This is a genomic window from Autumnicola patrickiae (assembly GCF_031846525.1).
Taxonomy (GTDB): Bacteria; Bacteroidota; Bacteroidia; order Flavobacteriales; family Flavobacteriaceae; genus Autumnicola; species Autumnicola patrickiae.
The window spans coordinates 1-57,671 of sequence record NZ_JAVRHM010000001.1; the positions used below are offsets into that span (position 1 = coordinate 1).

49 protein-coding genes (1 of these 49 running past the window's edge) are annotated in these 57,671 nt (G+C 39.3%); 12 read left to right on the plus strand and 37 right to left on the minus strand.

Annotated features, from left to right (window positions below; genetic code table 11):
* Positions 1-50: 50 nt before the first annotated feature.
* The 3 genes from menD to RM549_RS00015 form a co-directional block, all read right to left on the minus strand.
* Positions 51-1,790 carry a 2-succinyl-5-enolpyruvyl-6-hydroxy-3-cyclohexene-1-carboxylic-acid synthase gene (menD, locus tag RM549_RS00005; protein ID WP_311679443.1) on the minus strand — a complete coding sequence of 580 codons (1,740 nt, stop codon included), beginning with the start codon at positions 1,788-1,790 and terminating at the stop codon, positions 51-53.
* 169 nt (positions 1,791-1,959) lie between these two features.
* The gene (locus RM549_RS00010) at positions 1,960-3,123 is read right to left on the minus strand and encodes a chorismate-binding protein (RefSeq protein ID WP_311679445.1); all 1,164 of its coding nucleotides are present in this window, start codon (positions 3,121-3,123) and stop codon (positions 1,960-1,962) included.
* Positions 3,124-3,543, minus strand: coding sequence for a PaaI family thioesterase (locus tag RM549_RS00015; RefSeq protein ID WP_311679447.1), 420 nt, complete (start codon positions 3,541-3,543; stop codon positions 3,124-3,126).
* 48 nt (positions 3,544-3,591) lie between these two features.
* Here RM549_RS00015 and RM549_RS00020 point away from each other — a divergent pair, with 48 nt between their 5' ends.
* The 3 genes from RM549_RS00020 to RM549_RS00030 all read left to right on the plus strand — a co-directional run bounded on the left by RM549_RS00020 (position 3,592) and on the right by RM549_RS00030 (position 7,090).
* Positions 3,592-4,227, plus strand: a complete 636-nt coding sequence (locus RM549_RS00020; protein WP_311679449.1) for an alpha/beta hydrolase — start codon at positions 3,592-3,594, stop codon at positions 4,225-4,227.
* A 111-nt stretch (positions 4,228-4,338) separates the two neighbouring features.
* The gene (locus RM549_RS00025; RefSeq protein WP_311679451.1) at positions 4,339-5,619 is read left to right on the plus strand and encodes an Nramp family divalent metal transporter; all 1,281 of its coding nucleotides are present in this window, start codon (positions 4,339-4,341) and stop codon (positions 5,617-5,619) included.
* A gap of 268 nt (positions 5,620-5,887) precedes the next feature.
* Positions 5,888-7,090, plus strand: a complete 1,203-nt coding sequence (locus RM549_RS00030; protein WP_311679454.1) for a porin — start codon at positions 5,888-5,890, stop codon at positions 7,088-7,090.
* Between the two features lie 128 nt (positions 7,091-7,218).
* Here the strand turns inward: RM549_RS00030 and RM549_RS00035 are convergent, their stop codons facing one another.
* The 7 genes from RM549_RS00035 to RM549_RS00065 all read right to left on the minus strand — a co-directional run bounded on the left by RM549_RS00035 (position 7,219) and on the right by RM549_RS00065 (position 15,981).
* A complete protein-coding gene (locus tag RM549_RS00035; RefSeq protein WP_311679456.1) occupies positions 7,219-9,084 on the minus strand; it encodes a cytochrome-c peroxidase in 1,866 nt (621 codons plus the stop codon).
* A gap of 70 nt (positions 9,085-9,154) precedes the next feature.
* A complete protein-coding gene (locus RM549_RS00040) occupies positions 9,155-10,717 on the minus strand; it encodes a PhoX family protein (protein WP_311679458.1) in 1,563 nt (520 codons plus the stop codon).
* Positions 10,718-10,953: 236 nt separating this feature from the next.
* The gene (locus tag RM549_RS00045; protein WP_311679460.1) at positions 10,954-11,346 is read right to left on the minus strand and encodes a hypothetical protein; all 393 of its coding nucleotides are present in this window, start codon (positions 11,344-11,346) and stop codon (positions 10,954-10,956) included.
* Between the two features lie 138 nt (positions 11,347-11,484).
* Positions 11,485-12,084, minus strand: a complete 600-nt coding sequence (locus tag RM549_RS00050; protein WP_311679462.1) for a hypothetical protein — start codon at positions 12,082-12,084, stop codon at positions 11,485-11,487.
* Between the two features lie 131 nt (positions 12,085-12,215).
* Positions 12,216-14,150, minus strand: coding sequence for a molecular chaperone DnaK (gene dnaK, locus RM549_RS00055; RefSeq protein WP_311679463.1), 1,935 nt, complete (start codon positions 14,148-14,150; stop codon positions 12,216-12,218).
* Between the two features lie 593 nt (positions 14,151-14,743).
* The gene (locus RM549_RS00060; RefSeq protein ID WP_311679465.1) at positions 14,744-15,574 is read right to left on the minus strand and encodes an IS3 family transposase; all 831 of its coding nucleotides are present in this window, start codon (positions 15,572-15,574) and stop codon (positions 14,744-14,746) included.
* Between the two features lie 8 nt (positions 15,575-15,582).
* A complete protein-coding gene (locus RM549_RS00065) occupies positions 15,583-15,981 on the minus strand; it encodes a transposase (RefSeq protein ID WP_311679466.1) in 399 nt (132 codons plus the stop codon).
* A 200-nt stretch (positions 15,982-16,181) separates the two neighbouring features.
* Here RM549_RS00065 and RM549_RS00070 point away from each other — a divergent pair, with 200 nt between their 5' ends.
* The 5 genes from RM549_RS00070 to RM549_RS00090 all read left to right on the plus strand — a co-directional run bounded on the left by RM549_RS00070 (position 16,182) and on the right by RM549_RS00090 (position 21,338).
* Complete coding sequence (locus tag RM549_RS00070) at positions 16,182-17,615, plus strand: L-serine ammonia-lyase (RefSeq protein WP_311679467.1); 1,434 nt, start codon at positions 16,182-16,184, stop codon at positions 17,613-17,615.
* 138 nt (positions 17,616-17,753) lie between these two features.
* Entirely contained in the window at positions 17,754-18,374 is a 621-nt protein-coding gene (locus tag RM549_RS00075) for a CPBP family glutamic-type intramembrane protease (RefSeq protein ID WP_311679469.1), read from the plus strand.
* Positions 18,375-18,476: 102 nt separating this feature from the next.
* On the plus strand, positions 18,477-19,478 hold the full coding sequence (locus RM549_RS00080) for an alcohol dehydrogenase (RefSeq protein WP_311679471.1): 1,002 nt from the start codon (positions 18,477-18,479) through the stop codon (positions 19,476-19,478).
* Between the two features lie 283 nt (positions 19,479-19,761).
* Positions 19,762-20,580 carry a 3-methyl-2-oxobutanoate hydroxymethyltransferase gene (panB, locus tag RM549_RS00085; protein WP_311679473.1) on the plus strand — a complete coding sequence of 273 codons (819 nt, stop codon included), beginning with the start codon at positions 19,762-19,764 and terminating at the stop codon, positions 20,578-20,580.
* Between the two features lie 53 nt (positions 20,581-20,633).
* On the plus strand, positions 20,634-21,338 hold the full coding sequence (locus RM549_RS00090; protein ID WP_311679475.1) for an RluA family pseudouridine synthase: 705 nt from the start codon (positions 20,634-20,636) through the stop codon (positions 21,336-21,338).
* Here the strand turns inward: RM549_RS00090 and RM549_RS00095 are convergent.
* Together RM549_RS00095 and RM549_RS00100 are read right to left on the minus strand one after the other, a co-directional pair.
* Positions 21,335-22,207 carry a DMT family transporter gene (locus tag RM549_RS00095; RefSeq protein ID WP_311679477.1) on the minus strand — a complete coding sequence of 291 codons (873 nt, stop codon included), beginning with the start codon at positions 22,205-22,207 and terminating at the stop codon, positions 21,335-21,337. The genes RM549_RS00090 and RM549_RS00095 overlap by 4 nt on opposite strands.
* Before the next feature lie 9 nt (positions 22,208-22,216).
* A complete protein-coding gene (locus RM549_RS00100; protein ID WP_311679478.1) occupies positions 22,217-23,761 on the minus strand; it encodes a hypothetical protein in 1,545 nt (514 codons plus the stop codon).
* Positions 23,762-23,908: 147 nt separating this feature from the next.
* Here RM549_RS00100 and RM549_RS00105 point away from each other — a divergent pair, with 147 nt between their 5' ends.
* The 4 genes from RM549_RS00105 to leuB all read left to right on the plus strand — a co-directional run bounded on the left by RM549_RS00105 (position 23,909) and on the right by leuB (position 28,306).
* Positions 23,909-25,078 carry a 2-isopropylmalate synthase gene (locus RM549_RS00105; RefSeq protein WP_311679479.1) on the plus strand — a complete coding sequence of 390 codons (1,170 nt, stop codon included), beginning with the start codon at positions 23,909-23,911 and terminating at the stop codon, positions 25,076-25,078.
* A complete protein-coding gene (gene leuC, locus RM549_RS00110; protein WP_311679481.1) occupies positions 25,078-26,460 on the plus strand; it encodes a 3-isopropylmalate dehydratase large subunit in 1,383 nt (460 codons plus the stop codon). The genes RM549_RS00105 and leuC overlap by 1 nt, the downstream gene beginning before the upstream one ends.
* Entirely contained in the window at positions 26,460-27,071 is a 612-nt protein-coding gene (gene leuD / locus RM549_RS00115; RefSeq protein WP_311679483.1) for a 3-isopropylmalate dehydratase small subunit, read from the plus strand. Before leuC ends, leuD begins: the two co-directional genes overlap by 1 nt.
* A 119-nt stretch (positions 27,072-27,190) precedes the next feature.
* Positions 27,191-28,306 carry a 3-isopropylmalate dehydrogenase gene (gene leuB / locus RM549_RS00120; RefSeq protein WP_311679485.1) on the plus strand — a complete coding sequence of 372 codons (1,116 nt, stop codon included), beginning with the start codon at positions 27,191-27,193 and terminating at the stop codon, positions 28,304-28,306.
* Positions 28,307-28,516: 210 nt separating this feature from the next.
* Here the strand turns inward: leuB and argH are convergent, their stop codons facing one another.
* The 25 genes from argH to gap form a co-directional block, all read right to left on the minus strand.
* A complete protein-coding gene (gene argH, locus RM549_RS00125) occupies positions 28,517-29,800 on the minus strand; it encodes an argininosuccinate lyase (protein WP_311679486.1) in 1,284 nt (427 codons plus the stop codon).
* A gap of 59 nt (positions 29,801-29,859) precedes the next feature.
* On the minus strand, positions 29,860-30,930 hold the full coding sequence (locus tag RM549_RS00130; RefSeq protein WP_311679488.1) for a M20 family metallo-hydrolase: 1,071 nt from the start codon (positions 30,928-30,930) through the stop codon (positions 29,860-29,862).
* A complete protein-coding gene (argB, locus tag RM549_RS00135) occupies positions 30,930-31,709 on the minus strand; it encodes an acetylglutamate kinase (RefSeq protein WP_311679490.1) in 780 nt (259 codons plus the stop codon). Before argB ends, RM549_RS00130 begins: the two co-directional genes overlap by 1 nt.
* 42 nt (positions 31,710-31,751) lie before the next feature.
* Complete coding sequence (locus RM549_RS00140; RefSeq protein ID WP_311679492.1) at positions 31,752-32,696, minus strand: N-acetylornithine carbamoyltransferase; 945 nt, start codon at positions 32,694-32,696, stop codon at positions 31,752-31,754.
* 110 nt (positions 32,697-32,806) lie between these two features.
* Positions 32,807-33,934 carry an aspartate aminotransferase family protein gene (locus tag RM549_RS00145; RefSeq protein WP_311679494.1) on the minus strand — a complete coding sequence of 376 codons (1,128 nt, stop codon included), beginning with the start codon at positions 33,932-33,934 and terminating at the stop codon, positions 32,807-32,809.
* A 2-nt stretch (positions 33,935-33,936) separates the two neighbouring features.
* Positions 33,937-34,731, minus strand: coding sequence for a pyrroline-5-carboxylate reductase (proC, locus tag RM549_RS00150; protein ID WP_311679495.1), 795 nt, complete (start codon positions 34,729-34,731; stop codon positions 33,937-33,939).
* A 109-nt stretch (positions 34,732-34,840) separates the two neighbouring features.
* Complete coding sequence (gene argC / locus RM549_RS00155; protein ID WP_311679496.1) at positions 34,841-35,806, minus strand: N-acetyl-gamma-glutamyl-phosphate reductase; 966 nt, start codon at positions 35,804-35,806, stop codon at positions 34,841-34,843.
* The gene (locus RM549_RS00160; protein WP_311679498.1) at positions 35,803-36,990 is read right to left on the minus strand and encodes an argininosuccinate synthase; all 1,188 of its coding nucleotides are present in this window, start codon (positions 36,988-36,990) and stop codon (positions 35,803-35,805) included. The genes argC and RM549_RS00160 overlap by 4 nt, the downstream gene beginning before the upstream one ends.
* A gap of 130 nt (positions 36,991-37,120) precedes the next feature.
* Positions 37,121-37,750, minus strand: coding sequence for a GNAT family N-acetyltransferase (locus RM549_RS00165; RefSeq protein ID WP_311679499.1), 630 nt, complete (start codon positions 37,748-37,750; stop codon positions 37,121-37,123).
* Positions 37,751-38,085: 335 nt separating this feature from the next.
* Positions 38,086-39,360: a threonine ammonia-lyase IlvA gene (gene ilvA, locus RM549_RS00170; protein WP_311679500.1), complete on the minus strand. Its 1,275-nt coding sequence runs from the start codon at positions 39,358-39,360 to the stop codon at positions 38,086-38,088.
* Entirely contained in the window at positions 39,360-40,835 is a 1,476-nt protein-coding gene (ilvC, locus tag RM549_RS00175; protein WP_311679502.1) for a ketol-acid reductoisomerase, read from the minus strand. Before ilvC ends, ilvA begins: the two co-directional genes overlap by 1 nt.
* The gene (gene ilvN, locus RM549_RS00180) at positions 40,832-41,371 is read right to left on the minus strand and encodes an acetolactate synthase small subunit (RefSeq protein ID WP_311679504.1); all 540 of its coding nucleotides are present in this window, start codon (positions 41,369-41,371) and stop codon (positions 40,832-40,834) included. Before ilvN ends, ilvC begins: the two co-directional genes overlap by 4 nt.
* Positions 41,371-43,104 (minus strand): biosynthetic-type acetolactate synthase large subunit, encoded by a 1,734-nt coding sequence (ilvB, locus tag RM549_RS00185; RefSeq protein WP_311679506.1) that lies wholly within the window; start codon positions 43,102-43,104, stop codon positions 41,371-41,373. The genes ilvN and ilvB overlap by 1 nt, the downstream gene beginning before the upstream one ends.
* Before the next feature lie 11 nt (positions 43,105-43,115).
* Positions 43,116-44,789, minus strand: coding sequence for a dihydroxy-acid dehydratase (ilvD, locus tag RM549_RS00190; protein ID WP_311679508.1), 1,674 nt, complete (start codon positions 44,787-44,789; stop codon positions 43,116-43,118).
* A 593-nt stretch (positions 44,790-45,382) separates the two neighbouring features.
* The gene (locus tag RM549_RS00195; protein WP_311679510.1) at positions 45,383-46,906 is read right to left on the minus strand and encodes a carbon-nitrogen hydrolase family protein; all 1,524 of its coding nucleotides are present in this window, start codon (positions 46,904-46,906) and stop codon (positions 45,383-45,385) included.
* A 90-nt stretch (positions 46,907-46,996) separates the two neighbouring features.
* Positions 46,997-47,629, minus strand: a complete 633-nt coding sequence (locus RM549_RS00200) for a response regulator (RefSeq protein WP_311679511.1) — start codon at positions 47,627-47,629, stop codon at positions 46,997-46,999.
* On the minus strand, positions 47,604-48,404 hold the full coding sequence (locus tag RM549_RS00205; RefSeq protein WP_311679512.1) for a sensor histidine kinase: 801 nt from the start codon (positions 48,402-48,404) through the stop codon (positions 47,604-47,606). Before RM549_RS00205 ends, RM549_RS00200 begins: the two co-directional genes overlap by 26 nt.
* A 705-nt stretch (positions 48,405-49,109) precedes the next feature.
* A complete protein-coding gene (locus RM549_RS00210) occupies positions 49,110-49,496 on the minus strand; it encodes a hypothetical protein (protein ID WP_311679515.1) in 387 nt (128 codons plus the stop codon).
* Positions 49,497-50,077: 581 nt separating this feature from the next.
* Positions 50,078-50,950, minus strand: coding sequence for a 5-oxoprolinase subunit C family protein (locus RM549_RS00215; protein WP_311679517.1), 873 nt, complete (start codon positions 50,948-50,950; stop codon positions 50,078-50,080).
* Positions 50,937-51,677 carry a 5-oxoprolinase subunit PxpB gene (pxpB, locus tag RM549_RS00220; RefSeq protein ID WP_311679520.1) on the minus strand — a complete coding sequence of 247 codons (741 nt, stop codon included), beginning with the start codon at positions 51,675-51,677 and terminating at the stop codon, positions 50,937-50,939. The genes RM549_RS00215 and pxpB overlap by 14 nt, the downstream gene beginning before the upstream one ends.
* Positions 51,674-52,411, minus strand: a complete 738-nt coding sequence (gene pxpA / locus RM549_RS00225; protein ID WP_311679521.1) for a 5-oxoprolinase subunit PxpA — start codon at positions 52,409-52,411, stop codon at positions 51,674-51,676. Before pxpA ends, pxpB begins: the two co-directional genes overlap by 4 nt.
* 440 nt (positions 52,412-52,851) lie before the next feature.
* Positions 52,852-54,009, minus strand: a complete 1,158-nt coding sequence (locus RM549_RS00230; RefSeq protein ID WP_311679522.1) for a DUF2891 domain-containing protein — start codon at positions 54,007-54,009, stop codon at positions 52,852-52,854.
* A gap of 73 nt (positions 54,010-54,082) precedes the next feature.
* Positions 54,083-55,621 carry a YifB family Mg chelatase-like AAA ATPase gene (locus RM549_RS00235; protein ID WP_311679523.1) on the minus strand — a complete coding sequence of 513 codons (1,539 nt, stop codon included), beginning with the start codon at positions 55,619-55,621 and terminating at the stop codon, positions 54,083-54,085.
* A gap of 249 nt (positions 55,622-55,870) precedes the next feature.
* Positions 55,871-56,743, minus strand: a complete 873-nt coding sequence (locus RM549_RS00240) for a BadF/BadG/BcrA/BcrD ATPase family protein (RefSeq protein WP_311679525.1) — start codon at positions 56,741-56,743, stop codon at positions 55,871-55,873.
* An 87-nt stretch (positions 56,744-56,830) separates the two neighbouring features.
* Positions 56,831-57,671 carry the 3' portion of a type I glyceraldehyde-3-phosphate dehydrogenase gene (gene gap, locus RM549_RS00245; protein ID WP_311679527.1) on the minus strand. 158 nt of this gene lie beyond the right edge of the window, so only the last 841 of its 999 coding nucleotides appear in the window; the start codon falls outside the window, past its right edge; it ends in the stop codon at positions 56,831-56,833.

Genomic DNA, 57,671 nt, shown 5'->3' on the forward strand with positions numbered 1-57,671 from the left:
ACTTTTCACTACTCACTCTTTACTCTTCACTGCTTCACTGCTTCACTGCTTCACTTTTCAGACCTCATAAATCCAAAATACTCCAATAAAACCTCATCATTTATCTTTCGCGGAGTGAAAATCTCAAGCAATTTTGGCTGTTCCGAAGCTTCAAAGAAATGCTGCATTGTTTTTTCGATTTCTTCGGAAGAAGATGCTGCTTCATATTCAAAACTGTACATCTCGCACAGTGATTTCGCTTTCAGATTATGTGTGGTTTCAAAAAAAGTATCGAAATTTTCAGTATTCTTATTTCCGGGTAAAATCCGGAAGATTCCGCCGCCGCTATTATTCAGAACGATAATCCTAAAATTCGAAGGAATATAATTGTTCCAGAGCGCATTACTGTCGTAGAAAAAGCTCAAATCCCCAGAAATCATTAGCGTTGGCTCCTTATTCACACTTGCCGCACCCACGGCTGTAGAAATGCTCCCGTCGATCCCGCTGGTCCCGCGGTTACAGAAAATCTTCAGACTTTCTTTCCACTTAAACAACTGCGCATACCTAATCGTAGAACTATTTCCCAGATGCAGAATATAATTTTCGGGAACGGCAGGAACAATAAACTGCATCGCCTTTAAATCTGAATACGGAATTTCATCCATATATTTCTCATGCCTCACCTGGCGCTTTTTCTTGGTGTTCTTCCAATATTCAGCATAATCGCTTTCAATTTTCTGCGTAAGCGGAAGAAAATGAGCAAAGAATGAATTTACCGAAACCTCGAAATGTTTATTTAAACAAAAAAATGTGTTGTAGGCTTTTTTAGGGTCTACGTGCCAGTGCTGCTTCGGATTATGATTCCGGAGAAATGCTTTAATTTTCTTGGACACAATCATTCCGCCGAAAGTGAGCAGAATATCCGGCTGCAGCATTTTAAAAAGCTCTTCCCGGTTATCATCTTTCTCCAGAGGACCAATAATGGTATCTATCCTGGTAAAAAATTCGGGATGATTTAGATTTGAAGTAGTTTCAGTAAAAACGATAACCGACGGATCTTTTGCCAGCTGCTCCAGGAACTGCTGCTCCACCGCGTTTGGTTGAGCAACGCCTACAATTATCATTTTCCGTTTGGCCTTGCTCCACAGTTGAGCATAAGCTTCCAACTGATTTTCAGTATAAGTCCTCTCCTTAATTTCCGGTAAAATCTGCAGCGGATTCACCTCTACATTCTCCACCAGATCGTACAATGGCTCATAAAACGGAACATTTATATGGACCGGTCCCGCTCCTTCTATGGCTTTATTAAGCGCAAGATTGATTTCCCGCTCGTTGTGTTTCTGGGATTCAAATTGTTTTTGCTGAAGTTTTTTATCGGTAGCTTCAGATTCCAGGACAATTTCAGAATATAAATTAGCAGAATATAAAATATGGTTTTCGAAAACATTTTTCTGCCGGATGGTTTGTCCGTCGCCAATATCTATACGTTCAATTGGTCGGTCTGCGGAAATCACCACCAGCGGAATATCACTATAAAAAGCCTCGGCAATCGCCGGATAATAGTTGAGCAGTGCAGATCCTGAAGTACAAACCAAAGCCACCGGTTTTTGCAGTTGCTGCGCCATTCCCAAAGCGTAAAATGCCGCGCAACGCTCGTCTACGATGCTGTAGGCATTTATTTCGGGATGATGGGTAAAACCTATGGTGAGCGGCGCATTTCTGGAACCGGGGGAAATTACTACGTGATTTATATTTTTCGCAACACAAAGTGCCACTATAGATCGTGCTACGGGTATTTTTGAATGTTTCACAAATTTGTTTTTAAATAAAATAGATTTCTGAAGAAATCAGAACGTGCTAAAAGTAATTCCGACTCAAATTACTCTTTTTAACTTTTTTAGACTTCGCAGGGCCCGATAGCTATACGGGATAAAAACCTGTGAAGCCTTTACAACTTTTAACTTTATAACTTTCAAAACTCTACTTAACAAGTACAGCCTTCATGGTATGCGATTTATTAACCGTCTCTTCCCACTCCAGCGAAGGATTGGAACCTGCCGTGATTCCGCCTCCTACAAAAAGATTGGCCACACCTGCCTCTAGTTTTATGCACCTTAAGTTTACGTACAGAGATGTTTGCTTCGAAATACTAACATACGCCTGATTTTCCTGGTTTCTGCGATTGCTATTCCGCTTGGTTTCGGTTTTTAGATTTAGCTCACCTAAAAATCCGGTGTAAAACTCCCGGTCGTAACCTTCATTTTTAAGAATGAATTTCTTCGCCGGCTCTTTGGGTAAACCACAAACAGCCGGAGTTGGATGTAGCGCCTTAATTAAATCGTGCAGATTAAAAGAATTAGAATGAAAAGTTCCGCTAATGTCAGTTCGTAAATGCAGTAGGTTTCCAGCCCTTGAGGTATAAGGTTTTGAGGCTTTAATACTTCCCGCACCGGAATTTAATTCCTGTAGATTTTCCAAGATTGCATCGGTAACAATCTGCTGTTCTTCCTTCTCTTTCTCGCCCCATTCCACATCTGTACTCTCCTGAAAAGCCTGTGTACCGGCAAGAGCCATTGTCCTGAATTTATTCCGTTCTACCTGCAGCAAAGTTTCGGGAGTAGCGCCGAGCCATGCACCGGTTGCCGGGTGAAACCAGAGATAAACAAATGCAGTGTTATATTTTTTCAGCATATTTTTGAAAATCCCTATCACCTTTAACTGGTGCTGCACACTTTCGGTTCTGGAAAGAACAACTTTTCGTAGTTTCCCTTCTTTGATGGTATCAAGCGCTTTTTGCACCAAGTCCTCATGCTCTACCCGCGCCTGTTTCCGAAGCTGATTCGGCGGAAAAGGCGGATCTACTTTTTTCACATCTTTATGATCTTCTTCAAAATAGTATTCTGTTTGAATTTCTTCTGAAGATTCTGGAGGAATTATAAAAGCTCCTTTTTCAACTTCAAACGGAGAAAAAACAAAACCACTTTCGGAATAATCTGCCACCTTATGTGTAGCGGCATCTTGTTGAAGTAAAGCTTTTACATATTCCGGATTTTCATCTATACCGGGTTTTCGATATGCCACAAAAGGAAATCCTTTTTCTATCTGCTCTTCTAATTTTACGAAAAATTCGTCGGAATTGATCATTTACTTATTTTTTGGTAATGCTATGGTCGTGAGTTTTACCAATGAAATCAAGTTTTCTTCTTCGTCTGTAATCCTGATTTCCCAAAGCTGGCTAGTACGGCCTTTATGGATATAAGTTGCTTTTGCAAACACATAACCTTCAGAAATACTCTTTAAATGATTGGCCGAAATCTCTATGCCACGGACAAAAAATTCATCTGTATTTAAGAAAACATAACTCGCTAAACTGCCCACGCTTTCTGCAAGCGCAACACTCGCACCCCCATGCAACACCCCATCCGGCTGGTGAACTTTTGGTGTTACCGGCATTTTCGCAATAAGATAATCCTCTCCAACTTCAGTAAATTCAATTTCAAGGGTTTCCATTAAAGTATTTTTACACACTTTTTTGGACAACTCGAGAATTTCCTCTTTGGTCATAGCAATAAGATTGGTTTCTTTGTAAAAATACAAAACCGCACCTTAAAAATGAGCACCGAAAAGCAGCTTTCTTACCAGATCACCAATACGTACAGCGTGTTAAACGAATTCACTCCTAAAACCAAAACGGTTTGGGTTGTTTGCCACGGAATTGGCTATTTGAGCAGGTATTTTCTTCGACATTTTAATCATTTAAATGCGGAAGAGAATTACATTATCGCTCCACAGGCACAATCCAAATATTATCTGAATAATGAATACAAACACGTTGGCGCCTCCTGGCTAACTAAAGAAAATACTGAAGCTGAAATAGAAAATGTACTTAACTATCTGGACGAAGTTTATAAAGCGGAAAATCTAAGTGATGCTCCAAATTTGGCAATTTTCGGCTATTCCCAGGGGGTGTCGGTTGCTGCACGCTGGGTCGCCCGCAGAAAAATTGAATGTTCCCGATTAATATTGCATTCTGGAAAAGTTCCTTCGGAATTAAAAGCTGAAGATTTCGCTTTTCTGAAGAACACAGATTTTTCTTTTATTTATGGGACTGAAGATGAGTACCTAAAAAAGGCAATTATCAACATTGAAGAAGAACATCTGCGGACTTTATTTCCAAAAAACCTGGAAATCCTCACTTTTAATGGCGGACATGAAGTAAATCCAACTTTAATTTCAAAATTTGCTTAATTTGATATTGTTTTAAAAAGGCCATTACGAGGTGCAAATGCATCGAAACAATCTCTAAATAAGATTACTTCGCTACACTCGTAATTACTTATGAAGATAATTTGAAATTAAATGGAACAGAAATCTTCTTCAGCTAAAAAATCCAAAACCTCTTTGCTCAAAAGTATTGGTCCCGGATTCCTGCTGGCGGGAGCTGCTATTGGGGTTTCTCATCTTATCCAGGCCACCCGCGCCGGTGCAGATTACGGTTTTATCCTTATTTGGGCATTGATCATCGCCTGTATTTCCAAATATCCGTTTCTGGAATTTGGCCCACGATATGCCGCCGCAACAGGAGAGCATCTTATCTCCGGCTATAAAAAGATGGGGAAATTTCCATACTGGATTTATATCATTATCACTGTAGGAAGTATGTTTATCATCCAGGCTGCGGTTACCATTGTTACTGCCGGCCTGGCCGAACGACTTTTCAATTTTGGATGGTCACCATTTCTATGGAGCGGAATAATCCTCGCTGCCTGCATTGCGCTGCTGCTTATCGGAAAATATCCGGGATTGGACAAGAGCATGAAAGTGATTGTAAGTTTATTGACGATTGCCACCCTCGCTGCTGTGGTCATGGCTTTTGGTGCCGGAACTGTGGAAAGCGCCGTTACTACTACAGCTCCTTCTCTCTGGACTACTGCAGGCATTGGGTTTATTATTGCATTTATGGGATGGATGCCCATTCCGCTGGATGCTTCTGTATGGCACAGTATCTGGACGAAAGAAAAGGCTGTCCAGACAAAACAGAAACTTTCGGTAAGAGGCGCTTTTGCCGACTTTAACGTCGGTTATCTTTCCGCGGCATTTATCGGACTGCTATTCTTCCTGCTTGGCGTGCTGGTAATGTTTGGCAGCGGAACTTCATTTTCCAGTAATAGTGTAGAATTTGCTACTCAGCTCATCGATCTCTACGGAAAAACTCTGGGGGACTGGAGTAAACCCATTATTTCGGTCGCTGCTTTTGTGACGATGCTAAGTACTGTCCTCACCGTAACCGACGCTTACCCGCGGGTGATTTCAGAATTAAAAAATCCGGAAAAAGATCTGCCTCAGGAAAAAAAGGAAAAGTGGAAAATTTATCAGGTGTCGATATTTGCCATTCCGGTGCTGTCGCTTTGTATACTGTTTTTTCTTTCCGGTTCCTTTACGATATTGGTAGATTTTGCCGCCGGATTATCTTTTCTATCTGCTCCATTTCTCGCCTGGTTTAATTATAAACTCGTCACAGGAAATCAAATGCCGAAAAAACATCGTCCCGGCAACAGTTATATGACTTTTAGTTTGATTTGCTTCGGGTTTTTGGTGATCTTTAATTTAGTATATATTTACTATTTCTTCTTGCAGTAATGAACTTTTAAAACAGGAGTACCGAAGAGTAATTACCCGTAAAATAACTATTCCTTAAATTTAATTTCACATTAGTATTACACTAAAAAACCATCTTTGTACTGGCTCCATATGGAGTATTTCATTAATCATGGTTTTTGTCGACTTGATTTATGAAGAAGCCGTCTTTCGGGACGGCTTTTTATATAATTTGATCTAAGGGTAATATCCGCATAACATTAATTTAACATTTTTTTCGGTTCTTTGCAGCGACAAAAACCAAAAAGTAATGAGATACCCATGGCACCTGCTATTGGCATTTTTTCTAGTAGGAGTGTTTAATACAAAAGCACAGGAAACAGTCTCTAATCAATTCGGAAAAGGTCTTATCAACTTTACTGCTAAAGATAGTTCCTTTAGCGTTAAATTTGCTCCCCGTTTCCAATCCCTTTATACTTCCCAGTGGGATTATCCCGAAAGCGGAAAGCTCGAGAGAGGAAACTCCAACATGCTTGTTCGAAGAGCGCGTTTAAAATTTTCAGGCTTTGCTTACTCTCCAAAACTGAAATATAAATTGGAGTTAGGTTTATCTAATAATGATATTTCTGGTGCTTCTGCATATACGGGGAACGCACCTCGATATATTTTAGATGCAGTACTTCAGTGGAATTTTTATGATAATTTTGAATTATGGCTGGGCCAGACCAAACTGCCGGGAAACAGGGAGCGGGTAATATCGTCTGCCAATATGCAAACGGTGGATCGCTCCCTGGTAAACAGTCGCTTTAATATTGACCGGGAAGCAGGCGCACAGTTGCGCCATTTTTTTTACGCCGGCGATAATGTACTTTTTAAAGAAGTTATTTCTGTTTCCCAGGGAGAAGGACGTAATGTAACTACGGGAAATATTGGCGGACATCATATTGTAGCAAGGGCAGAAATCCTTCCTTTTGGAGATTTTAAAGATTATGTTGGCGCCGATCTTGAACGGGAACCTTTACCGAAATTATCTGTGGGTGCAAGCTATAGTTTTAACAATAATGCAGTTAGAACAAATTCTATTTCAGGATCATATATGCTTACTAACGATGGTTTTCATACCACCGATATTACCACTTACTTTCTCGATCTGATGTTTAAATACCGCGGATTAAATCTTATGGCAGAAGCCGCAAGACGTACCGCAGACGAGCCTTTTGCTCTAAACGAAGATGGTAGTCCTACAGGAGATATGGTTCAGATAGGAGATGGAATAAATATCCAGGCAGGATATGTTTTCAAAAACGATTATGAAATTGTTGGTCGCTATACGGGTATCGACCTAAAGACAAATTATATAAATCGTGGAATTGAAAAACAGTATACCTTAGGCCTTTCTAAATATATTGTAGGTCACAAACTTAAAGTGCAAACAGATCTTAGCTATAATAATTTTGATAACAGTGCAGATGATGGATTGATGTACCGCTTCCAGGTAGATATACATTTTTAATTCCTATTAAAGATTTTTTCAATCTCACGATTCCTCTATACAAGAACATTACAAATATAATAGTGAAAAATAAAAGCACGACCACCTACAAAGAGGAAATCGGGCTTTTATTTTTCTAATCTGATTAATTAATTGTTTACCAACAATTTCTCCTTTTTACTTTCTGAAACCTCTGTATCTGTTAAAGTTTTGAGATAGGCGATTAATGCTTGTTTCTCTCTCTCATTAAGGCTCAGTTCATCAAAAGGTAGCGTTTGATGCGGCAAATCAAAACCTAAACCTGCTCCCCCACCGGAATTATAAAAGTCGATCACTTCTTCAAGAGTTTCATAAACTCCGTTGTGCATATAAGGTGCTGTTACAGCAGAATTTCTTACTGTTGGTGTCTTGAACATACCCTTTTGAATTTCTACTCCGTACATCCAGTAAAAGCCGAAATCATCATCCAAATTTAGATTTTGAGCTGTTTCAGGAACACCTATTACTTCTTTTTCTGTTTCGTTAAAAAATGGCGGTACTGTACCGTTTGTAAGGGGCACGAAATGGCAGGTAGCGCAAAGTGCTTTACCCATAAACAAGTTGAAGCCATGCTTCTCTTCTGCTGTAAAAGAGTCTTCCTCTCCCCTTATATTCCGGTCAAATTTGGAGTTGAAGCCATTAAGGTTGGCGATATATGCCGATAGAGCTTTAATCACGTCGGTATTCCTTCCGGAAATCTGTCCGAAAGCATCACGAATCATTTCTTTGTAAGCCGGATCTTCTAAAATATCTTCTGAAAACTGATGCACACCTGTATTAAACTCTTTGTCGTTTGTGAAAACTGAAGAGATCTGGTCCATCAAATTTTCTGAACGGCCATCCCAAAAGAAGCTCTGTTGAAAAGCAACATTTATCAGAGTCGGAGTATTACGTTGAAGTTTATTTCCCTGGTTATCCAGATTTGTTACCATTCCGTCTGCATAAGCTTTCTCCGGAACATGGCAGGTAGCGCAGGACATCTTCTTATCTTCAGAAAGATTTTTATCGAAGAAGAGTTTCTCTCCCAAAGCAACTTGTTTCTCTGAAGAATTCCTGTTCATCGCTGGCATAAAGAAATCCTCATTAAAAGAATCTTCTTCAAAGAAAGTAGGCGCATCAAAGTTAAATGGAGAGCTTATATTTCCATCCCAAAGTCCGCTCTCTTTTCTTATCGCCACCCAGCTGGAAGTGACAGGATTCATATAATCTCTGATAAATGTATAACGGTCAAAATTTTCAAAGTCTTTATCTTTTTCAATAAACCCGATGGCTTCCGAAATCCTTTGCTGAAAACTCTGATCTAACTCCTTATTTTTCTCTTTAATTATTCCTGAAATACTTCTGTCATAAACCTCCAATAAACTTCGAAGGGAAATAATAGTTTCATCAAATCCCAAGTGGCTTACCGGCGTGTCAAAACCCGAAATTGATAAGCTGACAATCCTTAATAACTGCTGATGTGTAGCGACAAAGAAACGCTGCGGATTAAGTTCCCGCTTTAAAATATTTTCTTTAAGATTATTCATTAATCCTTGAGTTACCTCGACTTCAGCCATAAACTCTCTTTCAGAAACACCACTTTCATAGATACTTTCTTCTATCTTCTGTAAACCGACTGGGGGCATGGTCCTACTGTTATCCTCCAGGAATACCGGTAGAGCAGGTCCGTTTACCCGATGGCCAACGGGAGGATTTAAATAAGAAGCATATGGTTCTGCTTTTTTAAATTCTGCCCTGGCCAATTCAAAAACTTCTTTCGATTTTTCATCATTCTGGCCAATCTTTTTAACTTCTTCAAGATGAGCAATGGATTTCTCTATACTTTCCAGATAGAATTCTCTGGGGTTTTCCCAATTAACGATCTCCGTCGCTTGTTCTTCATTAATCGAAAGGTCTACATATTCTTCATTATGTTTACATGAAAAATTTATTAAAATATAAAGCAGTAGTAGGAAAAGCTTGTTAGAATTTATCATACAGATTAGAAATTAAATGGAAAAACCTCCGTACCAAAGCCGGAGGTTTTCTATTATTGCATAATTATAATTATCTTGGTAATCCTTGTAAAACTACAATTTGAGAAGCCTGATTATCTTCCCTTACTTCAGAGAAATCGTGACCGTCAAGACTTTTAAATTCGTCACTTTTCCAATAATGAGGTTGTAAAGCAAGAATAAAAGTTCCTGGTACTCCAACTTTATCGCTTACATCTATAAGGGCTCCAAATTCACCGCTAAGTCCGGTACTATTGTTGGGAGCAAGGTCCTGTCTTACCACTAGTTCCAGAACTTTATGGATGTTATTACCATTAAGGTCACTCTGATAAATTTGTGCAGCATGCCCCCTGCTAAAGGAATTAGGATCCTCCTGGATATAAACAAAATTCTCAGTCACACAGATATTATCAGGACTCTGTAATGCAGCAAGATTCCCATCCATGTTGTTGGTATCTGTGTTTCCGCTAACTATTTGAGTAAGTTTTCCGGTCAATGGGGATTCGTCATCCAATTCTAGTTTATAAATTGTACCCCAATCGTTATAAGTTCCTGCGCCGGGACCACGTCCGGTAACTGCAAAAAATACGTTTCTTCCGTTTTCTTGAGATCCTTTTTGGTAATCTACGTCTTCAACCCTCATAAAATGAGTAGCCAAAACATCGTTGCTAGCGGCTTCAACTTCATCTTTGGTCATATCCTTCGCATTTTCTATTTCTACGAATTCAACTTCATAGGAAATGCTTCTGTCAAAATGTGCTTCAGAATAAATTTCATCTTCATTAACAGCTTGCACACCTCCTGCTCCATCTGAAACCTCTTTTGTTCTTAGCACATAAACTTTTCCGTTTTCAAAATCGTCATCTCCGTTTTCAGAATAATAAAGAACAACCTGACCTTCAGAATTACTGGAATCATCATCTCCTCCAACTATTACAGTTTTACCGGAATATGCATTTTGTGGAAGTGGCACTGCATTTTCCCAAGAGAATTCACCAAGAGCATCTAACCCAAAATCTGCATTTGGAGTAGGAGTTTCTACCCATGGATCTATTCCTTTTACATCGTAATGCAAACTTTCTGAAGCAGATAAGAAGATATCTTTACTTCCACCATGTATGGCGGATTCCCACATTGTTGCAGAACATTGGCGGGCATAATCTGAAACACCTGAATTCAGTAAATAATCCCCGGAAACAGGATTAAAATGCTCATCAAGACGAATTCTTGCTACTGCATAACTATCTTCGCAGTTTACCACATACATGTAGCCGTCGCCATCCTTCAGAAAACCTGCACCATCTGCAGAGCCGGCTAACTGAAAACCATCTCCCACAACATCAGGTGTACTTAGTAAGGAATAAGCTTTTACGAAATTAAACTGGGGTGATAGTGCAACTAAAGGGTCTACGCTGGATTTATTTTCGAAAATACTTTCTTGTCTAACAAGATCCTCCCCATCTTCTCCGTCAACTCCGTCACTTCCATCAACACCGTCCACGCCGTCTTTTCCATCTACACCATCAATCCCGTCTTCTACTTCACAGGCATTAAAAAAGGTCATAACGACCGAAAGAATAAAAATTTTAAAAATCAGCTTTTGCATGTTTTTCATGGCTTTTGGTTTATAGTTAATTGTTTTAACAAAACTAGTCGCCACCATGATCAAGTGCGTTAACTCATTTTAGTGCTTAGATTAATAAAGGTTCATCTTAAAGTCACGAAGGTTAAGCCTGTGTTAGTCGAAAATTCATAACTGTTTTGGAGTCAGTGATTAGGAGTAGAATTTCTTTTGAGGGAAGGAGAATATATGTTATGTAAACAGAAATTAAAAATAGGAAATAACTAAATCTACACATTACAGCTAAAGATCGATTCAGCTTCATGCTCCGGGTGGTTGACAAATTCCCTGCTCTCTTCCAGGGTGAATTCTTTTATCTTTTCCCCGCTGCAATCATACAAATCAATTTTTTCGAATCCGTAACACAGTGGATCGATCATTTGGATATAGAAAACTGTTTCTCCTTCATATTGACTTTTCAAAATAGCAACTTCACAGGCATAATCCCCACAATTTAAACCGGAAATTAATTCCTGTACCCAATCCATTTCTAAAGGATCTTCTGCGGAACAGGCATTTTGAAGTTCAGCTTGCACATTTATTTGATCTACCTCCTCACCTTCATAGTCACAGGAAGTCACCATTCCTGAGACAAATAATAAACACGCCAGTACTTTTTTCATGATAATCCTGATTTATAATATTTAAAGTATTTCAAAGTTCTGAGAAACAATTTTATTCTGTTTTTATCCCGATGCGGGATTTTAAGAGATTCCTCTTGTTACTGCAGCAACCAGTTACAGAAGTGTATTTATTATTATTTAATCAACCGTGGAATCAGAGTCGGAATAATTTTCCAGACAAAAACTAAAGTCAACAGTTACTTCTTTTTCCACTGCTATTTCCTCCTCGCACACTCCTGCTACGTCTTCTATAATACATTCAGGATCATCTGACTTGGTATATTTGCTCATTTCGGTTATTTTACCAGTAAGTGTACCGCTAATAACACCTTCTTCGTAATCATCAATTATAAGTATAAAATCTTCCTGTTCGGGATTATCCAGTGCGGTAATTGTATTACTATACCCAAAAGAAGTAGTAGCCGTTTTTTGTTCAGGAAATTGTAAAGCAAAAATTATATATTCGAAATTATTCCGTAGTGCTTCCAGTGAAAGATTATCCTGGATTTCTGAACTGAAATACATTGTGAATTCCAATTGCGGACTCACATATTGATAATCAATCAGATTTAAAAATTCTTCTCCGCATGCATCACTCATTGCACAAATTGTTTCTGTTTCTGCACAATTTTCGACGGTGCCAACATTCAGGTTAACCGGATCTTCTGTAAAACTGTCGTTTTCCGCTTCAGGACTGCATCCCAGTACAATAAAAACTAAGAAAATAAATCTTTTCATATTAATGGTTTTTAACTAGATGCGAAAAATCGGGAATGGTTGCGTACAAAAACATAAAAAGCGCGACCAAATTAATGATCGCGCTTTGGTTTTATAAGCCCTCACCCTTTGGGGGAGGGTTGGGAGGGGGATTATTTTACCTCTTCGAAGTCTACGTCTTCTACGTCGTCTCCACCTTTAGACTCACCGCCTCCGGCTTGTCCTCCCTGAGCTCCGGCTCCGGGTCCACCTTGTGGTCCTCCGGCCTGGCCACCCTGGGCTTCGGCTTGTGCTTTGTACATTTCTTCAGAAGCTGTTTTCCAGGCTTCATTTAATTTATCCAAAGCAGGAGAGATTTGCTCGATTTCTTTAGTTTCGTAGGCTTTCTTAAGGTCTGCCAAAGCATCCTCAACCGGCTTTTTCTTATCTTCAGAAATCTTATCACCAAATTCTTTCAGTTGCTTTTCAGTCTGGAAGATCATAGCATCAGCTTCATTTAGCTTATCTACCTTCTCTTTGGCTTTTTTATCGGTTTCAGCATTCGCTTCAGCCTCTTTCTTCATTTTCTCGATTTCCTCTTCGGTAAGTCCGGAAGAAGCCTCGATACGAATATCCTGAGATTTACCTGTAGCTTTATCTGTAGCGCTTACTTTAATGATACCATTGGCATCAATATCGAAAGTCACTTCAATTTGAGGTGTTCCTCTTGGCGCTGGTGGAATTCCGTCTAAATGGAATCTACCAATTGTTTTGTTATCTGCCGCCATTGGACGCTCACCCTGCAACACATGGATTTCTACAGAAGGCTGATTATCTGCCGCGGTAGAGAATGTCTGTGATTTCTTAGTAGGGATCGTCGTGTTTGATTCAATAAGCTTAGTGTTAACTCCTCCCATAGTTTCGATACCTAAAGAAAGCGGAGTAACATCAAGAAGCAATACATCTTTTACATCTCCTGTTAATACACCACCCTGGATAGCAGCACCAATTGCCACAACCTCATCTGGGTTTACACCTTTAGAAGGTTTTTTTCCGAAGAAAGCCTCTACTTCTTCCTGAATTTTAGGAATACGCGTAGAACCACCAACTAAAATCACCTCATCAATATCGCTTTTAGAAAGACCGGCATCCTTTAGTGCTTTTTGTACAGGGTCCATAGAACGCTTCACCAAAGTATCGGCAAGTTGCTCAAATTTAGATCTTGTAAGAGTTTCTACAAGGTGCTTAGGTCCGCTTGAAGTTGCAGTTACATAAGGTAAGTTAATTTCTGTCTGGGTTGAAGAAGACAACTCGATTTTTGCCTTTTCAGCAGCTTCTTTTAAACGCTGAAGTGCCATTGGGTCTTTTCTCAGGTCGATATCTTCCGCTTTTTGGAAAGTATCTGCAAGATAATCGATGATCACCTCATCAAAATCGTCACCACCAAGGTGCGTATCACCGTTTGTAGAAAGTACTTCAAAAACTCCGTCACCTAATTCAAGGATAGAAATATCAAATGTACCACCACCAAGGTCATAAACCGCGATCTTCTGGTCCTGGGATTTTTTATCCAGTCCGTAAGCAAGTGCAGCTGCGGTTGGTTCGTTAATAATTCGGCTAACTTTAAGACCAGCGATCTCACCGGCTTCTTTTGTAGCCTGGCGCTGAGAATCGTTAAAGTAAGCTGGCACGGTAATTACCGCTTCAGTTACATCCTGTCCAAGATAATCCTCTGCGGTTTTCTTCATTTTCTGAAGCACCATTGCAGAAAGTTCCTGCGGAGTATATTTTCTTCCGTCAATCTCTACACGCGGAGTATCGTTATCTCCTTTTACAACTTTATAAGGAACCCTTCCTGCCTCTCTTTCAGATTCAGAATATTTATTCCCCATAAAACGCTTAATAGACGCTACAGTTTTGGTTGGGTTGGTTACTGCCTGACGTTTTGCAGGATCACCAACTTTTATTTCGCCACCCTCTACAAATGCTATTACAGAAGGTGTAGTTCTTTTTCCTTCGGCGTTAGGTATAACCGTTGGTTCGTTACCTTCCATTACGGCAACGCAAGAGTTGGTCGTACCTAAGTCAATTCCAATTATTTTACTCATAACTTTATACGTTGATTTTTGTGTTATTGTTTCAGTTTCTCGGGGTGTTAAAGTCAATCTTTATGCCATCAGAAAAGTTATGACAGGATGTCAGAATTGTATTTTCTATAATGGCATTCCCTCCATTTCATTGCGGGCCGGGCTATCCGCTGTATCCGCGAAGAAAAATTCGCGGGATGCCGCTCCTATCCCTAATGCGTTCTAGTAGTGAGTGGTGAGTAAAATTTCGGTGATTCATTTTAGACTCACAACCTGAAACAAAAAGTTGTTCATTTATCTCCAACAAAATCTTTCTCTTTTCTCTTTTTTAAACATCTTAATTCCTGCCTCCTATTTCCTGAGTCAAACACTTTTTACATTCCATTTTAAAATTATTCACTCTTCACTTTTCATTATATCATTTTCAACTCAGCACATTTTCAAACCATTTTCACCTTCCAAAGCCATGCTTAAAAAATGCCAATTTTCGATCTTCAGAAGAAAGATCGCCCGCAGATATCGCATATTAACGCAGAACAATTTCCGGACAAACTTTTCACTTTTCATTCGTACTTCTATGAACTTCCCTGATTAGTGTTGACCGGTTTTACATATTAATTCTCACTATCAAAAATAGTAATTACTGTCCTTTCCTTTGGGTTTAAAGTTGACCAATATTTCTCAAATTCATCAGGGTTTCTTTTTTGTAAATGATTATGTGATCTTTTATTATTATAGTTATTCACTGCCTTGTTTACCTGACTTTTTAACTGGTAAAAGGTCTGCGGTCTCCAATGATCAAGATATTCTTCTTTTATAGTCCTGTTGATCCTTTCCGCATAAGCATTATCCTGAGCACTTAAAGCCATGCTAATAGTGGTGGTATTAGCTTTTAGCAAATCAATATAAGATTTATAAGTGTATTGGCTTCCCCTGTCAGAATGATGGATCTTTGGCGCTTTATTTTCTTTTAATGCCATCTTCAAGGCTTTTACATTAGCTGTTCCCCGCATGTTATCTGATACCTGGTAACCTACTATTCTCTTGGTATAAACATCAATTATAAAGACCACATAATAAAATTTATCACCAACCCTATAATAGGTAATATCTGATTGCCATACCACCGAAGGGGCATTGATCTTCATTCCTTTAATGACATTTGGATAGTAGATCTTTCCTGCAATAGGGGTCCGCCTGTAATTTTTCTTTCTTTTCAAACGGTACCCCAGTTGCATAAAAATAATTACAAAACGATCTCTCCCAATAAAATCTGGTTTTAAAATGCTATACATTTTCTCCACCCCACAACCAGGATGAACTCTTCGAAGGTCATCAGCTTCTTCCATTAGCTGCATCAACCGGTTATCAAAAGCAGCTTGCCTTCGGGCATATTGGTGTACCGCTTGTTTGCTGATCCCGATACTTTCGTAGAGCTGGTTCATAGAATAACTTATTTTTTCTTTGTTTTCCCTGAACCAGTTGATTGTGGGGTGCTGTAGTTTTTTTTAATGTCGATATCAAGCTCGGTCTTAGCCAATTCGATCATCTTCTCGAAATAATCTACCTGGATCTGTTTACGGCCCAAAGCCGCTTCCAGCTCCTGGATTTTGGCTTCCATTTCTTTCATCTTTTTCTGACTACTATCTTTCATTTCTACAACTCTAAAACCTTTTTCATTAAAGGTAGAAAATTTATAAATCCAGCGATAAATCACCTGATAAGCTACTCCATGAAGTTTGGAAAGCTGTGGTACACTTAATTGGCCGCCTTCAAAGTCTGCGACAATCTGTTTTTTGAACTCATCAGAGTACTGGCGTTGCTTTCGCAATAATCGTACATTTGGTTTCATACAAGTTGATTTGTGGTCAACCTATATCAAGGACGTACATAAATTAACTTCTCACTCTTCACTCTTCACTCTTTAGCTTTTTAACTCTTTTACTCAAATTTCACATTCTTCAGCAAAACCTTCTTTTCCGCTCAATATGTTGATGAATAAACTTCATATACCACTTCAAATTCGTATTTTTGCAAAAATTTTCCACTCGAATGCGCGAAAGAGAAATAGTAAGTGTTTTTGATATGCTTAAAGTTGGTGTTGGACCTTCCAGTTCCCATACCCTGGGACCATGGCGGGCTGCGCAACGATGGATTGCCGAACTTAAGAAGAAGGAAATATTTAACAAAGTAGAAAACATTCATATCGACCTCTACGGATCCTTATCCCTTACAGGAAAAGGACATGCAACAGATATAGCTACTATCCTCGGATTAAGCGGACACGATCCCGTGACTATGGATATTTCTATTATAGAACCGGAAATCGAAAAAATTAAAGAGCAGAAAATCCTGAAGTTAAATGGTGAAAAGCCAATCGGTTTTAATTGTGAAACCGATGTGAAATTCAACCGGAAATTTCTCGAATTTCATCCCAACGGGATGACCTTTCGTGCACAGCTCGATAATGGTAAAAATACAGCCTCTTCCTTTTACTCTATCGGCGGCGGATTCGTTGTAAAAAAGGAACGGAAGAATGCCAGGAAGCAAATGCAGAATTTCAAAAGTTTTCCCTTCCCCATAGAAAAAGCCACCGAACTTCTGGCATATTGCAAAACCGAAAATAAGCAAATTTCAGACATTGTTCTGGAAAATGAAAAATCCCTTCGTTCTGAAGAAGATATTGATTCCGGTTTGCGAAAAATCTGGAAAGTCATGTTGGAATCCATGTACATTGGCTGCCATACCGAAGGCACACTTCCCGGCGGACTCAATGTTAAGCGCCGTGCCTTCGAAATGCACCAGCGCCTTATTCGTGAAGGAGATTACAATTCTCCCGAAGAATGGATCTCCGTCATTCGAAATAACGAAGTGAAATTCCGTGAAATCTTAAAATGGGTGAGTTGTTTTGCGTTGAGTGTAAATGAGGTCAATGCTTCCCTTGGACGGGTAGTAACCGCACCAACCAACGGAAGTGCCGGCACTGTTCCCGCCGTGATGATGTATTATATGGTAATCGAAAATCACAACGCTACTTTTGAGGATTTAAAGCGATTTATGCTGGTAGCCGGCGAAATTGGCAGCCTGTTTAAAAAAGGTGCAACAATTTCTGCGGCAATGGGCGGTTGCCAGGCCGAAATTGGTGTTTCCTCAGCCATGGCCGCAGCGGGATTAACCGAACTTCTTGGCGGCTCACCAGAACAGGTTCTTATGGCTGCAGAAATTTCTATGGAACATCATCTTGGTCTGACCTGTGATCCTATTGGTGGACTCGTACAGGTGCCGTGTATAGAAAGAAATGCCATGGGTGCCATAAAAGCAATAAATGCTGCCGAAATGGCTTTAGAAAGTGACGCCAGTAAAGCAAAAGTGCCTCTGGACAAGGTTATAGAAACCATGTGGGAAACTGCAAAGGACATGAATTCCAAGTACAAGGAAACTTCAGAAGGAGGACTTGCTGTACAGGTAAATATGAGTGATTGCTAAACTCCGGAATAGCTTACTGAGTCTTCAATAAAACATTAACTTCGTACTCAGATTTTAGTCATATTAATCCACGCATAATTGCTTCAGCTAAATAGTTTCTCTGAAAAAATCATCAACCTGATCCGAAATTACGGATTCATGATTGGCTGCTATTTCGCCTTCTTTGCGGTACTGGGCATTTTAACGTCATCATTTCCAAATCTTGATTTAGACCAATATCAGCAGACAGAACTTTTTAAAATGCTGGATGAAAGTCCGCTAAAATTTGCCGTGATGGCATTAATTGTAGCGCCGATTTTAGAAGAAGGCATTTTCAGAAGTCTTGTAAAACCCTCGCAAAACGACATCCTGTTTTTCATCACCACAGTTCTTGTCATAATAGGAACTTTTCTCGTTCCGCCGGGTGTTCACTGGGTGACCAGCTTCTTTTTATTATCATTTGCAGGAATCTTATTTTTTCTGTTTCTCCAGGCGGCAATTCCTGAAAGATTTCTAAACAGATTTCATAAAATATTTAATTCGGCATACCGCTATATCTGGCTCCTTAGCGCGTTCGTTTTTGGTCTTGTCCACATCTACAATTACGTTCCAGCTTTTGAAGTAAATCTGCCGCTGTTTTTACTCATTTTCCCCAGGATTATCGCGGGTTTTTTCTTCGGAAAAATTAAAATTGAAAACAATGGCCTCATCTGGCCAATTGCAATGCATACGATGAACAACAGTATCGTTCTTTTCTTTTTTATTCCGAAGATACTCTGAACCTTTTAACAAACGATTAAAGGGCGAAGCTTGTTGTTTTTTGTAACTTATTGGCTGCTGAAAAATCAGTCTATGATTACGTTCACCAATTAAAAATAAGTTATGAAAGCTGTACAAGTACAAGAAAAAGGAGGCGATTTTGTCGTGGTAGATATCGACAAACCTTCACCAAAAGAAAATGAAGTTCTAATAAAAGTTGAAGCCTGCGGAATTTGCCATAGTGACGCCTTTGTTAAAGAAGGGGTTTTTCCAATTGATTATCCGCGTGTTCCCGGTCATGAAGTTGTCGGGATTGTTGAAGAAGTTGGCAGCCGCGTTAATAAATGGAAAAAAGGACAGCGCGTTGGCGTGGGCTGGCATGGCGGACACTGTTTTGAGTGTAAACCCTGCCGGAAAGGTGATTTTGTGAATTGCGAAAATGCCAAAATCAGCGGAATCTCTTACAACGGTGGTTATGCCGAATATATGACTGCTCCGCAGGAAGCAATTGCCAGCATTCCCGAAGAATTATCTTCCGCAGATGCTGCTCCATTGTTATGCGCGGGAATTACTGTTTTTAACGCCTTAAGAAATTCCGGAATTAAAGCCGGAGATACCGTTGCGGTTCAGGGAATTGGCGGCCTTGGCCATTTGGCAATTCAGTATGCTGCTAAAATGGGCATGAGAACTGTGGCCATTTCTACCAGTGACGATAAAAAAGACCTTGCAAAGCAATTAGGTGCTCATCATTTTATCAATACCGGAAATAGTGACGCCGTAAAAGAACTTAAAAAACTCGGCGGCGCCGATTTAATTCTGGCAACAGCGCCAAGCAGCAAAGCCATAAGTTCCGTTATTGACGGAATAGCCAAAAACGGAAAAATCCTGATGGTCGCAGCAACAGGAGAACCTATTGAAGTATCTCCCATGCAACTGCTCTCCGGAAGAAAATCTGCAGCCGGTTGGGCAAGCGGTACCGCCATGGATTCTGAAGATACTTTAAATTTCAGCGCATTAACCGGAACAAAGCCAATGATTGAAGAGTATTCACTGGACGATGCAGCAGAGGCTTACGACAAAATGATCACTAACAAAGCTCGTTTTAGAATAGTTCTAAAACCATAAACTGAAGAAATTCAGAAGAAGATTATATCTTCATCTTAAATTTTTCTTTAATATTCAAACAGGCTGTGCGGAATTTTCTGCACAGCCTTTCTTGTTACTACAGGTCGATAATTGGCATTTTGGAGTGTTGATATTTTTGATTGGTAGTATATTGGTGTTCCTTATTAAAAATCTTGCTTCCTGTTCTTGCAGCGTAGCGGTCTTTACTTTGACATTTTGAGGCATTGATCTTGGAAGGTGGTGAACTAATTTACTACTTTTACTCGAACTAAAAATCATAACGATGTCAGTTGCAAAAAAGGAATATAAGAGGATCACGGTGAAGTCTTTGGTAGACATGAAGGCTAATGGAGAAAAAATAGCTATGCTAACCGCTTACGATTATAGTATGGCGAAAATTGTAGATGGTGCGGGCGTTGATGTGATCCTTGTGGGCGACTCAGCCAGTAATGTTATGGCCGGTCATGAAACCACCTTGCCAATTACGCTGGATCAAATGATTTATCACGCTTCCGGAGTTGTGAGAGCAATTAGCAGGTCACTGGTTGTTGTGGATTTGCCCTTTGGAAGTTACCAGAGTGATCCCAAAGAAGCGCTGCGTTCGGCTATCAGGATTATGAAGGAAAGCGGTGCTCACGCCGTTAAGCTGGAAGGTGGCAAGGAAGTAAAAGATTCGATTAAACGAATTCTCCACGCCGGAATTCCTGTTATGGGACATCTGGGACTAACTCCGCAGTCCATTTATAAATTCGGAACTTATACTGTTAGAGCTAAAGAAGAACAGGAGGCCGAAAAACTGAAAGCTGACGCGTTGTTACTTGAAAGAATAGGTTGTTTTGCTGTTGTTCTGGAAAAAGTACCTGCAAAATTAGCCAAAGAAGTTGCTGAAAGCCTTACCATCCCGGTGATAGGGATTGGTGCCGGAAACGGTGTGGACGGACAGGTTTTGGTGGTTCACGATATGCTGGGAATGACGCATGAATTTAATCCGCGTTTTCTAAGACGCTACGCCGATCTTCACGCTGAAATGACCACTGCTTTTGAAAATTATACAAAGGATGTGAAAAACAAAAGTTTTCCTTCAGATGAAGAACAGTACTAGTTTGGAGTTCGGAGTTACAGCACCCGCATTCTTCTTAAGAAATTTGTTCAGTATTGAATTCAGATAAAATAACCTCTACAAAAGATAATCTTCAGGTTTTATATGAAGACAACCATATAATTGTGGTTAACAAGCGACCGGGGGATATCGTGCAGGGCGATAAAACCGGAGATAAACCGCTGAGTGAAGTCGTAAAATCCTATCTGAAAGAAAAGTACAACAAACCGGGAAATGTATACCTGGGGGTAGTCCATCGTCTCGATCGTCCCACCAGCGGAATTGTTCTTTTTTCAAAAACTTCAAAAGCATTACCGAGGTTAAATAAACTTTTTCAGCAAAAAGATGCCAGGAAAACTTATTGGGCCGTGGTAAAAAATCCGCCGCCAAAAGATGAGGACAGGCTGGTTCATTACATGAAGCGGAATCCTAAACAAAACAAATCTTATGCACATATAAAAGAAGTTCCGGATAGTAAAAAGGCTATTCTGGAATATAAGATTATACGGAAACTTGATAATTATTACATGCTGGAAATCGATTTACACACCGGGCGACATCACCAGATAAGGAGTCAGTTATCTTCAATTGGCAGTCCGGTAAAAGGGGATTTGAAGTATGGATTTGATCGCAGCAATAAAGATGCGAGTATACATCTTCACGCCCGGGAATTAAAGTTTACGCATCCGGTAAAAAAAGAAGATATTCATATAATTGCGCCGCCACCTTCAGATCCCATCTGGGACGCCTGTAAAGATTAAGCCTCCCTTTTCATGCTGCGGCTGATTTCTGCAAAGACTGCAAAAATTATAAGACAACCTCCAATAATCGTATTTACAGCCGGATATTCACCCAGGAATAATAGTCCGAGTAAAATTCCGTAAACCGGTTGTGCACTACTGATAATACTTGCCGTGGTTACCGAAAAATTCCTAAAACTCATAAGCAGTAACGTGTGGCCAAAACAGGTGGTCACTACCGCCAGAACCAGAATAGGCGCCAATTGCGAAGACACTGCAGATAAATCGAATAAAAACAGAACAGGCGATAACATTATGGTTATAACGATCATTTGATACATCATCAAAACCGATCCGTTATATTTTTCTACTTCCTGTTTCATCAGAAGGTTCCTGAGCGAATAAAAAAAAGCCGAAATCACTCCAAAAGCAACGGCTAAAGTCTGATCATTTTCAAAACTGAATTCCGGAACCAGAAAATAAATTCCGAACAGTACTAAAACGGCCAGTCCCAGGTGCATTTTGCTAAATCTGGTCTTCAGCAGTAAAGGCTCCAGAAAAGTGGTAATAACAGGATATGTATAAATGGATAACATCCCTATGGCCACGCTGGAAAGACTGAGGGAATAGAAATAAGTCACCCAGTGTATTCCCATTAAACATCCGCCTATAATCACTTTAAGCAGATCTTTTTTATTGGCAATATTAATTTTGAATTTCCTGAATCTGCAAAAAAGGTACAATACGATTCCAGCCAAAATTGCCCGGAAGGTAATAGTCACGAAGGGATCTAATGTAATGTACCTGCCCAAAGTCCCGGAGGTACTTATAAGCATCACTGCAAAATTGAGCTCAAGGATATGCCGGAAATGGCTTGTTTTAACAGTCAAATTATGAGGTTACCTTATTACTTGCTGTGCTTTTTCGCTAATTATCTTCCCTACAGGTTTATTTTCGATCTTGCTCTCAAGCCAAGATATTATATCCAGATAAAGAAAGGCCCTGCGTTCAAAGGGATGATCTTCATATTCCTTTAAAGTTGCATGTAACTGCCGGAATTCATTTTTTATTTCCAGGGGAGAAACGTCTGGCAAATGTCTCAAAAATTTAATCATTTCCAACTGGACTTCGTGCAAATCGTTCATCCTAATAAGGAATTTATAGGTCGATTTAATGAGTCTTTCCAGATGATAATCCAATCCTGCTTCATAATGAGCTACGAGATTAAGTATTCGGGCAAAACACATAAGATCTTCCCGCATTTCAAGGTCTTTATTATTAATGATCTTTTTCAGGAATTCTATACATTTTTTATTTTCCCCGTTCCCAAAGTAGAGACAGGCAACCTTATAGTAAAATACCATAATATGATGCTCATCTATCCTGCTCCGGTATTTTTTTATTTTCTTCTGAATTTTCTCTACCAGCTCATCTCCATTAGCAAACTCACCCTTCATAAACCGAAGATTCAGCTTATTGGAATATAAATAGAGGAAAGAAAGTGCGGCAATATTATCATCGTCTGGCACCCTTGGATCTTTTAGGCTCGTCTCTAAATCTTTCAGCACCTTTTCAAATAAAGTAGCGTGATTCAGATAAAAAAGTGCCTCCAGTAAATAATGGTTTCCTTTTAAATAAGAAACCGGATGCACGGCGATTAAATGTTTGTTGTCATTAAAGAGCTCTATCCACTTTGAAGCATATCTAAAACACGCCAGAAAATCCTGGGTTATAAAGCTATACCACAAGTATGCCTTGTACAACCACAATTTTTCCCTGAAACCTAAATCACTGAATTTATACTCCGGAAGCCCTTTCTGAAAATCTGCTTTTACCTGCATGGCCTCTGCCTCGGTACGTGCATATCCCATTTTCAGGAAAATTGCGTAAAGATGTAATGATAAATTAGAAAGCTTACTCGCAATTACGCTTAAATGAGTAAGCTCCTCTGTCTGGTTTATTAGTGTTTCTGCACGGTTGTGGATACTTCGGGTAATATATTGCGATTCGATAATTTTCTCCCAGTCCAGAATTTCGTACGCAATATTTTTCTCTTCATAATATAAAGCAGTAGATTTCACCTTGTCCAAAAGTTTCAGGCTTTGCTTATAAAGCCCCTTCCGGTAAAGTATAATTGCGAAATCCAGTTGTTCCCTTATTTGAACCGGCATACTCTGGTGCGATGGATTCAGTCTTAAACTAATTAGAATCTGACGGTATAAATGTGCTTTTACATTCGATAATTGCCGTTTACTGATCTTCGTATTCTTCAGAATAACATCTTCATCATACTTTTTAAGCTTAGACATCACCTTAAATAAATTAAGAAATTTACTATCGGTGTTTACTCCAATCCTGCCAACATAGAGCGAAAATTGCCGTTTTTCTGAAGGGGAAAGCGATTGTATAAGAGAAAAAAGATTATCTGATAATTCGTTGGTCATTGTAACAAAAAGCTTTTTAACTAGCTGTGTATCAGCATAATTACATTCTTATCTACAGTTTAATTATCGTAACGACCACTTATTGAAGGCCTTAAAGTGTAGATGTAAATAATACTTTAGTTAAAGATAAAGCAAAAAATATCGCTTATGAGTACTGAAAAGGTAGAAATTTTTGACACAACGTTACGGGATGGGGAACAAGTACCAGGCTGCAAATTAAACACAGCCCAAAAATTAAAAATTGCTGCACGACTCGATGAACTGGGAGTAGATGTAATTGAAGCAGGTTTTCCTGTATCTAGTCCGGGCGATTTTCAGTCAGTTTCTGAAATATCAAAGCTGGTGAAAAATGCCGCTGTTTGCGGATTAACGCGTGCAGTTAAAAAGGATATCGAAGTTGCTGCTGAAGCACTCAAACATGCAAAGAAACCAAGAATTCACACGGGAATAGGAACTTCCGATTCTCACATTAAATATAAGTTTAATTCTACACAAGAGAAGATAATCGAAAGGGCTAAAGATGCAGTTGCTTACGCAAAAACTTTCGTAGAAGATGTGGAATTTTATGCTGAGGATGCCGGCAGAACAGATAACGAGTTTCTCGCAAAAGTTTGCGAAGCAGCAGTTAAAGCTGGTGCGACCGTTTTAAATATTCCCGACACTACCGGATATTGTCTTCCGGAGGAGTACGGCAAAAAGATCAAGTATTTAAAGGAAAATGTAAAAGGGATCGAAAATGTACGTATTTCCTGCCATTGCCATAACGACCTTGGTCTTGCAACCGCAAATGCCCTTGCAGGTATTACCAATGGAGCAAGACAAATAGAATGCACTATTAATGGGATTGGAGAGCGCGCAGGAAACACTGCTTTAGAAGAAATCGTGATGATTTTAAGGCAGCATCCTACGTTGAATTTCCATACTAATATCAATCCAAAATACCTTTTTGATACCAGTGTAATGGTATCCAGGGAAATGGGAATGTTTGTACAACCAAACAAAGCAATTGTTGGGGCTAATGCCTTTGCTCATAGCTCAGGAATTCACCAGGACGGAGTAATAAAGAACAGGGAAACCTATGAAATTATGGATCCGGCAGATGTTGGTGTAACCGAATCTGCAATTGTGCTAACCGCGAGAAGCGGAAGAGCTGCTTTGGCTTACCGCGCTAAGAAAATGGGGTACGAATTAACAAAACTTCAGTTGGATTGCGTCTATAATGAATTTTTGAACTACGCCGATTGTAGAAAAGAAGTCGTCGATACGGACATCCACGAAATCGTGGCAATGTCTAGAAAACATATGGCTATTGCATAATGAAGAAAACACTTTTTGATAAAATCTGGGATTCTCATATTGTAGAATCCATACCTAACGGACCGGATATCTTATATATCGATAAACACCTTATTCACGAGGTAACGAGTCCGCAGGCTTTTAATGAATTAAAGGAAAGGGATATTCCGCTTTTTCGTCCCGATCAAACGTTCGCTACGGCAGATCATAACACGCCTACAGAAAATCAACACCTACCTGTTAAGGATCTTTTGTCCAGAAAACAATTAAAGGAGCTGACCCAAAACTGCGAAGAAAATAATATTACCCTTTACGGTTTAGGCCATCCTTACAACGGAATCGTACATGTTATGGCTCCGGAACTTGGTATTACACAGCCGGGAATGACCATTGTTTGTGGGGATAGTCATACCTCTACCCACGGTGCTTTTGGCACTATTGCCTTTGGTATTGGTACCAGCCAGGTTGCACAGGTTTTTGCGAGTCAGTGCCTTTTGGTTGAGAAACCGAAAAAGCTAAGGGTTAATGTTAATGGTAAATTGAAGAAAGGCGTACTTCCAAAGGACGTTATTTTATATATCATTAGTAAACTCGGAACAAATTCCGGTACCGGATATTTCTGCGAATATGCAGGAGATGTGTTTGAAAACATGTCTATGGAAGGCCGTATGACAGTTTGTAATATGAGCATCGAGATGGGTGCCCGTGGCGGATTAATTGCTCCGGATAATACTACTTTTGATTATGTTGAAGGAAAAGAATTTGCTCCAAAAGGAGAAGAATTCGAAAACCTGAAGGCTTACTGGAAAACACTGAAAACAGACGAAGGAGCTGAATTTGATCAGGAATATTCTTTTGATGCTGAAGACATCGAACCTATGATCACTTATGGCACAAACCCGGGAATGGGAATTAAACTTAGTGGCTCTATTCCTGTGGAAGGCACTAAAAGTGATGCTAAAGCTTTATCTTATATGGGCTTTCAGCCTGGAGAATCATTATTGGAAAAGCCTATTAACTATATTTTTATAGGAAGTTGTACGAATTCCCGAATTGAAGATTTTCGAACAGCAGCAGCCTACATTAAAGGTAAACGAAAAGCCGATAACGTGAACGCTCTAATTGTTCCGGGATCAAGACAGGTCGCCGCTCAAATTCAGGAAGAAGGTCTTCATACCATCTTTGAAGAAGCCGGTTTTACCTTAAGACAGCCAGGATGTTCCGCTTGTCTGGCTATGAACGACGATAAAATACCGGCCGGGGAATATTGTGTTTCCACAAGTAACCGGAACTTTGAAGGAAGACAGGGACAGGGTTCAAGAACAATTCTTGCCAGCCCGCTAACCGCCGCTGCAACTGCAATCGCAGGAAAATTAACAGACTATACAAAAATGCTTAACTAATGGAAAAATTCACCACACTTACAGATACCGCTGTTCCATTAGATATAGAAAATGTGGATACAGACCAGATCATCCCGGCAAGGTTCTTAAAAGCCACCGATAAAGCAGGCTTTGGAGAAAACCTTTTCCGTGACTGGAGATGTGATAAAAATGATGAACCTAATCCGGATTTTCCATTAAACAATCCGAATTATTCAGGTTCAATTCTTGTAGCTGGAAATAATTTTGGCTGTGGCTCAAGCCGGGAACATGCTGCATGGGCAATTAAAGCCTATGGTTTCAAAGTAGTTGTTTCGAGCTATTTTGCAGATATATTTAAGGGAAACTCATTGAATAATGGGTTGTTACCTGTGCAGGTAAGCCAGGAGTTCCTGGATAAGATTTTTCTTGCCCTTCAAAATGATCCAAAGGAAAAAATAAAGGTAGATCTGGAAAACCAGAAGATAAGCATTGGAAACACTGGAGAATCTCAGCATTTCGATATCGATCCTTACAAGAAAACCTGTATGATCAATGGTTTTGATGATATAGATTTTTTAGTGAGCAAACGGGAAGCCATAAAAAATTACGAAAAAAATAAGAATACAACACCTACCTCGGTAGGCGTCTAATAAGAAAGTTCAGCAATACTAACACAACCTGAACTTGTTTCAGGTTAGTTTATGCAGCATTGGAAAAGTTCAAGAATGATGTTAGTGCAGCGACTTCTTTTTTTTATAAACAAATCAGAATGAAATTAAAAATAGCAGTATTACCCGGAGACGGAATAGGACCTGAAATCACACAGCAATCAGTAAAGGTTTTGAAAGCGGTAGCAGATCGATTTGATCACGAATTTCAATTTGATGACGCCTTGGTAGGAGCAGCAGCAATAGATTTGCTGGAAAATCCATTACCTGAAGCTACCCTGGATTTATGCCATAAATCTGATGCTGTGTTATTCGGGGCCATTGGTCACCCCAAGTACGACAACAATCCCGATGCAAAGGTACGACCGGAGCAGGGACTTCTTAAACTTAGAAAAGAACTCGGCCTTTTTGCCAATATCAGGCCTGTAAGAACATACGAAAAACTTCTGGATCAATCTCCGTTAAAACGGGAGCGTATCACAGGAGCCGATATGGTGATTTATCGGGAATTAACCGGTGGAATTTACTTTGGTGAAAAAAGCACAGCGGAGGATGGCAAAAGTGCCCAGGATTTATGCTTCTATTCCGAAGAAGAAATAGATCGTATAGCTCATCTTGCATTTAAAGCTGCGCAGCAAAGGCGCAAAAAACTTACCTTAGTAGACAAAGCCAATGTCCTTGAAACCTCAAGATTATGGCGTAAAACGGTTAAAACCATTGCCAAAGAATATCCCGATGTAGAACTGGATTTCCTGTTTGTGGACAACGCAGCCATGCAAATGATCCTTAATCCTACTCAATTTGATGTAATACTTACTGAAAATATGTTTGGTGATATTTTATCTGATGAAGCCAGCGTGATTGGGGGAAGTATAGGTCTTCTAGCTTCGGCTTCAGTTGGTAATAAAAACGCGATGTTTGAGCCTATTCACGGTTCTTATCCGCAGGCTACCGGCAAGGGAATTGCTAATCCTGTAGCCTCGGTACTGTCTGCAGCAATGCTTTTGGATCACTTTGATTTAGTTGAAGAGGCCAATGCGGTAAGAAAAGCTGTGGAAGTAAGTATTCAGCTAAATGTCTGCACTCAGGATATCAACAAGGAAAATCACTATACCACAGAAAAAGTAGGAGATTTTCTCGAAGGACTTATTGCCGAAATTGATAATATCAATATCAATGACGAGAATATGAACCTGGGGCAAATGACTATTATATAAAGAACAACAAATTATATTTCTGGCCTCTCGCTTTGTGTGGTTTTAGCGGGAGGCCTTGTTTTTTATATGATCTCTAAGACCATTAACTTGATGATCCCTGGAGATTACGAAAAGCTATGGATTCAGGAAACTATAGCCACAGAAAAGACCCGTCAGGTTTTAAAACCAGACGGGTCTTTTCTGTTGAAGATGATAGTATAGATTTTCTATCTACCACTTCGCATCCTTTTTCTTTTTAGCAATTTCATCAAGAGCCAGGTTATCCTTGCTTCCTAAATGAGTGTGCTTTTTACCTGCTGCAGGCCGATAATTGCCATTTTGGACCTGCCCTCCTATTTCCTTATAAGCTTCCCTAAATGACTGCCCCTGCATCACAAGGTCGTTTATACTGTCTACCGTAAAGAGATATTTATACTTTTCATCAGTTAAATCGACATCTTTTACTTTAATTAAAGCTATAGAATGGATAAAAACATCCAGAATCTCCTTAATATTCTCAACAGCGTAAATACTGTTCTCTTTTATAAGCTGAAAATCCCTGTGGTAGCCGCTGGGAAGGTTATTTGTAATTAATATCATCTCATTGGCGATACTCTGAAGCTTATTGCACTTGCCCCTTATCAATTCAAATACGTCCGGATTCTTTTTATGAGGCATTATACTGGAACCTGTGGTAAGTTCGTCGGGAAAGGTGATAAAATCAAAATTCTGACTCATATACAAGCAGATATCCATTGCAAACCGGGACAAGGTATTTGCGACAGAAGCGATATTTGAAGTTACTGTTCGTTCACATTTTCCCCTGCTCATTTGTGCGGCAACGACATTGTATTTTAATGTTGAAAATCCTAATTCCTTTGTGGTAAATTCCCTGTCAATAGGAAATGAAGAACCATAACCTGCCGCAGATCCCAACGGATTCTGGTCCACAATTTTTAATCCGGCTTCCAGCAAATAAAGATCGTCAATCAACAATTCAGCATAAGCCGAAAACCACAATCCGAAGGAAGACGGCATCGCCACCTGAAGGTGTGTATACCCAGGAAGTAATTCTTCCTCGTGCTTCTTAGCCAACTCCAGCAAAACATCGATTAAATCTCCGGTTTTTCCTGAAATCTGCTGAAGGTTTTCTTTAAAATAAAGCTGCATCGCGACCAAAACCTGGTCGTTTCTGGAGCGGGCAGTATGGATTTTTTTTCCGGTGTCTCCAAGAGCTTCTGTAAGATCGAATTCTATTTTCGAATGAACATCTTCAAATTCTTCTGCTATATGAAAATTGCCATTTTCGAGCTGTCGTTGTAATTTCTCCAGTTCCTTCTCAATAGCCGAAACTTCTTCCTCATCTAAAATCCCCACTTCACCTAGCATTTTTGCATGAGCCTTAGAAGCTTTTATATCGTATTCGGCCAGGAACATATCCAGTTCGCGATCGTTTCCTACGGTGAATTTTTCAATTTTTTTATCTATTGATATTCCTTTGTCCCAGAGTTTCATATTTGATTTTCGGTTTATCTAAGACCTCACAGGTTTTGAAAACCTGTGAGGTCTATTGATTATTTTTTCAGCGCCTTGTCCAGGAGCTTTATATATTTTTCAATTCCTTCTTCGACTTCTTTTACGTAGATAAACTCGTCTGCGGAATGTGATCTTGTGGAATCTCCGGGACCTAATTTTAATGATGGGCATTTCAGCATAGCCTGATCTGAAAGTGTGGGAGAACCGTAAGTTTCCATTCCTAAGCTTACACCCGCCTTCACCAAATCATGTTCCTGCGGAATAGACGATGAATTTAACCTCAGTGATCTCGGATTAATTTCGTCTACCGGAGCTTCTTTTTTCAGAATCCCAGCAACTTCTTCATTGCTGTAACAATCATTCACGCGGACATCAATTACTAAATCTACTTTGCCCGGCACTACGTTGTGCTGACTTCCTGCTTTAATTTGTGTAACTGTTAATTTCACCTCGCCCAAAGCTTCAGAAACTTCTTTAAACCTGAAGTTCTCGAACCATTGCAAAACCTTAGCTGTTTTATATATCGCGTTATTATCATTGGGATGTGCGGCGTGAGAAGGTGTTCCTTTTACAACTGCATCAAAAACAACAAGTCCTTTTTCTGCTACCGCGAGTTGCATTAAAGTTGGCTCTCCCACGATAGCCACATCGATATTTGGCATTTTAGGCAGCAGGCTTGAAATTCCGTTTTTCCCATTTGTTTCTTCTTCCGCAGAACCTGCAAATACGATGTTGTATTCTAAATCTTCAGCTTCATAAAACCAGGTAAATGTGGCCAAAAGCGAAACAAGACACCCCCCCGCATCGTTACTTCCTAGTCCGTATAACTTTCCTTCTTCAATTTCAGCTTTAAAAGGATCCTTGGTGTAGCCCGAATTAGGTTTAACAGTATCGTGATGGGAATTGAGCAGTAAAGTAGGCTTCGATTTATCAAAATATTTATTAACCGCCCAAACATTATTCAGGTGCCTTTGAAAAGTAATATTATGGTTAGTACACCAGTTTTCCAATAGCGCGGCCGTCCCATCTTCCTCTTCTGAAAAAGACTCGGTTTCAATTAAATTTTTCAGCAAATCAAGCGCCTGACTCTGAAGTTCCGGTAAAGTCATTATTTTACAATTTTGGTATGAATTGAATTTTTCTTTAGCAGGTTGGAATCTCCCAGTCTTATTTTGTTGACACCGTGGTGAAGCGCCTGAAAACAATTATAAAGTTTTGGCAGCATCCCTTCACTGATAACCCCTCTGTTCATCAACTGTTTATAAAGCTGCTCATCAATCTCCTTTATAATGGATTCGTCATTTTCAATATCTGTAAGCACACCTTTCTTTTCAAAGCAAAAATTAAGTTCTGTGTCATAAATGGAAGACATGGCTTTGGCTACTTCTGCAGCTACAGAATCTCCGTTGGTGTTATAAAGCTGTCCGTCCCCACTGTACGAAATCGCCGAGAAAACCGGAATAATGTTCTGCTCCAGAAGCGAAGAAATAAAGGAGCTGTTAACTTCAACAATATCGCCCACAAAACCAAAATCCACTTCTTTAACTTCCCTTTTCTTTGAAATTATACTTGCACCATCTGCACCACAAAGGCCAATTGCATTTGTACCTCGCTCCTGCAGTTTAGCGACGATATTTTTGTTTATGAGTCCGCCGTAAACCATGGTGATGACTTTTATCGAATTAGCATTTGTAATCCTTCTGCCGTCCACCATTTTGGTTTCGTATCCAAGTTTTTCAGCTGTTTTGGTAGCCATACTTCCGCCACCATGTATAAGAATCTTAGGAGTCTCCAACTCTGAGAAATCTTTCAGGAATTCCCTAAGTTTATTCTCATCTTCGATTAACTTCCCTCCTATTTTTACAACTTTTAGCACCTGTTTTCCCATACTTTATAATTTTGCCCCTAATTTTTTAAACCGAAATCAGGCTTATTTCTTTTCTAACAACCTTTTTAAAACTGCCTGTGCTGCAAACGTTCTGTTACCTGCCTGATGAATAACTACTGAATTTTCACTATCTAAAACCTCATCTGCAATAACCATATTTCTCCTTACCGGAAGACAGTGCATTACTTTTGCATTACCGGTGTTTTGAAGTTTATCACCTGTTAATGTCCAAGAAATGTCTGTACTTAACACTTTCCCATATTGCTCATAGCTGCTCCAATTTTTTACGTATACGAAATCTGCGTCTTTTAAAGCTTCTTCCTGATCGTGCATAACTTGGACGTTTTTAGTTATTTCCGGGTTCAAATCATATCCTTCCGGATTGGTGATCACGAAATCCACATCTAATTTCTGCATAACTTCAGCAAGAGAATTAGGTACAGATTGCGGCAACGCTTTTGGGTGCGGCGCCCAGGTAAGCACCACTTTTGGCTTCTTATCTGTCTTTAATTCTGAAATCGTTATTGCATCTGTAAGTGCCTGTAAAGGATGTCCCGTAGCACTTTCCAAATTAATCACAGGAACAGAAGCGTATTTCTGAAAACTCTTCAGTACAATTTCTGCCTCGTCCTTTTCTTTATCTTTTAAATCGGGAAAAGCCCGCACAGCAATAATGTCACAATATTGTGAAAGCACCGCGGCAGCTTCTTTAATATGTTCCGCTTTATTGGAATCCATTACAGCTCCATCTTCAAATTCTAATGCCCAACCGTCCTTATCGGCATTCATTACCATCACTTCCATTCCCAATAATTTTGCAGCTTTCTCTGTGCTTAAACGCGTACGCAGACTTGGATTAAAAAATAACATTCCCAATGTTTTTCCTTTTCCGGCCTCTGCTGATGTGTTCTTCTTTTTTAACTGAAGCGCCTCTTCAATTAGTTCCTGCAAATCTTCTATGTCTGATAATGTGATGTAATTGTTCATTTAGTTGAATTCTAATTCTTCATTTTTATTTTCTTATTCAAGACCTCACAGGTTTTGAAAACCTTTGAGGTCTGAGCTCCCGTAAACATAATATCTTTTCGGTAAGATCTTTACTTTAATGCCATCCTTAAGGCTTCAAAGAAAACATCAAATTGTTCCTTTTTTATATTTAACGGCGGAAGAATCCTAAGTAGCTTTTTATTTGAAGCTGCCCCTGTAAAAACTTTATGTTCGAATAACAGCTGCTTTCTTAGGGATGCGATTTCAAAATCGAATTCGAGGCCTATCATTAGTCCCCTTCCTTTTACCTTTTTGATCTGCGGAATCTGAGCCGCATGTTCTTTTACATATTCAAAAAGACCTTTGGCATTTCCAATAAGATCTTCTTTTTCTATAATTTCAAGCACAGCTATTCCTGCAGCACAGGCAAGGTGATTACCTCCAAAGGTGGTTCCCAGCATTCCCGATTTCGCCTGAATCTTATTATCAATTAAAATTCCGCCGATCGGGAAACCATTCCCCATTCCTTTCGCCATTGAAATAATATCCGGTCTTATTCCGTGCTTTTGAAAAGCAAAAAAGTCTCCCGTTCTGCCATAACCTGCCTGGACTTCATCTGCAATTAAAATAGATCCGTGCTTTTTACACAATTGCGAAGCTTTTTTATAAAATTCGATACTGGCTTCGTCTAAGCCTCCAACTCCCTGAATGACTTCAAAAATTACTGCGGCAACATCTCCTTTTTTCAGCTCATTTTCTAATGCTTCAGTATCATCAAAAGCTAGTTTTACAGCGTTGTGTCCTTTGTTAAAAGGTGCTTTTATACCTTCATTATCTGTAACTGCCACTACCCCGGAAGTTCTTCCGTGGAAAGCTTTTTCAAAATATATTACCTTATCCCTTCCGGTCTGAAAAGAGGCTAGCTTTAGTGCATTCTCATTTGCCTCTGCACCAGAATTACACAAAAACAGATAGTAATCCTTTACTCCCGAAATTTTTTCCAGCTTTTCCGCAAGCTCATTCTGCAGCGGATTTTTAATGGAATTGGAATAAAAACCGAGCTTGTTCACCTGATCTGTGATAGCCTTAATATAAAAAGGATGGGAGTGCCCCACGGAGATCACTGCGTGTCCGCCGTACAAATCCAGGTATTCCACATTATTTTCATCAAAAACATAAGCGCCTTCGCCTTTCACCGGAGTGATATCGTAAAGCGGATATACATCGAATAAATCCATAGTTACTGTTCTGAAATTGAATTAATTTTTTTGAAAGATGCCTGAATTCCTTTTATAAGGGAAGAACTGAGTCCGTTATGCTCCATTTCATTGAGACCTTCAATAGTACAACCTCTTGGGGTTGTGACTTTGTCTATTTCCTCCTCGGGATGTTTTCCAGATTCTATCAACAAACTGGCGGCTCCCAGGCAGGTTTGCATAGACAGCTCCTGCGCTTCCTTTGCATCAAAACCGAGTTGTACCGCGCCTTGTGTAGTTGCGCGTATTAAACGCATCCAAAACGCCACTCCGCTGGCACAAATTACCGTTGCCGCCTGCATTTTATTTTCGGGGATAATAATACTGCTGCCAAGTCGGTTAAAAATAGCTTCAGCAATAGCAATGCGCTTTTCCCCTTTTTTGTTACTGCAAAGGCAGGTCATCGATTTTCCAACCGCAATTGCGGTATTTGGCATAGAACGAATAATAAACTGGTCTTGCCCAACAATAGCCTCTATTCTCGGAATCTTAAATCCGGTAACTGTAGAAATAAGCACGTGCTTATCTGTAAGGGCATCTTTAATTTCTTCCAAAATACCTTCCAGTTGAGTAGGCTGAACTGCAAAAATCAGGATATCGGAATTTTTTACCGCCAACAGGTTATCTGAAGTAACACTTACTTTAGAATACTCCTCGTAATCTTTAATATCATCAACTTTTCTTTTACTCAGAAAAAGCGTGGTAAAAGCATTATTTACAATAAGGCCTTTAGCAATTGAAAGTCCGAGGTTCCCGGCTCCTAAAATGGCAATTTTCATTATTTAATATTTTGAATGATGATTTTATATTTTGAATTATAGATGCCCTGAAAACTATTCTTTATCCTTCTCTCCTTAACTCTTTGGCTCTTTTCCTCTTTAACTTTTTCTAAAAATAATTCGCTTTCAAGTGTAATCCTGCAGTCTCTTCCAGTCCGAACATTAGATTCATATTCTGAACTGCCTGGCCCGAGGCTCCTTTCAGGAGATTATCGATAATGCTTGTAATCAAAAGCTTATCGTTAAATTTCTGAAGCCGTACCAATCCTTTATTCGTATTGACAACCTGTTTTAAATGAAGTGCTTCATCTGTTACAAAAGTAAAAGCTGCATCTTTATAAGCTTCCTTGTAAATCGACTGGGCTTCTTCCAGGCTTCCTGAGAATTTAGTGTAAGCCGTAGAATGGATTCCGCGGGAGAAATTACCCCTGTTCGGAATAAAATTAATTTCGGCATCGTGCTGCGGCTGAAAATTCTTTACACTCTGCGTAAGTTCATTCAAATGCTGGTGTTCAAACGATTTGTAAGCCGAAAAATTATTGTCCCGCCACGTAAAATGGGTAGTTTCAGACAAAGAAGTACCCGCACCGGTCGCTCCCGTAACTGCGTTTATATGTATATCTTCCTTTAAAAGATTTTCTTTTGCCAAAGGTAAAATGGCAATGCTGATTGCAGTAGCGAAACAACCCGGATTTGCGACGAAATTTGCCATTTTGATGGCCTCTTTATTAAATTCCGGCAGACCATAAACAAAGGAATGATCATACCTTGACATCCGGTAATCTGTACTTAAATCGACAATTTTAGTCTTTTCTGAAAATTGGTTTTCAGAAAGGAATTTTACTGAATTTCCATGCCCCAGACAAAGAAAAACTACGTCAACATCTTTATTAATCTCTCCGCTAAACTGCAGATCTGTTTCTCCCAGCAAATCCTGGTGTACCTTTGCAACCGGCTTTCCCGGTTGGGAAGTACTGTACACAAAATTGATATTTGCCTGAGGGTGCCTAAGTAAAATCCTGATTAATTCTCCCGCTGTATAACCGGCACCACCAATAATTCCTACTTCTATCATTGCTCCTGTTTTACGTGTTGGTAAATTTTTCCTGAATTTGAGAGGATCTTAATAAATCCTTTCGCATCATCTGCCGTCCAGGCTTTATTTTCTTCACCGTAATTTCCGAAGCTGCTGTTCATCAAATCGAATTTGGATTTAATTCCGTCCAAAGTAAACCTGTAAGGATGAAGGGTAACAAATACTTCCCCGGTTACCTGCTCCTGCGAGCTTTGCAGAAAAGCTTCAAGATTTCTCATTACAGGATCGAGATACTGACCTTCGTGAAGGTGCGTCCCATACCAGTTTGCGATATAATCTTTATGCTGAAGTTGCCATTTGCTAAGGGTATGTTTTTCCAGCAAATGATGTGCTTTTATAGTAATTAAAGCAGCAGAAGCTTCAAAACCTACCCGGCCTTTAATTCCAATAATGGTATCTCCCACATGAATATCCCTTCCTATTGCAAATTTTGAAGCAATACTTTCCAGGATCTCGATATTCTTCTCAGGAGCGTTTTCTTTTCCGTTTACTGCGGTGAGTTCTCCTTTTGTAAAGCCAAGACTAATCTGTTTAGCTTCCTTCTCCTGCAACTGTGAAGGATAAGCCTCTTCCGGAAGCGGCTTTTCTGAAGTTAAAGTTTCAGCACCACCAACACTTGTTCCCCACAGTCCTTTATTGACGGAATATTTTGCTTTTTCCCAGTTCATATCAACTCCGTTGGCTTTAAGATATTCAATTTCTTCCTGCCTCGTTAGTTGCTTATCTCTAATTGGAGTGATAATTTGAATTTTTGGCGCTATGATCTGAAAAATCATATCGAAGCGCACCTGGTCGTTTCCTGCACCGGTACTCCCGTGTGCGATATATTCGGCTCCTATTTTCTTTGCATGATTCACTATTTCAATAGCCTGTACAATACGTTCTGCACTTACCGATAGCGGATAGGTGTCATTTTTAAGCACATTTCCAAAAATGAGGAATTTAACCACCTTATCATAAAAGGAAGCAACCGCATCTATATTTTTGTAAGTTTTAGCCCCAATTTTTTGAGCATTGGAACCTATTTTCTGTATTTCTTCTTCTGAAAATCCTCCGGTATTTACACTTACCGCGTGAACTTCAAAATTTTCTTCTTTAGATAAATATTTAGCACAATAAGAAGTATCAAGACCTCCGCTGTATGCTATTACTACTTTCTTCATTTTTATTATTTTTTCGTCACAAATTCACGAATATTTATTTCCGTTTTTGTTCCCCTCCTTTTTTAGGAGGACTTTAACCCTTCCGGCGCTCTTTGGAGCGCCACCTTCCCTTTGAAAGGGAAGGAACAAATCAGCTTTCGCTTTTTTCTTTTTTATAAAAGAGCGTCTGCTTTATATTTTTCAACCTTTTAAAGGCCTTGTCATTCAGGCTCTCTTTTTTCTCTTCTTTCCCTTTCTTCTTTTCTGGATCATACATCATACCAGTACAAAGGCACATTTTACGCTCTGTTCTGGTCAGGATATCGTAATTCTTGCAGGTTTGGCAGCCTTTCCAAAAGCTGTCATCATCTGTAAGTTCAGAGAAGGTAACGGGTTGATAACCCAGCTCATAATTGACCTTCATTACAGCCAGCCCGGTTGTAATTCCGAAGATTTTGGCTGTCGGATATTTTTCCCGTGAATATTTGAAGATTACTTCCTTTATGTCTTTTGCCAATCCCTGATTCCTGTAGTCGGGATGCACAATGAGTCCGGAATTTGCCACATACTTTTCATGGCTCCAGGTTTCGATATAACAGAAGCCGGCAAATTTTTCGCCATCCAAAGCGATAATCGCGTTTCCCTTTTCCATCTTACTGATGATATATTCAGGAGTACGACGTGCAATGCCGGTGCCACGGACTTTCGCCGATTCTTCTATAGTAGTACAAATAATCTCTGCATACGAAGCATGAGATTTGTTAGCAATGATAATCTTCATCTGCTAAAAATTTTTTTTGAAAAAAATTAATTCGATTTTTGTCTCTGAGAGGGGAACCGGACTCACCTTGAGTTCCATAAAATTACACACGCACTTACGTGCGGGGGAAAAAGCGGCGCATGGGAGATGCTTCAGGAAACGTCCTGAAATTTGCAGTTTTTAATATGTCGCTTAGATTTTTCAATGTAGATGATTTCAAAATAATAATTACCTTCTGTACGGAAATAAATCGCTTACCTGCGAATGCGGGGACAGCGAAAAAATTCGGGTAATATTATTTGTCTTGTTGAAATCATATTATAAATGTACACAAAATTATTAAGCAACAAAATCCCTCAGACTAAAAATTGAAATAAATTTGGTTTATCATTTAAATATTCTCCATAAAAGTTCTTTTTCTTCATTCTTTCCACCAGTGGACCAAAATCGGCAGGATCTTTTAATTCAATTCCAACAACCGCAGGACCGTTTTCCCTGTGGTGCTTTTTAGAATATTCAAAATGAGTAATATCGTCATAGGGTCCAAGGACCTTCGCTACAAATTCTTTTAAAGCCCCGGCACGCTGAGGAAAACTGATAATAAAATAATGCTTAAGACCGGAATACAAAAGTGCCCTCTCTTTAATTTCGGCGGTACGGGTAATATCATTATTACTTCCACTTACTATACAAACCACGTTTTTTCCTTGAATTTCCTCCGCAAAGGAATCTAAAGCGCAAATCGCCATGGCTCCTGCAGGCTCTACTACAATCGCATCCTGATTATAAAGATCGAGAATGGTCTGGCAGATTTTTCCTTCAGGAACAGTCACCATTTTATCAAGATTCTCTTTACAAATCTCAAAATTTCGGGAACCTACTTTTTGCACAGCTGCTCCATCTACAAATCTTTCAATTTCTGCCAATTCCACTACTTTACCTTCTTTTAAGGAATAAGTCATGGAAGGTGCACCTTCCGGCTCTACACCAATTATTTTTGTGTTTGGGGAAAGCTGCTTAAAAATTGAAGAGATTCCGGCAAGAAGTCCGCCGCCTCCAAGGGGAGCAAAAACATAGTCTATAGGAGCATCTGCCTGCTCCAATATTTCTAAAGCAATTGTCGCCTGGCCTTCTATTACCTTTTCATCATCAAAAGGATGAATAAAGACAAGTCCCGATTTATCGCCATGTTTTATAGCGCTCTTATAGGAATCGTCGAAGGTATCTCCTTTAAGAACAACGTCTACCCATTCTCCTCCAAACATCTGCGTTTGTTCCACCTTTTGTCTTGGAGTTGTTATTGGCATATAGATAATGCCTTTTGCCTGCAGTTTGTTACAGGCAAAAGCCACTCCCTGTGCGTGATTACCTGCACTGGCGCATATTACGCCCTTGTCCAGTTGCTCCTGAGCTAAACTCGAAATCTTGTTATATGCTCCACGAATTTTGTAAGAACGAACCTGCTGAAGATCTTCTCTTTTAAGCATCACCCTCGCCTCGTACCTGCTACTGTAGGTAAAAGAATCTGCCAAAGGAGTTTTAATTACAACCTTGGAAATACGTTCTGCAGCATCTTTTACTGCTTCCAATTTTGGTCTGTATGTTTTTTGATCTGTCAGCAAAGTATCCATTATGCGTGTATTTTTTCCATTGCAGTCATTGCTTTTCTCAGCACACCACCCACTTTCTCAACCGGATGATTCCTGATAGCATCGTTAACTGCGATTAATTCCTGATTATCCACTCCGGTATAATCAGTTCCGTATGATTTTCCTGCTACTTCAGGCTCAAGACTATTTATATAATCTTTAATAAGCGGCTTGGCAGAATGATCAAACAGGTAACAACCATATTCTGCAGTATCAGAAATTATTCGGTTCATTTCGTATAATTTCTTTCTTGCAATGGTATTGGCGATAAGCGGAGTCTCATGCAGTGACTCGTAGTAAGCTGACTCTGCAATTATCCCAGCTTCCACCATTGTTTCAAAGGCCAGTTCCACTCCCGATTTTACAAAAGCAACGAGAAGGACTCCCTTATCAAAATATTCCTGTTCTTTAATTTCTTCAGAAGTTGCCTCAGTTTTTTCAAAGGCAGTATTTTCTGTTGCAGCACGCCACTCCAGCAATTCCTTATCGTCATTAGCCCAGTCTTTCATCATTCGGCTGCTGAAAGCGCCAGAAATAATGTCGTCCATGTGCTTCTGAAAAAGAGGACGCATTTGCTCCTTCAGTTCTTCAGAAATCTCATTAGCTCTAAGTTTTGCCGGATTAGACAACCTGTCAAGCATATTGGTTATACCACCATGTTTTAAAGCTTCAGTAATTGTTTCCCAACCATACTGAATAAGCTTCGCTGCATAAGAAGGCTCAATACCATCTGCTACCATCTTATTGAAAGTAAGGATAGAACCTGTTTGAAGAACACCACAAAGAATGGTTTGTTCTCCCATTAAATCTGATTTTACCTCAGCTACAAAAGATGAAGCTAAAACTCCGGCTTTATGTCCACCTGTTGCCACAGCATAAGCTTTGGCCCATTCGAAACCGATTCCCTGAGGATCATTCTCGGGGTGTACGGCAATTAACGTAGGCACGCCAAAGCCTCTTTTATATTCTTCCCTCACCTCTGATCCAGGGGATTTTGGAGCAACCATAATAACGGTAATATCATCGCGCACCTGCATTCCTTCTTCCACGATATTAAAACCGTGAGAATAAGAAAGCACAGCATCTCTTTTAATATGTGGCATAATAGCCTTTACTACAGAAGTGTGCTGCTTATCTGGTGTAAGGTTGATCACCAAATCTGCCTGCGGAATCATCTCTTCGTAGGTCCCAACATTAAAATTATTTTCTGTTGCATTTTTCCAGGACTGGCGCTTTTCTTTAATAGCACCTTCTCTAAGGGTATAGGAAATATCAAGACCACTGTCCCGCATATTTAAACCCTGATGAAGTCCCTGGGCTCCACAGCCCACAATAACTATTTTTTTATTTTTTAAGGCAGCCACACCTTCACTGAATTCATCAAGCGCCATAAAGCGGCAGGTTCCCAGTTGGGCTAATTGATCACGTAAAGAAAGGCTGTTAAAATAGTTCGTCATGATGTTAATTTTGTAGTATTAAATTTTTCTAGTATTCCTGATATTGGCATTTCATTTTTGGTAACTGCGATTGTGCCGGATCTAACAAATTGCATTAATCCGTAAGGCTTTAAAATTTCGTACAAATGATCCACCTCATGTCGTTTTCCGGTTTTTTCAACTACAAAAAAATCACGGGTAACAGTCACTATTCTTGCATTTGTCTCTTTTATAAAGTCCTGAATATTTAAATCGTTCAGAAAATCTTCAGACTTAATTTTATAAAGTGCAGTTTCCTGGTATATCATTTCCTCATCTGTATGATAAAAAGCTTTAATTACTTCAATTTGCTTTTCTATCTGACCAATGATCTTTCTTACCTGCTCCTCTGTTATCCTAACCACAATAATAAACCGCATCACTTCATTTACCTCGCTAGGCGAAGCAGTAATGCTTTCAATATTAATATGTCTCTTTAGGAAAATTGCAGCAATCCTGCTCAATAATCCCAGGTTGTTTTCCGTATATATGGATATGGTATAATTTCTCTTTTCCATTACTCTAATAGTATTTCTGAAACTGACGCTCCGGTTGGTATCATAGGGAATACATTTTCTTCCTGTTCAACTTTAACTTCAAGGAAATAAGCTTCTTTAGATTCCATCATCTCCTTAACGGCATCTTTTAATTGTGAACGCTCAGTCACCTGATTTGCTTTAATATGATATCCTTTGGCAATTGTTACAAAGTCTGGGTTCACCATCTCTGTAGACGCGTAGCGCTTATCAAAGAACAATTGTTGCCACTGCCTCACCATACCTAAGAAGCCATTGTTTAAAACCACAATCTTAACCGGTACTTTGGTCTGGAAAATAGTCCCCAGTTCCTGGATAGTCATCTGGTAACCACCGTCCCCGATTACTGCCACTACCTCACGCTGTGGAACGCCCATTTTAGCTCCAATTGCAGCCGGCAAAGCAAAGCCCATAGTTCCCAGTCCGCCGGAAGTCACATTGCTTCTGGTGGAATTAAATTTAGAATATCTGCAGGCAGCCATCTGGTGCTGACCAACATCTGAAACAATTACAGCGTCTCCATTAGAGAAATTATTGATTTCCTGGATCACCTCACCCATTCCGAGGTTAGCTTTGGTAACATCCATATTACCTTTTATGACTTTCTCATATTCGGTTCTATACATGTCTTTAAACTCCTGGTGCCAGCTTTCATGTTTATTAGGCTTTAAAAGCTCAAGTAAAGTTTTAAGCGTTTCCTTAACATTCCCCAATACAGGAATATCAGCATGAACATTTTTATTTATTTCTGCAGGATCGATTTCAAAATGGATCACCTTAGCCTGTTTGGCATAATGCTCCAGGTTTCCGGTTACCCTGTCGTCAAACCTCATCCCAATTGCAATAAGAACATCACATTCATTGGTAAGCATGTTTGGCCCGTAGTTACCATGCATTCCCACCATTCCTACGTTAAGAGGATGCGCTGTTGGTAAAGCAGAAAGTCCAAGAATTGTCCATGCTGCAGGAACACCTGATTTTTCCACAACCTGTTTGAAAAGATCTTCGGCGCCACCAAGGATAACACCCTGCCCCCATACAATTAGAGGTTTTTTAGCATTATTTATCGCTTCTGCAGCTTTTTGTACCTGCGCAAGATTTACTTCAGGATAAGGATTATAACTTCTGATTCCCGAGCATTTTTTATAACTAAAATCAATAGATGCAAATTGCGCATCTTTTGTGATATCTACCAAAACAGGACCGGGACGACCGGATCTTGCGATGTAAAACGCTTTGGCAATGATCTCCGGAATCTCTTCCGCTTTAGTCACCTGATAATTCCATTTGGTGATAGGGGTCGAAATTCCCACAATATCGGTCTCTTGAAAAGCATCACTCCCCAGTAAATGTGATCCCACCTGGCCTGTTATACAAACCATTGGTGTTGAATCTATCTGGGCATCTGCAATCCCAGTAACAAGATTTGTCGCTCCCGGACCTGAAGTAGCCACAGCCACACCTACTTTTCCGGTAACACGGGCATAACCCTGGGCAGCATGTGTAGCTCCCTGCTCATGCCTTGTAAGGACGTGATGAAGTTTATCCTGATACTTATATAATTCGTCATATACAGGCATAATAGCGCCACCAGGATATCCGTAGATGGTGTCCACACCTTCCTCCAGCAAACATTTTATTACCGCTTCGGCCCCGGACACTTTTGTTGTCGTCTGGGTGTTTACCTTTTCAAAACTAGCTGTTTTTACTTCCATAATTCACCATATTAAAATTCATCGGTAACACAGCCTTGTGAAGCCGAAGAAACCGTTCTCGCATATTTATAAAGCACTCCTTTATTAAACTTTAAGGCAGGAGCTACCCAATTTTTCTTTCTTTCTGCTATTTCTTCTTCTGAAAGAGCTACTTCAATCCTGTTTGTTTCGGCATTAATGGTGATCTCATCACCATCCTTAAGAAAAGCCAGAAGTCCGCCTGCCTGAGCTTCCGGAGTGATGTGACCCACTACAAAACCATGAGTTCCACCGGAAAATCTACCATCTGTGATAAGCGCAACGTCTTTTCCCAGTTTAGCTCCCATAATTGCAGCGGTAGGCTTCAACATTTCAGGCATTCCGGGGCCGCCTTTAGGACCTTCGTAACGGATTACCACTACATCTCCTTTTTTCACTTTCCCTTCAGAAATACCATCATTAGCTTCATATTCACTATTGAAAACCCTTGCTTTCCCGGTGAACTGCAAACCTTCTTTTCCGGTAATTTTTGCAACAGAACCTTCTTCAGCTAAGTTTCCATAGAGTATACGGATATGCCCTGTCTTCTTGATTGGGTTATCCAGAGTTCTCAACACATCCTGACCTTCTTCAAGATCTGGCACTTCGTTCAGGTTTTCAGCAAGTGTTTTTCCTGTAACAGTCAGGCAATCCCCGTGCAGCATATCGTTCTTCAGCATATATTTAAGCACTGCCGGAATTCCTCCAACTCTATGCACATCTTCCATTGCATACTTTCCGCTAGGCTTTAAATCGGCTAAAAACGGAGTACTGTCACATATTTTTTCAAAATCTGTTAATGTAAAATCTACTTCTGCAGCTTTGGCTATAGCCAGAAAATGTAAAACTGCATTAGTGGAACCTCCAAGAACCGTAAGAAGCCTAATCGCGTTCTCCAGAGCTTTTTTGGTTACTATATCCCTTGGCTTGATATCTCTTTCGATAAGCAGGTTCATTGCTTTTCCTGCTTCTATACTCTCTACGCTTTTTTCTTCACCAACTGCCGGATTAGAAGAATTATAAGGTAAAGCCATTCCGAGTGCTTCTATCGCTGAAGCCATTGTATTGGCAGTGTACATCCCTCCACAGGCACCTGCGCCCGGACAAGCCTTTTCTATTACCGCATTATAATCTTCATCACTAATGTCTCCGGAAACTTTTGAACCCCAGGCTTCGAAAACAGAAACAACATCCAGTTTTTGGTCTTTATGACAACCTGAAGCGATCGTACCGCCATAAACCAGAATTGCAGGACGGTTAATACGCAACATTGCCATAAGCGCTCCGGGCATATTTTTGTCACAACCAACAACTGTTACCATCCCGTCATACGACATTGCATGCACCACAGTTTCCATAGAATCTGCAATTATATCCCGGGAAGGCAAGGAATAACGCATACCCGGTGTTCCCATAGAAATCCCGTCGCTCACTCCAATTGTATGAAAAATAAGACCTACAAGTTCACTCTCATTACAACCTTGTTTTACCAGCTTTGCCAGGTCATTAAGATGCATATTACAAGGGTTACCTTCGTACCCTGTGCTGGCAATACCTACAAATGGTTTTTTAAAATCTTCTTTTGTTAATCCTATCGCGTGAAGCATCGCCTGAGAGGCTGGCTGAGATTCACTTTGAGTTAAAACTTTACTGTATTTATTGTTCATTCTAAAATTTAATTCGCTTATAAAATTTAAAGTTAACTTCTTAGCAACAGTATAGATGAAAATGCTAAGAATTAAAACTACTTTCAAAAAAACTTAAACAGATACAATTATCTGTAAATCAATATTTTAAACCTTTTATCTTTACGATAGCTGGATAAGAGAGCCCAAGAGCCAAATTCGCTGAATTCAATTGATTTTACTGCAATTTTTGAGCTTTTAAGACGTGAAAATTCCGTTATTTCAATAGAAACTTCCTTTTTTCTTCTGAAAAAACATTTTTACCCGCAAAATAATCTTTATTTACAAAAAATGAACATAAAAATAGCCGCCCAAAGGACGGCTGTTTAAAATGGCAATTATCGATCGTTGGAAGCACGAAATAAGAAGGACGAGGGACGAGCCCTTTTTTTCTCTTCCTCCTAAAGACTGTGCTGAAATTGGCAATTATCGTCCTTAAGTTTCACCACAAATACACGAATGATTTCTAAATGCTTCCGCAGAATTGCTTTCCGTAATTCTCCTGATTCCTGATTCCTGATTCCTGTCTCCTTTTTCCTGATTCAATTTAAGGTGAACGTTCCAAAATAACTTTCCTACCTCTTCTTCTTCAGGGAATATAAATCTTTCCTTCTGTCCTTCATATTTCTTACACTTCCAAAGTTGTGCAGCTCTTTGAGCAAATCTAAATCTACATCTACCAGCAACGTACTTTCGGTATTTGGAGTCGCTTCAGCTTTAATTCCGTTTACGGGGAAGGCAAAGTCTGACGGAGTTAGAACCGCGCTCTGAGCATACTGAATATCCATGTTATTCACTTTTGGTAAATTCCCTACAGAACCGGCAATGGCGACATAACACTCATTTTCGACCGCCCTGGCCTGTGCACAGATTTTAACACGGGAATAGCCGTTTTGAGTATCTGTCATAAAAGGAACGAAAAGAATATTCATCCCTTCTTCTGCAAGAATTCTGGAAACTTCAGGAAATTCCACATCGTAACAAATTAAAATCCCTACTTTACCACAATCTGTATCAAAAGTTTCCAATGTATTACCGCCTTTCATTCCCCAGGCCGACTCTTCTGCCGGAGTAATATGTAGCTTTTCGTAGCGCTCATAACTACCATCCCTTCGGCATAAAAATCCCACGTTATACATATGCTCGCCAATGGCCTGCGGCATACTTCCGGTAATAATATTGATGTTATAATTAATTGCAAATTCCCGGAAAGTTTCCAGCAATCGTTCAGTATAACCTGAAAGTCCGCGTATCGCTTCAGGTTCAGAAAGATGGTTGAACTGCGCCATTAAGGGAGCATTAAACAATTCAGGAAATAAAATAAAATCACTCTGGTAATTACTTACCGCATCCACAAAAAATTCTATCTGGGACACCAACGCTTCATAATCTTTAAACAACCTCATTTGCCATTGTACGAGACCCAACCTTACAACTGTTTTTGTAGTATTTACAAGCTTTTGAGGTTTGGTGTAATAGATATTATTCCACTCCATTAAAGTGGCAAATTCTTTACTTTCGTGGTCGCCTGAAAGGTATCCTTTAATCACCTTTTTTACGTGAAAATCATTGGATAACTGAAAAGACAGCACAGGATCGTGAATTTCCTGAAGTTTTACTTTATCAATATATTTTTTAGGTGTTAACTCATCGGCATACTTTGAATAATTGGGAATGCGGCCTCCAAAAATAATAGATTTCAGATTAAGATGCTCACAAAGCTCTTTCCTTGCCTCGTACAATCTTCTTCCCAATCTCATGCCGCGGAATTCCGGATGGATAAAAACATCTATTCCGTAGAGAACATTTCCGTTTTTGGTATGGGTAGAGAAATTTTCACCTCCAAGAATTTCTTCGTAGCTGTGATTATCATCAAAATTATCATAGTCTATAATAATGGAAAGTGCGCAGCCCGCAATTCTATTATCTATAATAATGCATAACTGACCTTCAGGAAATTTATTTACCAGCGTTTTAATCTCGCCTTTCGTCCAATATTCATCAGGCATCGCATGATAACTTTTTATCATGGACACCTTCAACTCTTCATAATCCTTAACCCGTAAATTTCTTAACTCTATTTTTGCTGAATCGATCACTTTTATTTTTTAAATTATTTGGCTGCAAAGATACTGCCTAAATAAGTGATTCTGAAATAAAAGAAAGTGAACAGAAAATTACCTGAAGGATTATACCTGGTAAAGATCATTTTTAATAGCAAATAACACCAGGCCAATCCTGCTTTTTACTTCGAGTTTTTCAAAAAGGCTTTCCCTGTAACCATCGATGGTTTTGGGACTAAGATTCATTTCTCCAGCTACTTCTTTATAGGTCATTTCAGAACAGGCATGATTCAGGAATTCCAGTTCACGGCGCGTGAGGTTTTCGAATTTCTTCTCAGGATCACCTTTTATCATAGCTTCTGAAACCTCGTCGCTGTAATAATATCCGCTGTTTATAACCGACTGCAACGCGTAAAGAAATTCATCTGGCTCAATGTCTTTTAGAAGATAGCCCCTGCAGCCATTTTTAATCATTTTTATGATATAATTCTCATCATGCTCCATGCTTAGCGCAAGCGCTTTTTGTTCAGGATAGTTTTCCTTAAGCCACTCCATAGTCTCGAGGCCGTCTTTCACCGGCATTTTTATATCCAGCAAAACAATGTCTGGCCCGGGCTTACCACCATTAAAATGATCCACCAGTTCCTGTCCGTTTTTAAAAATTTCCAGAACCTCAAAATCATCATAGGTTTTTATGAGTCCGTTAAGGGATTTAGCAAAGAGAATATGATCATCAACGATTATAATCGTTTTCTTCATTTTTTGTAGGGTTAGAAGGATAGGATAAAGATAGGAAAGTTCCCTCGTTTTCTGAAGAATTTAGATGGAAGTCTGCATTTATAAGTGCTGCCCTGCTTTTCATATTTAACAATCCCGAACTTTTCGCAACCGTTTCAGGATCAAACCCCACCCCATCGTCCTGAACTACAATTTTCAGTCTATCTGAAAGATAGGAGAAATTTACAGTTAACTTTGAAGCTTTTGCGTGCTTGATCACATTAGAGAAAAACTCCTGAAGTATCCTAAACAGGATGATGCCGTCTTTTTTATAAATTTCGAACTCTTCCCCTTCTGTTTTGAATTCCACCAGAAGGATATTCAGCCGCTCGAATCTATTAAGTTCATTTTCCACAGAAGCGGTGAGCCCCGAATATTCTACTACTTCACTATTTAAAGATTTTGACAGGGCACGGACTTCCTGTAAAGAAGCAGCCACCACTTCCTTTATCTCCAGAACCTCTTCCTTTTCAGGTAAGGTTTTGGAAAGAATATTTAATTGAAGATTAGCAACAGAAAGTAGCTGACCGATATTATCATGCAGCTCCCAGCTAATATTTTTGAGGGTTTGCTCCTGAATTTCTATCCTGGACTGTACAATTTCCTGCTCATAACGTTTTTCTGCTTCAAATTTTTCCTCCAGAAGTTTATTTTTCCGTCTTTGGTAGGTGATAAAAAAGATGATCACAAAAGCCGTTAGCAGCAAGATCACTACCACAAAATAGATGATGAGTAAAATTTCTTCTTTAGAAAGCATTTTTGATATTCTTAGGAGATGTTTTTCTCTTGCTGGCCAGCAATAAAAAAGCGATACTATAAGCACTATACACAAAAATGTTCAACCCAATTAGAACATATTTACTGAGTTTCATAAATTCCGGACTCTGGGTAGTATAATATTTGTAATAAATTAAAACAGGAGTAGAAGTTAGAAAAAACAGGAGTGCCGCAAAGGAAATATAAAAACTAACCTCCCTTTTGATACTTAGAATTTTAGAACTTAATAAAATTTCAAAATAATAATGAAAAATCACTCCTAGTAGCAAAACAGTCCCCAGAATGTAAGTTACTAGAGAATGACTTTTAAAAAATATGTCTGAAAAAATTAAATTGGCAATACAGATAGTAACATAGAAGATCACTCCCATATTTATAATTTGCCTAGTTTTTTTATTTGAAGTATTCCAATTAAAATATAGAATATAAACCGCAAAACTGATAATCAGGTAAGGGTTATAAAGCCAGAAATTATTATACAAAAAAGTGCTTTTGAGAAAATGTAACGGCTCATTGTAATAAATAATTTTAGGTATTGAAGCTAGTGCTTCTACAAAAAACGTAAGCAATAAAAAATAGGAGAAAAAACCGACCGCTATCTCGGTCGGTTTTTTTTTAAAATAATACAATCCAGAAATGGCAGCAAGACCTTCAAGGAGAATTACTAGAAAGGAAAGGCTTTGCATTAATAATTTCTTGGAGGATCACCACCCTGGATTATATTCATAGGCTCAATATCGTAATTATTAGGATCTGAGTCTGCATTGTCGTTTTCAGTATCTGCCTGGGCTTCTTTGGTAGGTGACAGGAAAATAGTAGAATATCCTTTTTCCTCTTTAGTGGTTGGATAAGCACCTAAATAAAACCTGATTCCGGGTTTTTTAACGCCCTGTTCCTTAGATTTTTCCCTTACATAATCCAGGTAGTCCTGTAATTCATCCAGGCTGTACCAGAACTCGCGGGTATCTTCATAACCCTCACACTCCCTTATATCTTTTCCTCGGGTACGTACCCATTCGTCCTGTTCTTTGCGTGCTTTTTCAACGCTGATACATTTTTTTGGTTTTTCCATTTTTACAGATGCTTAAGAATCGTTAAATTGAAAGTTAAAAATAGTTAATTTAGATGTTTTCACAAGATTACTTTTGTAAAAAGGGTGTTTTTCCCCTTTTTTACATCCTTTAACAGCACTACATTTGTGATGTCATTTTAGTTAAACTAAAATGTTTTGGGGGCAAAAAAGTGCTGTTAAAGCGTAATTTAATAATGAGTAGGGTCAATATTAATTTCTAACGCTGATGCGGCACTTTTTTATTTATATAATATCCCTGAGTTTTCTTCCTCCTTTTAAAATATCCTCCTTCCTCTAGCTCAAAACCGATTATGCCGACTCTGGTCATCCCAAATTTTACAGGCTTCAATCCATAGAACCTCAAACTTCTCAAAAAATTCAGGTAAACCCTGGAAATGGAAATTAAATAATTGTAGTAAAAGGGGGTTTTTCCCCTTGCCTGGATTGCATTCCTACCATACATTTACAATGTCATTTTAGTTAGACTAAAGTGTTTGGGGGCAAAAAAGTGCTGTTAAAGCGGGATGTAATACTGAGTAGGGTCAATATTATTTTCTTTATCGCTGATACGGCACTTTTTTTTATTTGGTAATATTCTTCAGCTCTTTCAAAACAAATTCAATTTTGTCTCCTGCTACTTTTTGCGCAATACCGTTTATCCCGTCTCCGCTTAACTGAAGGATCCTGGGATAACCACCGGTAGTCTGGCAATCGCGCATAAGAACAATTAATTTTCCGGAAGGGGTGAGCTGCACAGTTCCGGGGAGAACGGGACCTGTAATAATTGGTTCCAGATCGTTAACCAGCGGCTCATCCAATTGGATCGCCATCCGGTTATTGGTTCTTCCAATTCCGTAATCCGTTTTTAGTAGCAGTGCCTTTTGCGCTTTAGAAAGTTGATCATACTCAGGACCGGGATAAACTTCGATATTATTTGACTCTATATATTCTGAGTGGAATTTAACCGAAGAATAAGTGGTTGGCTCCATCTTCTCAAAAGAGCTGTAAGAAAGTGTCATCCCTTTTTCAAGTTTATAACTTTCTGTTAGTCCGGTGTACCAGCTTCTACTATTCATAAGAAGCTCGGATTCAAAACCATGTTTAACAGCAAGATAAGCACGGCAGCCATTTTTTCTTCTTCCGAACGAAAGAACATCTCCGTCCACAATTTTAAGGATAGAAATATTTTCAACCTCGTTTCCGTTAATTTTAGGAGAAAGATCTGCCCCGGCAATGGCAATTTCAGTCGGAGCAGAAAATTGTAATTTTGGACCCATTTGTGTAATTTCAAGAACAGCATCATTGGCTTTATTCCTTAAAATTAAGTTCGCCATTTTTGCTGCATAAAAATCCATCGCACCACTTTGCGGAACTCCGAAATCAAGAAAACCAAACCTCCCAAAATCCTGAATCGTAGAAAAAAGTCCAGGCTGTAAAACGTCAATTTTCGACATGATAATCTTCAACTTTTAATTGATAATTTCCCTCTTCAATTTCCCTCGAAACTGTTTCAAACTCTTCTTCTGAAACAGCAAAAAATTTCACCTTATCCCCGGAAGAAATCCGGGAAGGAGGAAGGCTGTTTTTATCGAAAAAATTCACCGGACAATTCCCGATAATCTGCCATCCTCCCGGACTAGGTTGAGGATAAATTCCGGTCTGTTTTTCACCTATTCCCACAGCGCCTTTTTCGATCTTCATTCGTGGTTGTTCCTTTCGGGAAATATGCAGTTTTTCATCCAGCCCCCCGAGGTATAAAAATCCGGGTAAAAAACCCATAAAATATACAGTATAAAAAGGCGCTGTATGACGGCTGATTATCTCCTCAACACTAACTTGATTTTGCTCTGAGATTAACTGCAGATCAAGTCCAGATTTTTTACTGTAACAGACAGGCAAATGATAAATTTTAGAAGTAATATTTTTTTCTATCTTAGCACCCTTAATAAGCCTCTCCAGCTCAAATAGTTCACCATAGACATCTTCTATAATAGTTGTATAATTAATTAATAACGAGCTATATGCATTATTTACCTCAACCTTTTCTTTAATATAAAAATTTTGAACTAAATCTTTTACAGAAAGTAACTTTTGAAGTAGTTGTTCGTTAATTTCCGGTTCAAATTCTATCAGAATTGCCCGCTGCCCCATCGGTTTTATCTTTGGAAAATCCTGCTTCATTTCTTCTTGATTTCAATATTTTTTCCTTTCAGTTTTAGCTGCAAATAATTCAGAATTTCTACTGCATTTTTAGTGTCGCTGTGCAGGCAAAAAGTATCTGCTTTAAAGTCCTTTTTTACACCGTTTAGCGCGACCATTTTTTCTTCAGAAAACATGGCAAAAACATGGTGAAAAACATCCTCTTTTTCATGCAAAACCGCCTGAGATTTTGACCGCGAAACGAGGCTAAAATCTTCGTTATAATTACGGTCTGCAAAGGCCTCTAAAATTACTTTAAATTCTCCCTTTGCCAGCTTTGAAATCACCGAATTATATGGTGCATAAAGAACATAATTTGAACCTGTTTTTCTGATTGAATTCAGAATTATTTTAGCAATCTTTTCATCTTTTGCAGCATCATTATAAAGGGCTCCATGAGGTTTTATATGTGTCACTTCAACTCCCTTTTCAGCAGTAATTCTTTGCACCAGTTCAACCTGATTTCTTACGGACTCCTCCAGTTTTTCTTCCGAAATTATCATTGATTTTCTTCCGAAGTTTTCCTTATCGGGATAGGAAGGATGGGCTCCGATTTCCACATTATTTGCGATCGCCAGGTCAATAGTTTTACGGATGATTTCTTCATCGCCGGCATGACCCCCGCAGGCAATATTACAGGCAGAAATTAGCGGCATAAGCTCTTCGTCATACTCACCTCCTTCTCCTAGATCGCAATTTATATGAATTTTCCTCATTGGTTATGTGGTTCTTTTTACACGGTGAATAATTTTAATCCGGCAACAGCAGGTTTTATCCAGCATACCAGTATTTTTCTATAACTGAACTTATTCGCCACTCAAAATAAGAAAATCGGGATTACCGGAAGAAGAATTACATCAGCAATCTTTAAAAACCGCAGAATTTCTATCATTTTTAATCACAAAGCCTACAATAATTATGAAAAAAGCCACAACAGAAGAATTGCTGGGAAATTTAAAGCACCCTCAATTTTGCCAAATATCGACCTATATAAACGCTCCTGATCAACCCAATCCTCACCGGAATCGGTTTATCAGGAGAAAATCGGCGTAAGAGCAGCGAACGACCTGGTAGCTTGTGGAAACGACAGTCGCGGGCCGGCGCAAGTAACCGAAAAAGACCCACATCAGCACATTTAGAAAAACTTCTTCAAAAACTATTTTTCAGATGCAGCCTGCAAAGCATAAATTGCAAAGCTTCCCAGCCAGTGACCACCTTCATAAGAATCCCCAACCAGATTTGGGAAGGAGTAAGAAACATGTTCGTTTGCCAAAGTCCTTAAATGACCGAATTCTTCAGGATATTTGTTAGCCAGGTGATAAAATACCCATGCCCTGCTAAAGTTTAGGCCATCCAAATGCACCAGTTTACCGTCAGAACGATCTGATACTTCCCCAACTTCCATTGTAAAATCCTCATCTTTTAATTCCGGCATAAAGTCATCTATCCAGAGATTGAAAGCGTTCTTTGGCAGGATCCGCAACATGATATCTACTTCCTGAAGACATGGTGAAAGAAAATCATATCCTCCCGGCTCCCAGCTAACCGGGCAGTTATCATCACTTAAATAAAAATCCCTGGCACGCTTAGATATTGCTTCTCTAAGCTCATCATTCCTAGTGCTCGTCGCAAAATCATAGCCAAAACTCATTGCAAAGGCAGTATTAGCGTGTTCTCCTACCCGGATTGGATAATTCAGCTTCGGAAGAAATTCCAAATACCGCTCTACAATTAGATCTGTAAGAGGCTGTAAGTTTGCATCCAATTCTTCGGCAAGCGGATCTTCCCAGGTTTTTAACTCTTCTGCAAGTTTTAATAGCCACGCCCAGCCATAGGTGCGTTCATAAGAATCACTTTGAGGCCTTTTAAAATATTCTACTTCAGCTAAAATATTTTCTGCAGAAAGGGAATTTTTCAGCTTTTCCTTAATCATTTCTTCTTTCTCCAAATCGGGAAATTGCTTAAGAAGGCTCACGAGTGACCAATGTGCATGGACAGAAGAATGCCAGTCGAAACAGCCATAAAAGGCAGGATGAAGCTCCTGTGGAGTTCCTAATGCTTCTTCATTTTCCAAAGTCTGGCCTAATTTATTAGGATATTCTGTTTCTATGCAACCCAATGGCAGCTCTGCAAGCCTGTTTGCTTCTTCAAGATTAAATTTCACTTCTTCTTCACTTAAAAAGGACTCGGAAATAAAGCTTTCCTCAGATAAACTATCATTTTCTAAAGCAGGAACATCTTCTAATCCCTCTTTTCTTTCACCTTTACAACCAAGTATGAAAATTACGATGAGCAGGCTTATAATTTTTTTCATTGCAATATTAGTATCTTTTAAAAGAAGTAGATTTGAGATATTTTTAATTGAAATAACGTTTTCCACAGCACTATCACCCCAGCCAGCCTTCTCTGTCCAGGCTGCGGTACTGTATAGCTTCGCTTATATGATGGTCTTGAATGTTTTCTGAAGCTTCCAAATCTGCAATTGTACGGGAAACTTTCAAAATCCTGTCATAAGCTCTTGCCGAAAGATTAAGCCTTTCCATTGCCGTTTTAAGCAGAATTTTTGAAGAATTCCCGAGCTCACAAAATTCCCTTATATGCTTTACACTCATTTGGGCATTGTAATGCGTATTCTCATAGCTTTCAAACCTTTTTGTCTGAAGTTGCCTTGCTTGAGTGACCCGCTCCCTTATCTGTACACTGCTCTCCCCTTTTCTCTCTTCACTTAACTTCTCAAACGGAACAGGAGTAACTTCTATATGAATATCTATACGATCCAAAAGCGGACCACTTATTTTACTGAGATAGCGCTGCATTTCACCAGGTGATGACGAAGCCGGCCCACCCGGATCATTGAAAAACCCACTGGGGCTAGGGTTCATGCTTGCTACCAGCATAAAACTTGAAGGATAGGTAACGGTAAATTTTGCCCTGGAGATCGTTACTTCCCGATCTTCCAACGGCTGCCTCATCACTTCCAGCACACCTCTTTTAAATTCCGGAAGTTCATCCAGGAATAAAACTCCGTTATGGGAAAGGGAAATCTCCCCCGGCTGCGGATAAGCTCCACCTCCGACTAATGCAACATCTGAAATCGTATGGTGCGGACTCCGAAACGGCCGCTGGGACATTAGTCCTACGTGATCTTTAATTCGCCCAACAACACTATGAATTTTTGTGGTTTCCAGTGCCTCATGCAAAGTCATGGGAGGTAAAATGCTGGGCAATCGCTTTGCAAGCATTGTTTTCCCTGCTCCCGGAGGACCTATAAGAATTATATTATGACCCCCGGCTGCAGCAATTTCCATACAACGCTTTATCGACTCCTGTCCTTTTACATCTGCAAAATCATGCTCAAGGTGGTCCAGGTTTTTATAAAACTCTTCCCGGGTATCGATAATTGTCTTTTCCAGGGCTGCACCTTCATTGAAAAAATTGATCACCTGGAGAATATTATCTACTCCATAAACATCAAGGCCTTTAACTATTGCAGCTTCTTTGGCATTCTGTGCAGGAAGAATAAAACCTTTATAGCCTTCTTCTTTTGCTTTAATAGCAATAGGCAGCGCACCTCTTATGGGTTGCAGAGTTCCATCCAGGGAAAGCTCCCCCATAATGAGATATTCAGAAATATCTTCGGATTTAATTTGATCTGAAGCTGCTAAAATCCCAAGTGCAAAGGTGAGGTCATAAGCAGAACCTTCTTTTCTAAGATCTGCCGGAGCCATGTTGACGATAATTTTCTTTCCTGGAAATTTATAGCCGTTATTCTGAAGGGCAGCAGCAATCCTATAACTGCTTTCTTTCACTGCATTGTCTGGCAAACCCACAAGGTGATAGCCTATTCCGGTTGCGACATTAACCTCTACGGTAATAGTGGTTGCCTCTACTCCAAATACCGCACTACCGTAAACCTTAACAAGCATCTAAACTATTAATTTTTTTAAATGTACTAATTTTTTTTAAGGAATGTTCATCCTGAATTTGATCCTCCAAAAAAAATTATATAACAAACCTGATTTAAAAAGTATGTAAGAGTTTTTATTCTTAGGATTTCTCCCAAAGTTGCCGTAAAATAAAAAAGACTGAATCTTTTAAAGAAACAGCCCCTTTTATCTGAAAAATTCAGTGCAATAAAACACTAAAATTTATCTATACTATTTAAATCTTTTCTCTCAGGAATTAGCATTCTTATTATTGAAATAATTGGTACGGTAATGTTCAATTAAACCATCGATTGGCCGGCGTACAATATTTCCGATTTCCAGGCCGTAAGGCTGTAAAACCGCCCGGATAATATCTTCACTAAAAAAAGCTATACTTCCAATAAAGTGAATTGGCACACTCTGGGCCTGTTTGTAACACAAAACCCTGCTCTGCACAAAATCATGAATACCCTCATAAACCAGCTTGTAGAAATATCCGTTTCTCTCGTTGGTAAAGATAAATTCAGCAAAAGATGCGAGATAAGTATTTGGATTTTCCCTCCTGTATAGATTCTTCTTAATTTCGTCGGAATCCAGATTAAATTTTTCTTCAAATTTCGCCACTAGCTCCGGAGGCATTCTTTTATAGTAATAATCCCGGATAAGTCTTTTTCCGAAGTAATTTCCACTGGCTTCATCCATAAGGATATACCCCAGTGAAGCTATGGTTTGATGAATTTTTTTCCCATCATAATAACTACTGTTCGATCCTGTTCCAAGAATACATACGATACCTGGCTCTGTTCCGGTTGCATAAACAGCCGCAACAGTATCTTCCCGCACAATTACCTCTTCGGCATTTGTAAAGAAGTTACCTATGATATCCTCAAGAAGTTTTTTTGGAGTTGCTGTACCACATCCAGCTCCAAAAAAATGGACTTTCTCTATCTTGTCCCTTACTTCCCTTAACTCTGGGTTTTCCTCTATGCGTTGTTCCAGAACAAGTTCAGGAAACACTGCTGGATTTAATCCTTTTGTACGGGTTTTGAAAACCTGTTCTCCCTGATGATCCAAAAGAATCCAGTCGCATTTGGTAGATCCTCCATCTGTTATTAAAATCATGAGTAGTTATTTGATTAGTAGATACAAAAAACCTGAAAATACAGCCTCTGATCTCTTAAGCTGCTGCATTTTCAGGTTATCTAAATATTATAAAGAATCAACGTGTACAGCCAGGTCAACAAGTTTTGCTGAGTAGCCATATTCGTTGTCATACCATGCGATCAACTTAAAGAAGTTATCGTTTAGAGCTATACCTGCTTCAGCATCGAAATTACAGGTATGAGGATCTGAAACGTAGTCCTGAGAAACTACCATATCTTCAGTATAAGAAATTACTCCTTTAAAGTCACCTTCCGCAGCTTTTTTGAAAGCAGCTTTAATATCATCATAAGAAACAGATTTTTCTGTTCTTACAGTAAGATCCACTACAGAAACATCTGTGGTAGGAACCCTGAATGCCATTCCGGTAAGTTTTCCTTTTAATGCAGGAATCACCTTGGTTACAGCAACAGCAGCACCAGTAGAACTAGGAATAATATTCGCCATCGCGCTTCTTCCTAATCTGAAATTCTTTTTTGAAGGAGAATCTACAGTAAATTGTGTAGAAGTAGTCGCATGTACAGTCGTCATAAGACCTTCAACAATACCAAATTCATCCTCAATAACTTTAGCAAGAGGAGCAAGACAGTTTGTAGTACATGAAGCACCAGAAACCACATTATCTTCTGCTTTAACATCTTTATGATTAACTCCCATTACAAACATAGGAGCATCTTTAGAAGGTGCAGAAATTACAACCTTTTTAGCACCTGCTTTAAGGTGAGCTTCAGCTTTGTCCTTTAAAGTAAAGATACCTGTACATTCAAGAATTACTTCAGCTCCAGCTTCGTCCCATTTCAAATCTTCAGGATTACGCTCAGCAGTTACTCTAATAGTTTTTCCATTTACTACCAGGTTACCACCTTCTACAGATACATCACCTTTAAAT

What these genes read in the sequence shown, in the direction of transcription:
- RM549_RS00010 (WP_311679445.1), bottom strand. Translation starts at nt 3,123, where the DNA reads ATGATCAATTCCGACGAATTTTTCGTAAAATTAGAAGAGCAGATAGAA.
- RM549_RS00015 (WP_311679447.1), bottom strand. Translation starts at nt 3,543, where the DNA reads ATGACCAAAGAGGAAATTCTCGAGTTGTCCAAAAAAGTGTGTAAAAAT.
- RM549_RS00020 (WP_311679449.1), top strand. Translation starts at nt 3,592, where the DNA reads ATGAGCACCGAAAAGCAGCTTTCTTACCAGATCACCAATACGTACAGC.
- RM549_RS00025 (WP_311679451.1), top strand. Translation starts at nt 4,339, where the DNA reads ATGGAACAGAAATCTTCTTCAGCTAAAAAATCCAAAACCTCTTTGCTC.
- RM549_RS00030 (WP_311679454.1), top strand. Translation starts at nt 5,888, where the DNA reads ATGAGATACCCATGGCACCTGCTATTGGCATTTTTTCTAGTAGGAGTG.
- RM549_RS00035 (WP_311679456.1), bottom strand. Translation starts at nt 9,084, where the DNA reads ATGATAAATTCTAACAAGCTTTTCCTACTACTGCTTTATATTTTAATA.
- RM549_RS00040 (WP_311679458.1), bottom strand. Translation starts at nt 10,717, where the DNA reads ATGAAAAACATGCAAAAGCTGATTTTTAAAATTTTTATTCTTTCGGTC.
- RM549_RS00045 (WP_311679460.1), bottom strand. Translation starts at nt 11,346, where the DNA reads ATGAAAAAAGTACTGGCGTGTTTATTATTTGTCTCAGGAATGGTGACT.
- RM549_RS00050 (WP_311679462.1), bottom strand. Translation starts at nt 12,084, where the DNA reads ATGAAAAGATTTATTTTCTTAGTTTTTATTGTACTGGGATGCAGTCCT.
- dnaK (WP_311679463.1), bottom strand. Translation starts at nt 14,150, where the DNA reads ATGAGTAAAATAATTGGAATTGACTTAGGTACGACCAACTCTTGCGTT.
- RM549_RS00060 (WP_311679465.1), bottom strand. Translation starts at nt 15,574, where the DNA reads ATGAACCAGCTCTACGAAAGTATCGGGATCAGCAAACAAGCGGTACAC.
- RM549_RS00065 (WP_311679466.1), bottom strand. Translation starts at nt 15,981, where the DNA reads ATGAAACCAAATGTACGATTATTGCGAAAGCAACGCCAGTACTCTGAT.
- RM549_RS00070 (WP_311679467.1), top strand. Translation starts at nt 16,182, where the DNA reads ATGCGCGAAAGAGAAATAGTAAGTGTTTTTGATATGCTTAAAGTTGGT.
- RM549_RS00075 (WP_311679469.1), top strand. Translation starts at nt 17,754, where the DNA reads ATGATTGGCTGCTATTTCGCCTTCTTTGCGGTACTGGGCATTTTAACG.
- RM549_RS00080 (WP_311679471.1), top strand. Translation starts at nt 18,477, where the DNA reads ATGAAAGCTGTACAAGTACAAGAAAAAGGAGGCGATTTTGTCGTGGTA.
- panB (WP_311679473.1), top strand. Translation starts at nt 19,762, where the DNA reads ATGTCAGTTGCAAAAAAGGAATATAAGAGGATCACGGTGAAGTCTTTG.
- RM549_RS00100 (WP_311679478.1), bottom strand. Translation starts at nt 23,761, where the DNA reads ATGACCAACGAATTATCAGATAATCTTTTTTCTCTTATACAATCGCTT.
- RM549_RS00105 (WP_311679479.1), top strand. Translation starts at nt 23,909, where the DNA reads ATGAGTACTGAAAAGGTAGAAATTTTTGACACAACGTTACGGGATGGG.
- leuC (WP_311679481.1), top strand. Translation starts at nt 25,078, where the DNA reads ATGAAGAAAACACTTTTTGATAAAATCTGGGATTCTCATATTGTAGAA.
- leuD (WP_311679483.1), top strand. Translation starts at nt 26,460, where the DNA reads ATGGAAAAATTCACCACACTTACAGATACCGCTGTTCCATTAGATATA.
- leuB (WP_311679485.1), top strand. Translation starts at nt 27,191, where the DNA reads ATGAAATTAAAAATAGCAGTATTACCCGGAGACGGAATAGGACCTGAA.
- argH (WP_311679486.1), bottom strand. Translation starts at nt 29,800, where the DNA reads ATGAAACTCTGGGACAAAGGAATATCAATAGATAAAAAAATTGAAAAA.
- RM549_RS00130 (WP_311679488.1), bottom strand. Translation starts at nt 30,930, where the DNA reads ATGACTTTACCGGAACTTCAGAGTCAGGCGCTTGATTTGCTGAAAAAT.
- argB (WP_311679490.1), bottom strand. Translation starts at nt 31,709, where the DNA reads ATGGGAAAACAGGTGCTAAAAGTTGTAAAAATAGGAGGGAAGTTAATC.
- RM549_RS00140 (WP_311679492.1), bottom strand. Translation starts at nt 32,696, where the DNA reads ATGAACAATTACATCACATTATCAGACATAGAAGATTTGCAGGAACTA.
- RM549_RS00145 (WP_311679494.1), bottom strand. Translation starts at nt 33,934, where the DNA reads ATGGATTTATTCGATGTATATCCGCTTTACGATATCACTCCGGTGAAA.
- proC (WP_311679495.1), bottom strand. Translation starts at nt 34,731, where the DNA reads ATGAAAATTGCCATTTTAGGAGCCGGGAACCTCGGACTTTCAATTGCT.
- argC (WP_311679496.1), bottom strand. Translation starts at nt 35,806, where the DNA reads ATGATAGAAGTAGGAATTATTGGTGGTGCCGGTTATACAGCGGGAGAA.
- RM549_RS00160 (WP_311679498.1), bottom strand. Translation starts at nt 36,990, where the DNA reads ATGAAGAAAGTAGTAATAGCATACAGCGGAGGTCTTGATACTTCTTAT.
- RM549_RS00165 (WP_311679499.1), bottom strand. Translation starts at nt 37,750, where the DNA reads ATGAAGATTATCATTGCTAACAAATCTCATGCTTCGTATGCAGAGATT.
- ilvA (WP_311679500.1), bottom strand. Translation starts at nt 39,360, where the DNA reads ATGGATACTTTGCTGACAGATCAAAAAACATACAGACCAAAATTGGAA.
- ilvC (WP_311679502.1), bottom strand. Translation starts at nt 40,835, where the DNA reads ATGACGAACTATTTTAACAGCCTTTCTTTACGTGATCAATTAGCCCAA.
- ilvN (WP_311679504.1), bottom strand. Translation starts at nt 41,371, where the DNA reads ATGGAAAAGAGAAATTATACCATATCCATATATACGGAAAACAACCTG.
- ilvB (WP_311679506.1), bottom strand. Translation starts at nt 43,104, where the DNA reads ATGGAAGTAAAAACAGCTAGTTTTGAAAAGGTAAACACCCAGACGACA.
- ilvD (WP_311679508.1), bottom strand. Translation starts at nt 44,789, where the DNA reads ATGAACAATAAATACAGTAAAGTTTTAACTCAAAGTGAATCTCAGCCA.
- RM549_RS00200 (WP_311679511.1), bottom strand. Translation starts at nt 47,629, where the DNA reads ATGAAGAAAACGATTATAATCGTTGATGATCATATTCTCTTTGCTAAA.
- RM549_RS00205 (WP_311679512.1), bottom strand. Translation starts at nt 48,404, where the DNA reads ATGCTTTCTAAAGAAGAAATTTTACTCATCATCTATTTTGTGGTAGTG.
- RM549_RS00210 (WP_311679515.1), bottom strand. Translation starts at nt 49,496, where the DNA reads ATGGAAAAACCAAAAAAATGTATCAGCGTTGAAAAAGCACGCAAAGAA.
- RM549_RS00215 (WP_311679517.1), bottom strand. Translation starts at nt 50,950, where the DNA reads ATGTCGAAAATTGACGTTTTACAGCCTGGACTTTTTTCTACGATTCAG.
- pxpB (WP_311679520.1), bottom strand. Translation starts at nt 51,677, where the DNA reads ATGAAGCAGGATTTTCCAAAGATAAAACCGATGGGGCAGCGGGCAATT.
- pxpA (WP_311679521.1), bottom strand. Translation starts at nt 52,411, where the DNA reads ATGAGGAAAATTCATATAAATTGCGATCTAGGAGAAGGAGGTGAGTAT.
- RM549_RS00230 (WP_311679522.1), bottom strand. Translation starts at nt 54,009, where the DNA reads ATGAAAAAAATTATAAGCCTGCTCATCGTAATTTTCATACTTGGTTGT.
- RM549_RS00235 (WP_311679523.1), bottom strand. Translation starts at nt 55,621, where the DNA reads ATGCTTGTTAAGGTTTACGGTAGTGCGGTATTTGGAGTAGAGGCAACC.
- RM549_RS00240 (WP_311679525.1), bottom strand. Translation starts at nt 56,743, where the DNA reads ATGATTTTAATAACAGATGGAGGATCTACCAAATGCGACTGGATTCTT.